The organism is Winogradskyella eckloniae, assembly GCF_013249045.1.
Classification (GTDB): Bacteria; Bacteroidota; Bacteroidia; order Flavobacteriales; family Flavobacteriaceae; genus Winogradskyella; species Winogradskyella eckloniae.
In genome coordinates this window covers 173,014-230,684 of record NZ_JABRWP010000003.1, presented here as the reverse complement: position 1 = coordinate 230,684, position 57,671 = coordinate 173,014, and the positions used below count along the sequence as shown (strand labels likewise).

Genomic DNA, 57,671 nt, shown 5'->3' with positions numbered 1-57,671 from the left:
GAAATTAGAGGACGAGGATTAATGTTAGCTGCATTAACGGAAAATCCCGAGCTTACCAACCAAGTTATTCTCATGGCACAAGCGCAAGGACTCATTCTATTTTGGTTACTTTTTGAGCCCAAAGCCATCCGAATAACGCCACCTTTAACAATTTCAAACGAAGAAATAATTGAAGGCTGTCGTATAATAACTACAATTTTAGACAAATTATAAACGAATCACATAAACCAAAACACACTAAATACCAGCTACTTACAATTCATTAAGTAAATAATAATTTTAATGTTAACTACTTTGTTAAAAACATTAGTTTAAAAAATGACGTCGCACAAAGGATAGCTGTAATTTTATTTCAGAGAATTATTAAACCTTCTATGCAATACAGTCGCGACGACAAAAATTTTCCGCTATCTCGATTTGAATCGATGCTAAAAACAAATGATATTCTATTTTTTGACTCCAATGAGTTCGAAAATATAATTCATCATTATTTAGAGAATGGTAAAATTGCACTTTCAAAGCGTGCTATTAAATTAGGTTTAGAACAACATCCTACGTCAATTAACTTAAGATTATTTCAAGTAGAAATAATGGTCATAGAAAATAAATTTTCTGAAGCCAATGATTTACTAGATGAACTTCATAATTTGGAACCAACTAATGAAGAAATCTTTATTCAAAAAGCCAATGTTTTATCTAAACAAGATGAACACCAAAAAGCTATAGACACTTTACTTATTGCGATAGAAATGTCTAGTACACCAGAAGACGACGCAGATTTGTATGCCTTAGTTGGCATGGAATACTTATTCTTAGATCAGTTTGAGAAAGCAATCGTATTTTTCAAAAAATGTTTAGAAAGCGACACAACAGATTATTCGGCCTTACATAATATTATTTATTGCTATGATTTTTTAGATCTTAATGAAGAAGCCATTGACTATCTCAATACATTCTTAGACACAAATCCGTATTGTGAAGTGGCTTGGCATCAATTAGGAAGACAATATTTTGCAATTAAAGATTATGCGAAAGCAAATGCGGCGTTTGATTTTGCAATTATCTCTGACGATACATTTGTAGGGGCTTATATAGAAAAAGGTAAAGTCTTAGAAAAACTAAAAAAGCACGAAGAAGCCATAGAAAATTATAAAATTACTTTGGCTTTAGATGATCCTACTTCTTTTGCGTTATTGCGCATTGGCCATTGTTATTCTAAACTAAGACAAGATGAGTTAGCCGTTCAGTTTTATAAAAAAGCCATAGAAGAAGACCCATTATTAGATAAGGGATGGATAGCAATAACGAGATATTACATGAAACATCTCGATTACCAAAATGCCTTAGACTATATAAAAAGAGCACTTATTATTGATGGCGACAACGTACTGTATTGGAAACTATTTGCAACAATAAACAAACGACTAAATTTTCTTGAAGAAGCAGAACAAGGCTACAAACGCACTATAGAATTAGGAAATTACGAATTAGACACTTGGCTTAATAGAACCGATATTCTTATAGAACTAGGTGAATATCAAGGCGCCATATTTAACCTATTGCAAGCCGCAGAATTTTATCCGGAAAATGCAGAAATTGAATTCCGTTTAGCCGGACTTTATTTTAAAGTACACCAAACCGAAGAAGGACGATTTCATTTAAAAAATGCAACACAAATCAATGTTGATTATAGTTTTATCATTTCAGAATTATTTCCACAGATTCAAGAAAAACCTTTAATAAAAGCTATAATTTCGGAAGCTAAAAAGTCTACTGACTAAAAAATATCATACCTTAGTAGTCTTATTTAAATATAGAATGCAAAGACGATTTTTAGATTATTTAATCATAACTTTTAAAGGTATTGCCATGGGAGCAGCAGACGTTGTCCCAGGAGTCTCTGGTGGAACAATTGCCTTTATATCTGGAATTTACGAAGAATTACTAGAGAGTATCGACAAGGTCAACCTCGGCTTTTTTAAAGTTTGGAAAAAAACGGGATTTAAAACGGCATGGCAGGCCATTAATGGAAATTTCCTTTTAGCCTTATTTTCAGGGATTGCCATCAGTATATTATCCTTAGCAAAACTTATTAAATGGTTATTACATCATGAACCTATTTTACTTTGGTCATTCTTTTTTGGTCTAGTTTTAGCCAGTATTTTATATATCGCCAAGCAAATAAAAGGATGGAACATCAAAGTCATTGTAGCCATTGTTATAACTTCTATTTTATCTTACTTTATAACCTTAGCAGAACCATTTGCCTCGCCAGATAGCCCTTTATACTTACTGTTTTGTGGTTTTATTGCAATTATAGCAATGATTCTCCCAGGCGTGTCAGGTGCATTTATCTTGCTAATTCTTGGTGCATACCAAACGGCCATTGATACCATTAACAACTTAAGAGATGGTCTTTTAAATGGTGATATGGAATTATTTAAAGATGCATTTATTAATTTCTTATTGCTTGCCGTTGGCGCCATAGTAGGATTAAAAGTGTTTTCAAAAGCGCTCAACTGGATGTTTAAACATCAAAAAAATCTAACCTTAGCTATTTTAACAGGTTTTATGATTGGGTCGCTTAATAAAATTTGGCCATGGAAAGAAGTCTTAAAAACAAGAGTAAATTCTGAAGGCGAAGTTGTTACACTATTAGACAAAAGTATATTACCAACCTCATACACTGGTGACAATGAAATTGTTATGGCTATTGTATTTATTGTTGTAGGATTTGCAGCAATCCTCATCTTAGAAACCTTAGGTAAACAAAAAAATAAGGCCTAATGCAAAGCACCAGAAACTTTAAAGACCGTGTGTTTTTGGTCATTAAAGGTTTGGCCATGGGAGCAGCTAATAAGGTGCCTGGCGTATCTGGTGGTGTAGTTGCTTTTGTTGCGGGTTTCTACGAAGAGTTTATTTACACCTTGCAACGTGTTAACAAAACAGCCTTTAAACTCTTATTAAATGGTCGTTTTAAAAGTTTTTTTCAGTACGTAAATGGTAAATTTCTGAGCCTGTTATTCTCAGGAATGATTATTAGTTATTTCAGTGTTTCAAAACTATTAGATTTTCTAATACTTCATTACGAGTTGTATGTTTGGAGTACATTCTTCGGAATGATTCTGGGTTCAATTTATTATATCAGTAAAGAATTTAAAGAATGGAATAGAACGACTATTTTAGCACTAATACTTGGTGCTGCTGCAGGTGTAAGTATTAGTTTCTTGGATCCAGCCACCGAAAATGACAATTTATTCTTTGTATTCTTTTGTGGCATTATTAGTGTTTCGGGAATGACCTTACCAGGATTTTCGGGATCATTTATTCTAATAATTTTAGGAAACTACGTTCTATTATTAGTAGATTCTGTGAATGCCCTTTTTGATACTATGGTAGATATTTTTAGTGGTAATTTTGACTTCATTCACAACCAGGTACGAATAAGACTCCTTAAAGTATTAACACTATTTACCTTAGGCTCAATAACAGGTCTCGTAACATTTTCTCACATATTAAATTATATATTAAAGCATTACAAAACTATAACTATGGCCACAATAATGGGCTTTATTATTGGTTCGCTTGGCGTGGTTTGGCCTTGGAAAACAACAATCTACAAAACAAATAGTGATGGTACTTACGTTTTACATTCTGCCGGAAAAAAAATCATTACCGATTATCAACGTTTTTTACCAGAACTCAATAGTGAAACTTATATCGCAATTGCTTATATTGCCTTTGGTATTCTTATAGTATTAGGATTAGAATGGTATGGAAATAAATCAAGAAAAAACAAACTATAAATTTGGTCTTTTAGGTAGAGATATATCATATTCATTCTCTAGAGGGTATTTTGCAGAAAAATTTAAAAAAGAGAATTTGCCTCACTCCTATGTGAATTTTGACCTTCAAACCATAGACGAACTCAAGGAAATTATAGCTAACACATCTAATCTCAAGGGCATAAATGTCACTATTCCCTACAAAGAAGACGTCATTCCTTTACTAGATAAGCTAAACAAAACAGCAGAAAAAATAGGTGCTGTTAATACTATAAAATTCACAAAAAAAGGAAAACTTGTAGGATATAACACAGATTATTATGGTTTTAAAAACTCATTACAACCACATTTAAAATCGTATCACAAAAAAGCATTAATACTTGGTACAGGTGGCGCTTCTAAAGCCATAGCTTTTGCGCTTAAAAAGTTAAACATTACATTCGATTTTGTATCACGATCTCATAAAAAAGGAGTAACCTTTACATATTCAGAATTAACAGAAAAAATCATTTCAGACTATACCATTATAATTAATTGTACACCAATTGGTACTTTTCCCAACATAGAAGACTGCCCTAATATTCCTTATAAAGGCCTAACCGAACATCATATATTATATGATCTCATTTATAATCCTGAACAAACCAAATTTTTAAATCACGGTTTTAATAAAGGGGCAACAACAATAAATGGTCTCGAGATGTTACGATTACAAGCAGAAAAATCTTGGGAGATCTGGCATAATCTAAAATCCTAATACCAATCCATAAAGCGCAATTCTGTTCAACTTCACTCAAAAAGTAGTGTTAAAAACATGGATATAAGTCATAAAATGTAAGCTCTAGAAGCATTTCCTTTGTATATCTAACAACTGTTAGTATATTTATCTCCTATAAAATAATTGACTTATGTCTGAGAATGATAACCTGCAAGATGCAGAAGGAAAAAAAGAAGTAGAATCTACAGAACCTACTCCAACACAAGAAACAACTAATACAGTTGAAACAGAATCTGATATAGACTCAACAACCGATAACACTACAGAAGCAACAGAAGATGTAGCCGCTACAACAACGGTTAGTGATGAACATGTAGATGAAATTGAAGCGTCTAATGCAGAAGATGCAGAAGATGAAGCCAATGCAGAACGACATGAGGTAGAGGAAAAAGATTACCACGCTATGTCAATGACAGAGCTGGTCGCAGAATTCAACAGACTTTTAAAGCATCATAAAGTTCAGACAATTTCAAAGAACATCAATGAAATTAAATCTGAATTCAATGCCAAATACAGTGAATTATTAGACGAAAAAAAGGAAGAATTTATTGCAGATGGTGGTGTAGAAATGGATTTTTACTACTCTAACGATACCAAAAAACAATTCAATTCGCTTTATAAAGAATATAAACAGTCCATCAATGCATACTATAATGAGCGTGAACAAGCATTAAAGCAAAACCTAAATAATAGATTACAAATCATTGAGGACATAAAAGGTTTGCTTAGTGTTGAAGAAAATATGGGTACAACCTATAAAAACTTCAAAGAGTTACAGGACAAATGGCGTAATGCTGGCCCGATTCCTAGAGACAAATACAACAATGCATGGAATACCTATCATCATCATGTAGAGCGTTTTTATGATTTTTTACATCTCAACAATGATTTGAGAGATATGGATTTTAAGCACAACTATGATCAAAAAATTAAAATCATAGAACGTGCGGAAGAACTAGCAAAAGACGAAAACACCAATCGTTCATTTAGAGAGCTTCAAGTTTTACATAAATTATGGAAAGAAGAACTAGGTCCTGTTGGAAAAGAGCATAGAGAAGCTATTTGGGAACGTTTTAGCAATGCTACAAAAGCCATACACGATAAGCGCCAAGCTTATTATGCAGACATGGACAAAGCCCATGAAAAAAATCTAGAGCGAAAAGAAGAAATTATTGCTCAAATCACTGCTATTGCTGAAGACAAAAACGATTCTCACAGCGCATGGCAGAAAAAAATAAAAGAAATTGAAGCTTTAAGAGACGCGTTTTTTAAAGCAGGTAAAGTACCAATAAAAGTAAACGAAGCCACTTGGGCAAAATTCAAAGAAGCCGTAAGAACGTTTAACAGAGGAAAAAATAGTTTTTACAAAGGTTTAAAGAAAGATCAGTACGAAAATCTTAAGAAAAAGAAAGATTTAATTCAAATAGCAGAAGACAATAAGGATAGTGAAGACTTTAAAACTGTAACGCCATTAATGAAGAAGATTCAGAATGAATGGAAAAAAATTGGACATGTACCAAGACGCGACAGTGATAAAATCTGGAAACAATTTAAGACAGCATGTAACCATTATTTTGACAGAATGCATGCAGCTCGTAAAGCTGAAGATCAACATTTATTTGATGCCTTTGATAGTAAAGTAAAATTACTAGACAATCTAAAAGCTATGGAGCTGTCTGATGATCCTAAAGCTGATATAGAAATTTTAAAATCGAAAATTGCAGAATGGAAAGACATAGGTCATGTTCCTCAAAACAAACGCTACATCGATGGTAAATTTTACAAAGCTATAGATGACGCTTTTGACAAACTAAAAATGGACAAAGCAAAATTAGAAATGATTAAGTTTGATAGTAAACTAGAAAACTTAGCGAATCCTGACGACACAAGATTGCTAGACAATGAATTTAATTTTATTAAAAAACGCATGAGTGAAATTAGGTCTGAGATTAACCAACTCGAAAACAACTTGCAATTTTTCTCTAATGTAAAAGCAGACAATCCATTGGTAAAAGATGTCCATAAAAACATTGCCAATCACAAAAAGGAATTAGAATCATGGCAAGCCAAATTAAATAAGGTGCGTGGCATGTATAAATAAAAATAACCCTTAAATAATCAAAACCCATCTGTCTAAACAGATGGGTTTTGCCCTAACTAAACTAAATTAACCTTAATTACAACCGCTTAAAATAATAATTAAGATTTCCTACTAAGAAATAAAAGCATTTTGCTTTTATATATAGTATCTACGCATAAAAGTTGCTTTTAGATGTTTTAATTTGGATTTTTTTTGAAAACTTCTGAAAATTAAATAGTTAATTTAAAGATTTCTTATTTTCAATTATTAAAAATGTGATCTTGATAAATTAGTGTAACACATTTTATATTGAAGATTGAAATACACTAATTATTTTTGTTTAATATTCTAAAGAGCTTTAGAGCTAAAATAAGCGCGAAGGTTTATAAGGATTTAGCTTCTTCCCAAAAGACATCCATTTCTGAAAGCGTCATATCTTTTAATGACTTACCCAACGCTTTAGCTTTTTGTTCTAAATACTGAAAACGTTTAATAAATTTTTTATTCGTTCGTTCTAAAGCATTTTCTGGATTTACGTTAAGAAAACGTGCATAATTTATCATGGAAAACATAACATCACCAAACTCGCTCTCAATAGCATCTTGATTGCCATTTTTTATTTCAGCCTTTAATTCTGCAATCTCCTCTTCTACTTTTTCAAAAACTTGCTCTGGCTTTTCCCAATCAAAACCTACACCTGCTACTTTCTCTTGTATTCGACTTGCTTTTACTACAGCAGGTAAACTTTTAGGCACACCCTCAAGCACACTGTTTTTGCCTTCTTTAAGTTTTAATTGTTCCCAATTACGTTTAACATCTGCTTCGTCCTTTACTACAACATCTCCATAAATATGCGGATGACGATCAATTAACTTATCGCAAATACTATTACAAACATCTGCTATATCAAAGTTATTGGTTTCACTCCCTATTTTAGAATAGAACACAATATGAAGTAAAACATCACCCAATTCCTTCTTTACCTCATCTAAGTCGTTATCGAGAATAGCATCGCCAAGCTCATAAACTTCTTCTATAGTGAAATGTCGCAATGACGTCATCGTTTGTTTTTTATCCCATGGACATTGCTCACGCAATTCATCCATAATAATTAACAAACGCTCAAAGGCTTTTAATTGAACTGTTTTATCAGACATTAATTTTATTGACTAAATTTTCTAAACTTCATTAAGTTTAAAACCCAGGATATACCTGTAATAATTATTCTTCTTCTGACGTATCTTTAGCGTCCTTAGAGGCTTCAAGTGAACCTAGCAAATCGTTTTTTTGAAGTAAGTTATACCATTGTACCACTTTTTTTATGTCTGAAGGATAAACTCTATCTTCATCATAATCTGGTAATACTTCAAAGAAAAACTCTTCTAAAATATCTTTACCATCCTTATGACTAATAGATGTTGGTTGTCCTCCTTCTTTTTCCTTTACTTTAATAAGTACATCTCTTAATGGTACTTCTTCAGCTAAAGTATAAATTGCTATTTCACTTAAAATACTAATGTTACTGTGCGCACCAACCGTAATTCTTTTTTTGTCAATTAACGATTCTACAACGGCACCTGTTCTGGTCTGTGTAACGATTTGATACAATCCTGGTTTTCCAGAAATTGATAAAATTTTGTCTAAGCTCATATATAGTGTATTAGCGTTTTTTACTCATTAGAGGGAAACGCATTCTGTAATCAATTTTAATCTTTCCTTTTGCAATATTGGTTAAGCGTCCTTTTAATAAACGCTTTTTAAATGACGATAATTTGTCTGTAAACAATACACCTTCGATATGATCATACTCATGCTGTATTACTCTGGCTATTAAACCATCATAGTCTTCTACATGTGTGTTAAAATTTTCGTCTTGATATTGTATTTTTATCTTTGGCTTTCTATATACATCTTCCCTTACATCTGGAATACTTAAACAGCCTTCATTAAATGCCCATTCTTCACCTTCTTCTTCTAAAATCTGAGCATTGACAAACGTTTTTTTGAAATTCTTAAGTGCTTCTTGCTCTTCTTTACTCAGGCTTTCATCATCTGCAAAAGGACTTGTATCTACCATAAACATTCTAATGGCTAACCCAATTTGAGGTGCAGCCAAACCAACGCCATATGCACCATACATGGTCTCGTACATATTTTCAATAAGGCCACTCAAGTCTGGGTAATCCTTATCTATAGCAATTGCTTTTTTCTTTAAAACAGCGTCGCCATAAGCAACGATAGGTAAAATCATAATTTGTTTATTTTCGTTTGCAAAAGTATTAATTTTCAAGAACAAAATAGCAATTATCAAATATTGAAAATAAAATTCATAGTTATTACAGTTTTACAAGGCTTCTATATAACTATTGAACCCGTATTTCCTCTTTTATTGAACCAGAATATCAACGCTTAATCCCCAAAGACTTAAAGTGTATTACTAGACAGGTAACTCTGTAAAATTAGCGTTGCACTAATCTCGTCTATAAGGGCTTTATTTTTTCTTTGTTTTTTTTTAAGACCACTATCTATCATGGTTTGAAACGCCATTTTTGAAGTAAAGCGTTCATCTACACGAGCTACAGGAATTTCTGGAATAACTTTAGAAAGCTGTACCAAAAATTTCTGAATATACACTTCACTTTCTGACGCTGTATTGTCCATTTGCTTTGGCAAACCAACCACAATTTTATCTACACGTTCTTTTGAGGTATAATCCTTTAAAAATTGGAGTAAATCTTTGGTTAGTACTGTTGTTAAACCTGAGGCAATAATTTGCATTTCATCCGTAACAGCTAATCCTGTACGCTTTGTACCAAAGTCAATGGCTAAAATTCTTCCCATATGGCAAAGGTAATATAATTATTAGCCAAAAAAACACAATAAAAAAACGCTTCTAAAAATAGAAGCGCTTATAGATAACCAATCTAAAAAACCATGACTATAAAAATCATTCATTCATATATAAGACACTAAACTTTCACTTAGGTCACATATTTGGCTTAAAAAAGAAAACCCCTTAAATAAGGGGAAAGGGGTTTTCTAAATTAGCTATTAATTAAATTCTCAGATAAAGTTATTAGAAATAAATTATCGTCCGTTTAACTATCTATAAGACACAACGTTATTAAATAAGTCACATTTATATAAAATAATTTTTTAAAATATTTTTTGATGGTCATATATGGACTTATATTTGGGCTTAAATTTCAATAAACTCAACAAACAAGTAGCATGTAGTTCGTTTTAATTATTTAAAACAAAAATTGCATGAGATCAAGATTAAATTAAAAAAGACAAATGACACAACTTCAATCTGTAATAGAAAACGCATGGAATGATCGTTCATTATTAAAAAATGAAGACACAATAGATGCCATTAGAAAGGTTATAGACCTTTTAGATGCTGGTACGTTACGTGTTGCCCAACCAGTCGCTGACGGATGGCAAGTTAATGAATGGGTAAAAAAAGCTGTGGTTCTATATTTTCCTATTCAAAAAATGGAAACCTTAGAAGCTGGTATTTTTGAATACCACGATAAAATTCCATTAAAGAAAAATTTTGCGGAACGTGGTATTAGAGTTGTTCCAAATGCAGTTGCCAGACATGGTGCTTATATTTCGGCCGGAACTATATTAATGCCTAGTTATGTAAACATTGGTGCTTATGTAGATGAAGGGACTATGGTAGATACTTGGGCAACTGTTGGTAGTTGTGCGCAGATTGGTAAAAATGTTCACCTTTCTGGAGGTGTTGGTATTGGTGGTGTTTTAGAACCATTACAAGCTGCACCAGTTATTATAGAAGATGGTGCATTTATAGGCTCACGTTGTATAGTTGTAGAAGGTGTACGTGTAGAAAAAGAAGCTGTTTTAGGTGCAAACGTGGTACTTACTATGAGTACAAAAATTATAGATGTAACTGGTGATGAACCTGTAGAAACTAAAGGTGTTGTACCTGCACGTTCTGTAGTTATTCCTGGGAGTTACACTAAAAAGTTTGCTGCAGGAGAATTTCAAGTACCATGTGCCTTAATTATAGGTAAACGTAAAGAAAGCACTAATAAAAAGACATCTTTAAATGATGCTTTACGTGAGTATGATGTTGCTGTGTAAACGTTATATTTTTTTATTTTAAACAAAGAATAATTAAAAAATCCGACTGTGACATTATAATTTACAGTTGGATTTTTTTAACTTGAAAAATGAAAATTTTAGTTATTCAACAAAAAATGATAGGCGATGTTTTGGCAACAAGTATTTTATTTGAAGCCATAAAACACAAATATCCTAATGCTCAATTACATTATGTAATTAATTCGCACACCTTGCCAGTTGTTGAAAACAATCCCTTTATTGATACATTTCATTTTTTTACTCCAGATCACGAAAAAAGTAAAAGCCTCCTTTTTAAATTCGCAAAGCAATTACGAAAAGAAAAGTTTGACGTTGTGATTGATGTTTACTCACAACTTTCTAGTAATATCATTAGTTTTTTATCTAAAGCCAAAACTAAAGTATCACTAGATAAAGGTCTAAATTCTATTATTTACAATTACACTTTTAAAAATAAAACTATTGCCAATACCAATGCAGGCTTAGCAATTGAAAACCGACTGCAACTCTTAAAACCATTAAACATAAATGATTTAGAAGTCGTGAGGCCAAAAATTTATCTAACCGAAGACGAAAAAAACAATGCTCAGCAGTTTTTAGAATCTCATTCTATAGATTTAAAGAAGCCCATTTATATGATTGGTGTATTAGGCAGTGGAAACAATAAAACGTATCCTTTTAAATACATGGCTAATGTCATTGACACTATTGCTTTAGAACAACCTGAAAGTCAAATTTTATTCAATTACATTCCAAAACAAGAACCTGACGCAAAAGCTATTTTAGAATTATGTAAACCAAATACGCAACAACAGATTTACTTTAATGTCTTTGGGAAAAGCTTGCGAGATTTCTTAGCTATTACTTCTCATTGTACTGCTGTTATTGGAAATGAAGGTGGCGCAATAAATATGGCTAAAGCTCTTTATATTCCTACATTTACTATGTTTTCGCCTTGGATAAAAAAAGAAGCCTGGAACATGTTTGATGACCACAAAAAACATGTTTCTGTACACCTAAAAGATTATGCAGCCCATATTTATGACGCTGTAGAACATCCTAAGGTATTAAAAGCAAAAACTTCAGCTTTATATTTAGACTTTAAACCCTCTTATTTTGAAACGGATTTAAAAGCATTTCTAAAACGATTAGTTTAAGCTTTCTTAATCCCAAAGTCAGTCCACTTTAAGTTTTCCTTTTTGGTCGTTGCTCTTATGGCTAGGTTTTTATCTATAGAAGCCTTTGTTTTATATCCTCTTGGATGATCTAAATGCAAACAAATTGCGCTATATCGTATTTGTTTAGACTTAATTCCATAGTTAAATAGGCGTTCTCCCAGTTCTCTGTCTTGTCCACCATACTGCATACGTTCATCAAATCCATTGATGGCTAAAATATCTGATTTCCAACCAGATGCATTATGACCATTCCAACTCGCATTAGTAGGCGTTACGGTATTTAATAGCTGACTTTTAAAACCTTTTGCCGTTAACTTATTATTTTTAAAAGAACTTTTTAATCCTTTAGACTTTAACCAATCTAACTGAAAACATTGCTGAGATATAATATCTTCTTTTGTAATGACTTCTGATATAGGCATAGGCAACATAAAATATCCTCCAGAAAGAAAATAACCAGTTTCACGTTCATTAATATGTACTTGTAAAAAATCCTCTCTGGCCATACAATCACCATCGCTCATTAAAATATAAGCCGAATTACATGCCAAAATTGCTTTATTTAATATTTGCGATTTCTGAAAACCATTGTCCTCATGCCAAACGTGTATAATAGGATAACTTACCAATGACTTCATTTTCTCTATTAAGTCTAATGTTGGTTGCTTAGAGCCATCATCTGCAATTACCATTTCAAAATTCTTGAACGTTTGCGCTTCATAACTCCACATCACTTTTTCTAACCACGCTTCAGAGTTATAAGTACTTATAATAATTGAAATATCAGGATGTTGCATTCTTTTATTTTTTTATTCCGTAATTAGACCATTTTAATTTTAGCCTTTTAGTCGCTTTCCTTATGTGTTCATTTTTAGCTAAAGCCTCCTCGTTTTTATATGGTCTATCGTGATGCAAATGTACACAAATACAACTATAACGTACTTGTTTAAATTTTATACCATTATTCATCATACGCTCACCTACTTCTCTATCTTCTCCACCATACTGCATGCGCTCGTCAAAGCCATTCACGGCTAAAATATCTGCTTTGTAACATGATACATTCATACCATCAAATGTGGCTTTTGTTGGTGTTATGGCATTTAATACAAGGGCTTTGTATCGCGAATTTGTGAGTTTATTCAACTTAAAACTTTTAGGTTGTCTTTGCTCTAACAGCCACTGTTTATCAAAACAATTTTGCTTAGTTATGCTGGCTTTAGAAATTGTATTAGACACAAACTCTGTTAATTTAAAATAACCTCCTGAAAGCGCATGTTTTTTTTGACGTAAACTGAGATGTGTCGCTACAAAATCTTGTCTTGCAATACAATCACCATCCGTAAAAATGAGATATTCTGAATTTGCTGCTTGTATAGCTTTATTCAAAATTTTAGTTTTTTGAAAACCATGATCTTCATGCCATACATGGATCACATTAAATTGGCTTGCAGTCACAAAACGATCTACAACAACTTTTGTGCTGTCATCAGAACCATCATCTGCAATAATAATTTCAAAATTAGATGCTGTTTGAATGCTATAACTATGCAATACCAACGCTAACCATTTTGGCTGATTATAGGTACTAATTATGACAGATGCTTGCGGATTAGAATGCATAGCGCAAAAATACTATTTTTACAGCTCAGAAATTAGAATGATGTTAAAACTATCTGGAGTTATAATTACCTTTAATGAAGAACGCAATATTGAAAACTGTTTACAGTCTTTGGTAAATGTTGTTGACGAAATTGTTGTCGTAGATTCATTCTCTACGGATAAGACTAAGGCTATTTGTGAGCGTTTTAACGTTAAATTTATTGAACAAAAATTCTTAGGTTACATAGAACAAAAGAATTTTGCATTATCACAAGCGCGTTACAATTACATTGTGTCTTTAGATGGTGATGAAGCTTTGTCTGAAACCCTTCAACACTCAATAACCAAACTAAAATCAAATTGGAAATTTGATGGCTACTACGCTAATAGATTCAATAACTTTTGTGGTCAATGGATTAAACACTCCGATTGGTATCCCAATAAAAAACTTCGTGTTTTTGACAGACGCAAAGCTGAATGGCAAGGTATAAATCCTCATGATAATGTGCAGCTTTTTAACTCTAAAGATAAAACAGGCCATTTAAAAGGAGACATCTTACACAAAACCTATCAGAGTTATTCAGAATTTAATCAAAAAACAGAGTATTTCTCCACTATTGCAGCAAAAGCGTATTTTGATAAAGGAAAAAAAGCACCAATATGGAAAATTATCTTTAATCCTACTTGGGCATTTTTTAAATCTTACGTTTTAAGATTAGGCTTTTTAGATGGGTTTAACGGCTTTGTTATTTGCATACAAACGGCAAACATTACCTTTTTGAAATATTCTAAGTTAAGAGCTTTGTACCAAAATAGAAATTAGCGTTTCTTCCAAAATTTTAGTTTCTTTTTCAATCTCTTTTTTCGTCTATATTTCTCTTGAAAAGCCTCTGTATGTTTCCACATTAGATGAAATACCGTTTCAAAAGGTTGGTCACAACATTTTGCATACTCATCACTCATAATTTCAATCATTGATTTATGAATGGTTAATTTTGCGAAATTTTTAATTCTAGTCTCAAAATCCATAGGAACAAACTCCATTCGATTGAGGTCAACTAAGAAAAAATCATAACCATTTGCACTCTGCTTTATTAATGTATTACCAGGCGAATGATCTAAAAAATTTATATTGTTTTGGTGTAATTGATATGTGAAACGTGTGAAGGCTCTTAGAATACGCTCGTGATTAGGATAATTTAAATCTGTTGTTAATTCTCTATATGTAAGATCACATTCTAGTTGCTCTGATATATAATAACTCTTTTTAAACAACAACAAATTCTTATATTCATAGAATGCAATTGGCTGTGGAGTGCCTATAGATAATGCTTGTAGTTTCTTTGCATATACAAAAGACCGTTCCGCTTTACTTTTTCGGATAAATCGATACGCAATTTGATTAATAAAATTAGGGACTCTAAATGATTTTACATTAAGTGTTTTGGCATCTAATTTAAATAGTTTTAAGGCATTTCTATCTTGGTTACCAAAGTCTTCACCTTTTGTATCAAAATTAGTGATGATATCGTCCAAGAACGGTTCATGTTGAATAAAACTATCATGTATTTTCTTTACTCTATTCATTGGCATTGTCAAATACACCATCAAAATTTTGCCACCAATATAATAAGGGCAATGCTATAATTTTTCATTTTGCATTTACGCAAAACTACAACTTTTAAATATTGAACTCAAACTATACGTCATTCTTAATTGTTTTTTGGTAATTTGCTATTTTATACAAAATAACTCGATTTTTTATTTAAATGAGACTCATTCAATTTACAGCTTCTAAAGTTTGGCGTGGACACGAACAAAAAATTATCTACCTATATGAAGCCTATGAAAACAATAAAAACATCGAGGACCAATGGATTGTCTGTCCTTTAGTATCTGAAATATACGAGGTTGCCGTAGCTAAAGGCATGCAAGTTATTCCGTTTAATTTTAAATCGGAATACAGTTTAACTTATGCTAAAAACTTTAAAAAATTAGTGCTAGAAAAAAATGCTGATGTGGTTTTAATTCACAACAGTAAAGCGCATACCATAGCAGTGCTTTCTGCCTTTATTTTTGGCTTAAAATCTAAACTCGTTTTATGTAGAACGTTAATAAAACGTGTAGACACTAATTTTTTTAGAAAATGGAAATACAATTATAAGGGCATAGTATCCATCCTTTGTGTTTCTCAAGCTGTTGTAGAATCATTAAAACCTGCCGTAAAAGATCATAATAAATTTAAGATTATAGGCAGCGTAACTGATATTGATAAGTTTCCAAAACAAGCTTCAAACGGTTTTTTGCACAACGAACTTAATATAGATAAAACGTATAAACTTATTGGAAATATTGCGGAATTCACAGCCTTTAAAGACCATTATACTTGGATTGACACCGTTGAAATTTTAGTAAAGGAAAACAAGATAAAAGCGAAATACATTTTGGTTGGCAAAGGGAAGTTAATGGAGGAGATTCAAAATTATGTCAAATCAAAGAATCTATCAGAACATATTTTCTTTCTAGGTTTTAGACGAGATATTCCAGAAATTCTACCCGAATTTGATCTCTTTATGTTTACCTCTAAAAACGAACCTACAGGAGGCGTTTTATTAGAATCTTATGCTTGTAAAGTACCAATTGTGGCAGCAAATGCAGGTGGCATTCCAGAAGTTATAGTTGACCAACATACAGGATTACTAGCAGAAGCAGGTAATCCTAGAGATTTTGCTGATAAGGTTGTATTGTTATTAAACGATAAAACACTTCAAAACACTTTGGTCGAAAACGGAAATCAGCACCTCAAAGCCAATTTTACCAAAGACGTGATTTCTAATAAATTTTATGAAGCGCTTAATGAAGCTTTAACTAACTAATATCGTTTATGAAAATTCTTTTTTTTACCAATGAATATTCGCATCCAAAATTACCACCTAATGGAGGCGTTGGTACGTTTTTCAAAACGATATCTTATGAACTTATTAAAAAAGGTCATGAAGTTCACATTTACGGATTTTCAAAAAAAAGCTACAGCCTTAATGATAACGGTATAAAAATCACATTCTTTAAACAATATTTTAAGGCGCATCCTTTGGCAGAATTAATGCGTTCGTTAAGTGCACGTTTAGGACTTTCCAAGATTACAGCCTACTGGTTAGCAAAAGAGCGTCAATTCTTAGCAAAACAATTAAAAACCTATAGTACCCAAAACCAAATAGATATTATTCAATCCTTTACATTTAATGGTTTTACGGCATATTGGGACAATAGCATTCCACTCGTTACACGATTTCATGGCTCTCGAGGCTTTTGGCATCACTATTTAGGACATAAAAACGATGCGTTAAAAATTGCTATGGAAAAAAAGGCATTACTAGCTACACCATTTACCGTAGCAAATAGTTATTTTTCTAAAGATTTTATTAAGAGCTACTATAATGTAGATGTTGACACTGTAATTCCTAATGGTATTAATACCAACGTGTTTTCTCCAGATCATTCGGTTAAAGAAATCCCAAAATCTATCTTTTATATAGGTACATTATCAAAAGCAAAAGGCGTACAAGATTTGGTTGAGATATTTAATGCAATTATTAAAGAAGAACCCAATGCTAGCCTTCATTTAATAGGAAGAGGCGCAAAATATTGGGATTATTTAAAAGCTGAAGTTTTTACCAAAGAAGCCCTTAATAAAACCACTTATTACAGCCATATTCCATTTGATCAAATTCCTAAAAAATTATCTGAGGCCTCTATAATTGCAGTTCCATCTAAAGGTGAAACATTTGGTTTTACGATCGTAGAAGCTATGGCTTTAGAAAAAGTAACAATTGTGTCTAATATTCCGGTAGCTCAAGAAATTATAAACCATGGCATTGATGGATTTATAGCAAAAGATAATAATGATTTTAAAAATATTATATTGAATATTTTTAAAAACACAGAAGAGACTAAACCAATAAAAAAACAAGCTAGGCAAAAAGTGCTGTCTCAATTTACCCAAGAAAAAATGACCGATAACACCTTAGCATATTATGAGAAAATCGTAGCAAAATTGAATAATGACCAATGAAGAAAAAAATAATTATAGATTTTCATTATTTAAGAAACACCAATAAAGGCTTTGGCCAATATTGCCTTAATCTGGCTAAGCATTTACCCAATCAAGATCAAACCAATTTAGACCTATTCTATTATTTACCTAGAAATTGGAAAAAAAAATTCGGAAAAAAAATTAAGTACAAATCGTATTTTAGTTTTCATAAAAAAATTAATTTTCTCAGTAATTATGATGTATTTCATGGTGTAACGCATTTAAGTAAAATTGAGCCACAAAACGCTAAGCAAACAAAATTTATTTACACCATTCACGATGCCATTTTTTCAATTTTTGATAGAGATAACGAAGCCACAAAGAAGCTATATGCTGCCTTACAACAAAAGATAAATAAAAGCTCTAGTTTAGTTTATATTTCAGAATTCACTAAGACGAGTATCCATAAAAAATTTCAGATTCCTAGTCACGTCAAAGAATATGTAATTTATAATGGTAATCCTTTAGAAAATGAAAAGCCAATAAAAAGCAATACGTATAATTTTCCTTATTTACTTTCAGTTGGAGAATTTAGAGGTTACAAAAATCAAGATAAATTGATACCTATGCTTTCTTTTTTAAATCCAGAAATTAAGCTTATTTTTATTGGTAAATGCTCAAAAAACAAAAAGCAAGAAATTATTGACCTTGCCAAAAAACATCATGTAGAGCATCGCGTTATTATTAAAGGTATTGTAAGTGAAGACAGCAAGAAAGACTTATACAGCAATGCTCAAGCTTTAGTTCATCCGTCACTGGCTGAAGGTTTTGGACTTCCAGTTGTGGAGGCGATGTCATTTGGCATACCAGTTATAATTTCTAACAAAACGTCGCTTCCAGAAGTAGGCGGAACCGTTGCCCATTACTGGAATGAATATGAACCAGAATATATGGCTAACATTGTAAAAACAGCGCTATCTGAATTTAAAGAACATCCAGAGCAAAAGATAAAAGAACTAAACAATCAAGCCAAAAAGTTTTCTTGGAGCAATGCGGCTAAACAATATCTTAAAGTGTATAACGAGGTTTAGACATTCATTTAATTAGAGTAACGATATAATACCTAATGTGTAGTAACATCAATCAAAATATTTTAAACCTAATTGGAAGACCTTCAAAATTATTTGAACAAGACTTAGCAGGTTATAAAAATGATTTAAACTCCATCATTTCTTCATCAAAATTTCTAATTCTTGGAGGTGCAGGAACTATAGGTCAAGCTGTTACAAAAGAACTATTTAAACATCATCCGCTTAAACTACACGTTGTAGATCTTAATGAAAATAATCTTGTAGAATTGGTAAGAGATATAAGAAGTTCTCTCGGTTATATTAATGGCGATTTTAAAACATTTGCTTTAGACATTGGTTCCGTTTCTTATGATGCCTTTATAGCTTCAGATGGACACTACGACTATGTTCTTAATCTATCTGCATTAAAACATGTGAGAAGTGAAGAAGATCCCTTTACGTTAATGCGAATGCTAGACGTCAATATTTTAAATACCGAAAAAACCATACAACAGTCAATCGCGAAGGGTGTAAAAAAATACTTTTGTGTTTCTACAGACAAAGCTACAGACCCAATTAATATGATGGGAGCATCTAAACGTATAATGGAATTATTTTTGTTTCAAAATAGTGCAGACATAAACATTTCTACAGCACGCTTTGCCAACGTTGCTTTTTCCGATGGTTCGTTACTTCACGGTTTTGAACAACGCATAAAAAAACAGCAACCTATTGTTGCTCCCAATGACATTCAACGTTATTTTATAACACCAGAAGAATCAGGTCAACTTTGCCTAATGTCGTGCATTTTTGGGCAAAACAATGAAATATTCTTCCCAAAATTAAACTCAAATCTTAACCTCATTAGCTTTGTAGACATAGCCACTAAATATATACGCTCTTTAGGCTATGAACCACATATCTGTGATAATGAAAACGAAGCCCGAGAATTAGCAAAAACGCTTCCAGAAACTGAAAAATGGCCATGTTTTTTTTCAAAAACTAATACAACTGGAGAAAAAACAACTGAAGAATTTTTTACAAAAAACGAAAGTGTAGACACCAAACGCTTTGATTCTATAGGAATCATAAAAAACAATGCTGACCAAAATAGCATTGAAGAACTTAATCAATTTTCTAAGGCAGTAGCGCAACTCAAAGCTAAAAAATCTTGGACAAAAGACGATTTAAAAGGTATAGTTCGCAATATATTACCGAACTTTAACCATCTTGAAACAGGAAAATATTTAGATCATAAAATGTAATACATGCATACTAAGATTGATGTTGTAATTATGGCTGGCGGCAAAGGAAGTAGACTAATGCCTTTAACAGAACATATTCCAAAACCACTGTTAAAAATCGGAAACAAACCCATAATTGAATACAACATTGATCTCTTAAAATCTTACGGAATACCATCAATAAATGTATCTGTACATCACTTTAGTGAACAAATTATATCCTACCTCAAAGCAAGTGATAAAATTAAAATCAATTTTATTACTGAAGACAAGCCATTAGGCACAATTGGCGCTTTAAAAATAAAGGACACTTATAAAACGGACAACATTTTAGTTTTAAATGCAGATGTCCTTACCAATATAGATTTAAAGCAATTTGTTGACGAATTTTTAGCAAATAAAGTAGAAGCATTAGTCGCCACAGCGCCATATGTCATTGCACTTCCTCACGACATCATTGAAACAAAAAATGGACAAATCACAACCTTAAAGCCTAAACACCAAGTAACCTACAACCTCAATGCAGGCATTTATTTATTTAAAAAATCGTGTTTAGAATATATCCCAGAAAACACCTTTTTTAATGCCACAGACTTAATAAACACACTACTTTCTTACGGTAAGACAATTAAAACGTTTCCTATTACTCAATATTGGATAGATATAGGACAGCATCACGATTTTAAAAAAGCGAATGAAGATATTAATGACTTAAAATTTCCTAGTCAATAAAATTATACGATTACATAACACGACCTATGTAAAAAGCTTCGTTTTCCTTTTAAAAGATTGTTAGGGTGTCGTATCTTTGCAACGCTAAAAAAACGACAGTTTTTCAATTTCAACATGATCCACAAACAAGCCTTAAAACACAATATTTTTAAATACATCACACAATCTGCTGAAGAATTACAAGTAGACTGTTATGTTATTGGTGGTTTTGTACGCGACTATTTATTAGAACGTGGCAACGCTAAAGATATCGATGTGGTTGCTGTAGGCAGTGGTATAGAATTAGCCAAGCAAGTCGCTAAAAATTTACCTAACCAACCTAAAGTTCAGATTTTTAAAACGTACGGAACAGCTATGTTGCGTTACGATGATATAGAAATAGAATTTGTTGGTGCGCGCAAGGAGAGTTATAATGAAGACAGTAGAAACCCAATTGTTGAAAACGGCACTTTAGCAGACGACCAAAACCGAAGAGACTTTACTATTAATGCCTTAGCACTCAGTTTAAATGAAAACAACTTTGGCGAGTTACTAGATCCCTTTAACGGTCTCAACGATTTAGACAAAGGAATCATTCGCACACCATTAGATCCTAACGTTACATATAGTGATGACCCATTGCGAATGATGCGTGCCGTTAGATTTGCGACCCAATTAAATTTTAAAATTGAAGATGCTTCTCTTAAAGCCATTGCAGATAATAAAGAACGTATTAAGATTATCACAAAAGAACGTATTGTTGTAGAACTCAATAAGATTCTTGAAAGTAATATACCTTCCATTGGATTTATTCATCTTGAAAAAACAGGACTTTTAGAATATATTCTACCCGAATTAACAGCACTAAAAGGTATTGACGAAATTGAAGGGCAACGACATAAAGACAATTTTTATCACACCTTAGAAGTGGTGGACAACATTGCCAAAACTACAGATAACCTTTGGTTACGTTGGGCTGCTCTGTTGCATGATATAGGAAAAGCACCAACTAAAAAATTCCACAAAAAAATAGGTTGGACGTTTCATGCGCACGAATTCGTTGGCTCAAAAATGGTGTATAAATTATTCAAACGGCTTAAAATGCCTTTGAACGATAAGATGAAATTCGTTCAAAAAATGGTTTTTATGAGCTCAAGACCTATTGTACTTGCTTCAGATGTAACGGACTCTGCTGTTAGACGTTTAGTGTTTGATGCAGGTGATTATGTCGAAGATTTAATGACGCTTTGCGAAGCCGATATCACGACTAAAAACCCAAAAAAGTTCAAAAAATATCACAACAACTTTAAAAAAGTTAGAGATAAAATTGTTGAAGTAGAAGAACGCGATCAGGTTCGTAATTTTCAACCTCCAGTGACTGGTGAGGAAATTATGAAAACCTTTAATCTTAAACCGTCTAGAGAAATAGGACTAATAAAAGACACCATAAAAGAAGCCATTTTGGAAGGCGAAATTCCTAATGACCACGAAGCTGCTTTTAATTTAATGTTGAGAAAAGGCAAAGAATTGGGACTAAAAGCAGTAAACAGTAAGCCGTAAGACGTTTACTATTTTTTCTACGTGAAAACTTTGAAACTATGAAACAGAAACAAGAAAATAAAGCCGTCATTTATTGGCTATTAACTGGTTGTGTGTTAATTTTTATTATGGTTGTCGTAGGTGGTATTACGAGATTAACCCATTCTGGTTTATCTATTTCAAACTATAAATTAATTTCTGGGACAATCCCTCCAATGAATGAGGTAGAATGGAACGAAGCCTTTGAACTGTATAAACAATATCCTGAATACCAAAAACTCAATAGCCATTTCACTCTCGAAGAATTTAAAGATATTTATTTTTGGGAATGGATTCATAGAGTTATTGGCCGTTTTATAGGTTTAGTTTTCTTTATACCTTTTGTGTATTTTATTATTAAAAAACGCCTTTCAAAAGCTACTATAAAAAAAGCAACGCTCCTTTTAATTATGGGAGGATTTCAAGGTTTTTTAGGATGGTATATGGTAAAAAGCGGATTGGTAGACCGACCAGATGTAAGTCATTATAGATTGGCAGCCCATTTAACGACAGCATTTTTAACCTTCGCTTATACGTTTTGGGTGGCATTAGATTTAATGTTTCCATATAAAAAAATCATTGACAAAAAATTACGGAATTTTATTAGACTTGGCTTAGTTATACTAATTATACAAATTATTTACGGTGCTTTTGTTGCAGGTTTAGATGCAGGATGGATTCATAATCACTGGCCATTAATGAGTGAAGGTAAATGGATACACGAAACCGTGTTTATTGAACAAACACCAACATACCTCAACTTTATTGAAGGCAAAAGTGGTGTGCAATTTGTACATAGAACTATAGCTTATGTTGTCGCAATATTAATTTTAGCAATTTGGTACAAAGCAAATAAAATAGGAACCACACCATACCAAAAAAAAGGCATCAATGCCTTATTAATTTTAGTAGGTATTCAATTTGCATTAGGCGTATTAACATTAGTTTTAGCAGTGCCAGTTTGGTTGGGAGTTTTACATCAGGTTGGTGCCTTTTTCCTTTTATCTGCCATGACATTTACATTACATCGCTTTAGTAAATAATAACCTTACATTTATAGTGACAATTCTTAAAATAAGTGTCCTATAACCTTTAACAAAGTTGCCATAGATTTTAGAATTTAGTTCTTGGAATATAGAAATAGGAAACCCTATCTTTGCAATATAATATATCAACAATGATTTACAGATTTAGAATTATCTTAGATAATGACACCGATGAGGATGTGTTTCGCGATATCGAAATTCGTGAAAGCAATACTATGGAAGATTTACATAACGTCATTACCCAGTCTTTTGGGTTTGATGGTATGGAAATGGCGTCGTTTTATGTAAGTGATGAGCAATGGAATCAAGGTGAGGAAATTGCTATGATGGACATGAGTGAAGCTGGTAATGAAGTAAAAATGATGGGCACTACCATTATTAATGACATCGTTCATGAAGCTTCTACCCGATTGATCTATGTTTATGATTTTATGAATATGTGGACCTTCTATGTAGAATTAGGTGAAATTGTTGAAGAAGCAGAAGGTACAGACTACCCAAATCTAATGTATGTACATGGTCAAATACCAGACGAAGCACCAGAAAAAACTTTTGAAGCTGAAGCGGATGACGATATTTACGGTGAATTTGATGATGATTTAGACCTAGATGATTATGACAATCTAAATTTTGATGAGAATTGGAATTAAAACCGATTTAAACCAACATCTTCATAATTTCGTTTTACAAAATCTAACGCATACTTTAATATTTCGCCCATATTTTTGCTCTTTTTAAAATTAACATCGTGGGTGTAATTAAAGATTTCTTCTTTAATCATATTAATATGCTTCTGTATTGAAATCTCATCATTTTCCATACATTCTAATAAGCGTCTCAAACGGTTTTTATAACTAATCATACGTTTTGCTACGATAGAACGTTCTTCAATTTTATATTGGTCTATAGATTCTTTCTGTATTTTCGCTCTCACGAGCTCTACCATCTTAAAATTCTCTTTAAAAAATTGCGGGCGATAAATTTTTAAATTGCCTTCATACGATTGTTGATCAAAATCAATGGCTCTAATTCTAAAAACAACATGATCAAAATCATGAATAGGCACAAAGACATAATTATAAGAACGCATATCACCTAATAATCTAATCATACAACGCTCGTTAAACTTCACAAACTCTTTCGCTATTTGCGATTTTTCTGAAGGACTACAATCAGGTAGCATATTTTTTATAAACTCATCACCTGGAATACCTGCAATATGCTCCTCAATCAAAGTTTCCTTACACACTAAAAAATTTAAGTTGTGTGGCGACAACATGTGTTCTAACTCTAATCCATACACACGGGAAGCATCTGCTTTTTTAACATAAAAATAAGTGTAGTTATCATTTAATATATTTCTAACCTTAATTCTAAACGGCTTAGAGTTTCCGAATGTGCAAAAGTCTATAGCATCTACATTTAAATATTTTAAAATTCCTTCTCCACCATCTGACACCAAACTAGAATACACACGTTTAAGACTTAAGTCAATTTCATCACGTTCAAAATCATTATAGTAAACACGTACCCAAAGCGTATCTTCATCATTTTTATCGTATACAACAATAGAACCTTGAAATCGCAACAAATCATCATAATAAATAGGTAGATTAATATTTCTTCTATAATGCGTTAAATAAGCATCTAACTTTGATGATATAGGGTAAGATGGCTTCTTCTTTGATATTTTTAAATCCTCATTCATTTTTTAAATTTAAGGGTTTTCTTCAAATTATTGTAACAAAAAAAAGCTTCATTCGTCTTATGTGCATAACCAATCAATATCTCGTATGGCATTGAAGTATGTCTTTAAGACGTTTTAACTCATATGGATATTTTAAAATCAATCAATTTGGAACCAATCCTTACTATAAATAATCTCACAAAGAAATTTGGCTATTTAACAGCAGTAAAAAACTTAAGCTTCACCATAAACAAGGGTAATGTATATGGTATATTAGGGCCAAATGGAAGTGGAAAATCTACCACTTTAGGTATCGTTTTAAATGTTGTAAATAAAACCCAAGGCGATTTTCACTGGTTTGATGGTAATATTACAACCCACAATGCATTAAAGCGTGTGGGCGCAATTATTGAACGACCAAATTTTTACCCTTACATGTCAGCTGAGCAAAATCTAAAATTAGTGTGTCGTATTAAAGGGGTGGACTATAATAAAATAGACGAAAAATTAGATGTTGTAGGTTTGTTAGACAGAAAAACACATAAGTTTAAAACCTATTCTTTAGGTATGAAACAACGATTAGCTATTGCTTCTGCCCTATTGAATGATCCAGAAATATTAATATTAGATGAACCTACAAATGGATTAGACCCTCAAGGCATACATCAAATTCGTCAAATCATCAAAGACATTGCTGCAAACGGAACCACTATTTTATTAGCATCGCACTTACTAGATGAAGTCGAAAAAGTTTGCTCTCATGTGGTGGTCTTGAGAAAAGGAGAAAAACTATATTCTGGTCGTGTTGACGAAATGATTAATAGTCACGGCTTTTTTGAATTAAAGACAGAACAACATCAAGAATTAATTTCAATTTTAGAGTCACACCCAAATATTGAAAAAGTTAAAGAAGAAGGCGAATTAATTACTGCGTTTTTAAACCAATCAATGTCAGCCTCTGCATTTAATAAATTGATGTTTGAAAAAGGCATACTCCTCTCGCATCTTGTAAAACGAAAAGAAAGTTTAGAAGAGCAGTTTTTACAATTAACAGACCATCAAGAAAATTAAACCATAATCATTTTAATACCTCATCGTTAAATCTTATGCTCATCACAGACGTAAGAAATGATGAGAAAAATAAAAGCGATACTAAAAAACCAATCCAACTATATGTTACGTCTTATACAACTCGAATTACAGAAGCTTTGGCTTAATAGAGCTAGTAAAGTTTTAATTATTATTTCATTTATCTTACCGTTTACGGTGCTTATACTATCCTCGATAAAAATTAATTTCTTTGGCTTCTTTACGTTAGAATTAGGAGAACTTGGAATATTTAACTTTCCAATAATATGGCATATAACCACATTTTTTGCGGCGCAATTTAAATTTTTCTTTGCTATTGTTGTGGTAAGTATGATAGGTAATGAATACAGCAACAAAACACTAAAACAAAACTTAATTGATGGCTTAAGCAAAAAGGAATTTATACTATCCAAATTCTACACTATTGTATTTTTCTCCTTATGTGCTACCATTTTAATAGGCTTAGCAACATATTTTATTGGCTTGTATTATTCGAGTTATACAGAGGCTTCCATTGTTTTTAGAGAAGTTGAATTTTTACTAGCTTATTTTGTAAAATTAGTAGGCTTTTTTAGCTTATGTTTATTCTTAGGCATGTTAGTAAAACGTTCTGCTTTTGCATTAGGCTTTCTTTTTCTGTTATTTATAACGGAAAGTATTATATATGGCCTAATGAAATGGAAATTATCAGACGCTATCGCAGATGGCATTAACAATTTTATGCCTTTACAATCCATGTGGAATCTCATTAACCAACCAATACAACGTATTGCCATGACTAAGTTTCCTGAAAAAACAGACATGATGTATGACTACGCTGTGCATTGGTATGAAATCGCAATCGTTCTTGGTTGGACAGCTATTTTTGTCTTTTTATCGTATCGATTATTAAAAAAGAGAGAATTGTAATAGCTTTATCATTGCGGTATTACGATGTTTCAATGTTAAAACTTAGGGGTTTTTAAGTTCTAGTTGTTATATTGTATGCCTATTACTAATTTCAAAGTAAATTAGTATGAATTGCAAGGTTAAGCTCTTATGAAAAAGAATTATTTAGTTTTTATACTTATAATAACTAGTGTGCATTTATTTGCTCAAAATGAAGCTTCATTTTGGTATTTTGGGCAAAATGCTGGCTTGCAATTTAATGCAGAAAATGGAACGGTTACGGCGATTTCAGGAGGACAAATAAATACGTTAGAAGGCTGTACATCCATTTCTGATGCAGATGGTAATTTACAATTCTATTCTGACGGAAGGACGGTTTGGAATAGCAACCACCAAATTATGTCCAACGGAAATTATTTTGCTGGTACTGGGCTTTTAGGTGACCCATCTAGTACATCATCTGGTTTAATAGTACCCAAGCCAGAAGATCCTACAAAATATTATTTGTTTACTGTAGATGAACCACATCACGATAATGCAAGTGCTTATCCAAATCAATTTACAGGCATTTATGACCAAGGTGGTAGCGTACCTAATGAAGATGATGGTTTTAATAATGGTTTTAATTATTCGTTAATAGATATGACGCTCAACGGCGGATTAGGAGATGTCGATGCTGTAGAAAAAAACATGCATTTAATAACTTATGACCCTTCTTCAACGTTAGATTTACAATATAAATGTTCTGAAAAAATCACAGCGGTAAGAGCAGAGGATTGCTCCTCTTTTTGGGTCATTACTCATTTTGGCGACAAGTTTTATGCCTTTAGAGTTGATGTTAATGGTGTAAATACGACTCCTGTTATATCTACTGTTGGACCTAACATACCAATTTCAGGCTACAGACGAAATTCTTTAGGGTATTTAAAGGCATCTCCTGATGCTTCAAAACTAATTGCAGCCAATTTTGGCAAAGCTACAACACCAGGTGATAATGCTGCAGGCAGTGTGGATTTATATGATTTTAATAACGAAACAGGTGTAATATCTAATCATATAGAACTTTATGGTCCAGAAAATAATAACAGTCCATATGGTGTAGAATTTTCTGCTGAAAATAGAAAAGTCTATGCCACTATTAGCGAAGGCGCTGGAGGTGCAGGTACTAGCCATGTTATGCAATGGGATTTAGAAAGTTCAGATATCATAAATTCTATACAAATTATTCATTCCTCATCACAGATGACTGCAGGAGCCTTGCAGTTAGGTATAGACCGACGTATTTACAGAGCTCAACTGAGTTATTCTGGTAATGATAATATCTCAGATTACTTAGGCGTAATTGCTAATCCAGAAGCAGATGGCACGGCTGCTAACTACAATGAGCAAGGTATATTGATTGATTTTAATGGCACAAATTTAAATAAAAGCAGAATAGGGTTGCCACCATTTATTCAATCACTTTTTAATTCGGAAATAGACATAATACAAAACGGTATTAGTACAACAGAACTTAAACTTTGCACTAATGATTCTTATACGTTAGAAGCTCAAAATATTCCTGGCGCAGATTATTATTGGACATTTAATAATGCGGCATTACCAGAAACATCGTTTCAATTATTTGTGGACACTCCTGGATATTACGAAGTTTATATAGAACCTAATAATGGGGAATGTCCCATTGAAGGCAGTGCTGTAGTTGGTGTTTTTGACATTCCGGTTGCAAATGCTTTATCAGATGTTGAAGTCTGTGATAATTTCACTAATGATGGTGTTCAAAATTTTAATTTTTCATCTAAAGATTCAGAAGCATTACTAGACCAAGACCCTTCGATGTATAATGTTCTTTATTTTGAAACTTTGGAAGATGCCAATTCTGGTGAAAACAGTATAATCTTTCCTTATAGTAATATCGAAAACCCTCAAACAATTTTTGCAAGAGTAGAAAATTCAGAAAACCCAAACTGTTATGATATAAATTCCTTTTCTATTGAAGTTTTTAATGTGCCATTGTTTTCTGCATTAAATAATATTGCTATTTGTGATAACCTTGATAATCCTATAGACGGTATAGGTGCTGTAAATCTAGAAACCTTTATACCTTCTATTTTTGGAGAACAAGATGTCAGCCAAACTAGCGTTACATTTCATTCCTCACAAGATGATGCAGATGCCAATGCTTCTGCTTTTCCGATTAATTATTCAAACACCACTGCTTTTAATGAACAAATTTTTGTTAGAATAGAAAATAGTCAGAATGAAAACTGCTATACAACTTTAAGTTTTAATTTGCGTGTAGATCCTGTTCCTATTGCTAATAATATTACAATTCTACAATGTGATGAAGATGGTATTCCCGAAGGCTATACATTATTTAATTTAAATAACCATATAGCGGACATTACCGATAACGTCGAAGGCTCTATTGTTGAGTTTTATATATCTCTAATGGATGCAGAGAACCAAGAAAATCCTATAAATGCGAATGCTTTTGAAAATTATTACAACCCTCACACCATTTATTCTAGAGTGTCTAATACCAATTCTAATTGCATAAACTTTAGTGAGGTTACATTAGAGGTTAGTTCAACCTCATCGCTAAACACAAGTTTAGAACTTTGCGATACCGATGGAATTGAAGATGGTTTTATGACCTTTAATTTGACAGATGCTAACAATGCTGTTTTAGCACAAATTACCAGTGATGTCAACCTAACTTATTATGAAACCTATGAAAATGCCTTATTAGAAATACATCCTCTTGGGAATTCTTTTATGAATACAACGGCATATAATCAAACGATATTTGGACGTGTTGAAAATAACAACAACTGCTTTGGTATCAGTGAAGTTGAGTTAACTGTTTTTAGTTTACCAAATATTGAAACAGCAGATGATACTATATATTGCTTAAACACTTATCCAGAACCTATTCTTTTAAATGGTGGTGTGCAAGACGACTTGCCTAATAATTATTACTATGCGTGGTCTACAGGAGAGAACACCTCTGAAATTGAAATTAATGCACCTGGCAACTATACGGTTAGAGTTTCTAATACAAATGGTTGTTATAAAGACAGAACTATCACTGTTTTACCGTCAATTAATGCTTCTATCACGAGTATTGACGTGACCGATGCTTCTCAAAATAATACAATATCAGTTATTGTGAGTGGTTCTGGAAACTATGAATATGCGTTAGATGATGCTTTAGGGCCATACCAGGACAGTAATACATTTCTCAACGTCATTCCTGGAATCCACACTGTATATGTTAGAGACAAAAATGACTGTGGCATCACAGAAGAATCTGTATCTGTAATCGGTTTTCCTAAATTTTTCACGCCCAATAATGATTCCATAAATGATTTCTGGCAAGTTTATGGCATTACAGAACAGTTTCAAGCCAATTCAACAATATATATATTTGATAGATACGGAAAACTTTTAAAAGAACTAGACCCATTGAGTCCTGGTTGGGACGGAAATTATAATGGATTTAAAATGCCAACAAGTGATTATTGGTTTAAAGTTACATTAGAAGACGGCCGTGTTTTTAAAAATCATTTTACCTTAAAACGATGACCAATAAATTTGTAACTACATCTAAATATACACTTTCAATTACCCTTATATTTATTTTTAATTTATCGGTTTTTGCACAAGAACCAAATGATTGTCAATTTGCGGTTACTGTTTGTGGCAATTCAGACTTTAGCTTAGATGTAAACGGAAATGGAACGCAAGAACTAAATAATTCTAACTCATGTTCTGGACAAGAAAACAACAGTCTTTGGTTAGAAGTTAATATTGCTACCAGTGGCACTTTGGCATTTACGCTAACACCAGGAAGTAACAGTATAAATGAAGATTATGACTTCTTTATTTTTGGTCCAAATGTTAGTTGTGGTGCTATTGGGCAAGCCATACGTTGCTCAACTACAAATCCTGCTGCTGCCAACCAAGGTAATAACTTAACAGGTTTAAACAACACTGATCCTGCGACTAATGAAGGACCAGGAGCAGATGGAGACAGTTTTGTAAGTGATATTGATGTCCTTGCTGGTGAAAGTTACTTTATAGTAATTGATAGACCTATTGGCAATAGTCCGTTTTCAATAAATTGGACGGGAACTGCTACGTTTCCTGAAGGCCCTACGAATCCGTTATTATCCAATTCTAATTCATTATTATTACCAAATATTACGATTTGTGATGATGCCGCACCTTACAACGATACTATAAGAGAAATTGATTTTAGCCAACTCTCACAAGACATCATCAATGGTGAGTCTGACGTACTCGTTAGTTACCATTTATCAGAAAGTGATGCCAATATAAACATTGGTGCGTTAGGTGATGTATTTACAAACACTACAGGTAGCCAACAAATTTTTGTTAGAATAGAAAATTCAACCACAGGATGTTTTATAATTAATCGTTTTACATTAAATGTTACTATCCTAACCAACTTCAATCAGCCCACGGATTTTGAGATTTGTGACGATGATACAGATGGAGACGATCAAAATGGACTATCAACGTTTAATTTCAACACCAAAAGCCAAGAAATTATTAACGGAATTACAGGCATTAACTACGACATAAGTTATTACCTAACTCAGGCCAATGCAGAATCTGAAACGGCACCACTACCGTTAAATTTTAATAATACCATTTCAGGTTCTACAGAAATATTTGTAAGAATAGAAGATTTAGATCAAGGTTGTGTAACATTCACTTCGTTTTTAGCTACAGTACTATCTAAACCAACCGCCAATAATGTATCGCTCATTCAATGTGATGAAGATGGCATCCCAGAAGGGTTTACAACATTCAATTTAACAGAAGCTATAGATGATATAACTAATCAAGAATCAAATTCTTCGGTAGAATTTTACTTATCACAAATTGACGCCCAAAATCAAAACAACGCTATTGACGGAACATCGTTTGATAATTTTTTTAATCCTCAAATTGTATACGCACGAGTAACCAACACCAATACAGGTTGTGTAAATTTTGGAGAAATATCATTAGAAGTGAGTACAACAAATTCTAATAATGCAAGTATAGCGCTATGTGATACAGATGGTACAGAAGATGGTTTTATGACATTTGATTTGAGTACGATTAATAATGACATCATAGCAAATACAACCACAACAAATTTAGATATCACTTTTTATGAAACCTATAATGATGCTTTAATAGAAGACAATCCGTTAAACCCCATTTATACAAATACTATGGCGTACGATCAAATAATATATGCCAGAGTAGAAAATTCAAATGCGTGTTATGGCATAAGTGACATTCAACTTTCGGTTTTTGAATTACCAAATATTGAAATCACAGATAACACTATTTACTGTGAAAACCTCGCACCTGCCACCACAACCTTAACTGGTGGTGTGATTAATGACATTCCTAATAATTACAGTTATTTATGGTCTACAGGAGAGACTACCACAACCATTGAGGTCAATACACCTGGAAATTATACCGTTCGCGTTACCAATTCTAATGGATGTTATAAGGATAGAACAATTACGGTATTACCTTCTACCATTGCTACTATAACGCAAATAGATGTTTTAGACGCTGTACAAAATAATTCCATTACAATATCTGTTACTGGTAATGGTGGTAATTATGAGTATGCCCTTAATAATAGTGACGGTCCGTACCAAGACGCTAATACGTTTGTAAACGTACCATCTGGACTACATACAGTATATGTAAGAGACAAAAATAATTGTGGCATCGCAGAACAGGCCGTATCTGTTATTGGTTTTCCTAAGTTTTTTACACCAAATAATGATTCAGAAAATGACTTTTGGCAAGTCAGTGGAATTTCATCGCAATTTCAGCCAAACACATACATTTATATATTTGATAGATACGGAAAACTTTTAAAAAGATTAGACCCATTAAGTGCAGGTTGGGATGGCACTTTTAATGGAACTAAAATGCCAAGTAGCGATTATTGGTTTAAAGTAAAATTAGAAGATGGAAGAAATTTAACAGGTCATTTCTCATTAAAACGATAACACTAATGATGTAATTACAACTATGACTCCTATAGCTTTGACAAAAAAACTTTTAATAGTTTTTAGCCTTTTTATTTGTGCTACATCCCAAGCAGTGGCTCAAGATATTTCCTTGTTTCAACAATTTAACGGAAGATATGATTACACAGCAATAGGCAATACATTAAATTCTGAAGAAAATGGTCTTGAAGCAACTTGTGCCATTTTAACGAGCTCAACGGCTAGTCTTAATCTTAATTCAAATCAAAATATAGTTGCAGCATACCTCTATTGGGCAGGCTCTGGCCTAGGAGATTTAAATATTAAATTAAATGGAATCACAATCAATGCTGAGCGCTCTTTTGCGGATGCTTTAGACGCAGACCGTGTGTTTTTTGCTGCCTATGCAGATGTGACTTCCATTATTTTATCAGAAGGAAATGGCGATTATACCGTTTCAGATTTTGATTTATCTGGTGTCATTCCTTCATATTGTCCAACAGGAACAAATTTTGGTGGTTGGGCGATCACTATTATTTATGAAGACACTGACCTACCGTTAAATCAGCTCAATGTGTATGATGGATTACAAAGTGTACCCACATTTTTAAGTATAACCTTGGATAATCTGAATGTTTTAGATAATGATAATGCAAAAATTGGTTTTGTAGCATGGGAAGGAGATAGTGGTATCTCTGTGAATGAACAACTAACCATAAACGGCAGTGTGATTAGTAACTTTCCGCTAAACCCAGCCAACAACGCATTTAATGGAACGAACTCGTTTACAGGAGCATCAAATTTATATAATATGGATATTGATGTTTATAATATTCAGAACAATATTAATATTGGCGATACTTCTGCAACCATTCAACTGACCTCAGGACAAGATTTTGTAATGATCAACAATATTATCACTGTCCTCAATAGTCAATTACCAGATGCCACCATTAATACTGACGATTATAGTGTTAATTGCGGTAACAATTCAATTGAACTATATTATACCGTTTACAACACCAATAGTACAGCAATTTTACCGGCAGACACACCAATAGCATTTTACCATAATAACGTACTCATTGGCCAAAGCGTAACACAGAATAATATTGAAATAAACGCAAGCGAAAGCAATTCAATTGTACTCACCTTACCAGACAATTCAGATAGCAATGTTACTGTCTTAGCCGTTGTTGACGATGATGGCACTATGAGTGGTATTGTAACCGAGACCAACGAAAATAACAATACCATGGCTATTGAAATAGAACTACTTGTCATTCCTGAAATAATGCTATTACCAGGAGTTATTGGTTGTAACGAAGGTTTTGAAACTACCACATTTAATTTATTTGATGCTTTAGAAGGCATGGATCTTATTATGGACAATATTAGTTTTTTCACCAACCTAGAAGCCTTAGAAAACAACGCCCAATCCATTGTGTTAACAGAATATTACACTTCTATGCCAGAAACGATTTATGTACGCGTAGAAAGCCCTCCGTGTTATGAAATTTTTCAATTTGATCTAATTGTTGAAAATTGCCCACCTTATATTCCACAAGGATTTTCTCCAAATAATGACAGCTATAATGATTGGTTTAATATTCAAGGTTTATATGATATTTTTACCGAACACGAATTGCAGATTTATAATCGGTATGGTAACTTAATTTTTGAAGGTGACAACAATAAACCTTGGTTTGGCGAAATCAACAGAGGACTTAATAATATTGGAAATAAAGTACCTGTTGGCACCTATTATTACATTTTAAATTTGAATGATTCAAATTTTCAGCCAAGCATGGGATGGGTTTATGTAAATTATTAAAAGTGTTAAAATTTTAAGTCGTTCAGCTTATTTTTTTGGAATTACGTTTTTGTTAGCATACTTTTATTCGGTATTCAATAAATACAATTTCCCTCAAGACATTTAAAGTCCCTCCATTTTTTAATTGAAACATTCAACTTATTGGTAGATTTTCCTACAAAATATTTTTGAAATAATGCAATCAAATTTATTTTTAAATCCAATTTTTGAAATAATTTTCTTTCAATTATGACTGATTTACGTGAAATATGTTAACATTTAGTGCATTTCAACGTATTTTTTTGTATTTCATCTTTTTTAATTCTATTTTTCGGCCATCATAAAGCATGTGTATTAGTAGACCCCAAATCAACTCTACACCAAACTTTTAAACTTAACCGAAACTAAATGACTTATTTAAATCGCTCCCTCTGCTTATTTATGGGCTTAATTTGTAGCATATCGTTTGCTCAACAAGTTACCGTAGATAATTCAGTTTCACCACAAGACTTAATACAAAACACCTTAATACAAGGTTGTGTAGAAGTCTCTAATATTTCCTCACCCTCAAACGGATCATCAATTGGTATAGGTAGCTTCGGCTATTTTGAAAAAGGTGCCTCCAATTTTCCTTTTGAAAACGGAATTGTATTAACAACAGGTAATGCCAATTCTGCTGGTAACGGACAAAACAATGATATTCTTAACGATGGTGACGAAACTTGGCTTACTGATAGTGATCTTGAAACAGCACTTGGTATTTCTGGAACTGTAAATGCCACATCCATTGAGTTTGATTTCATTTCCATATCCAACCAAATTCAATTTAATTATATACTCGCCTCTGAAGAATATTTCGGGAATTTCCCATGTGAATATTCAGATGGATTTGCATTTCTAATAAGGCAAAGCGGCACAAGTGATCCTTATACAAATATTGCATTAGTTCCAGGGACCTCAATACCAGTCAATACAAATACTGTACACGATGATATTGTTGGTTTTTGTAGTGCTTCAAATGAAGAGTATTTTGAAGGTTACAACTTAGGAGACACCAATTATAATGGTAGAACTACTGTACTCTCTGCAACAGCAGCGATTCAACCCAATGTACAATACCAAATAAAGCTAGTAATAGCAGATCAAACAGATAAAAATTACGATTCTGCAGTATTTATAGAAGGAAACAGTTTTGATGCTTCTGTAGATTTAGGAGAGGACCTCACAACATGTGCAAATAGTGCCTTTTTAAATGGTAATATTCAAAACACTAGCGCTACTTACTCTTGGTTTTTAAATGATGTAGAAATGCCTTCAGAAAATCAGCCAACGCTTACTGCTGTAGTATCTGGTACGTATAGAGTTGAGATTTCATTACCGCTTGCCGGAAACTCTTGTATTATTGAAGATGAAGTTAATATTACATTAAATTCTGCGCAAACCGCAGAACCACTAACTGATTTTACACTCTGTGATGACATTAGTAATGATGGTGTAGAAACTTTTGATTTATCTACAAAAGATGCAGAAGTCATAGCTTCAGTTCCTAATTCTAGTTATGCCGTATCTTATCATTATTCCGATTCTGATGCCTTAACCAATACAAATGCCATAAATGCTCCTATTCAAAATATAGGTAATCCACACACCATTTATGTTAGAATTGAAGACACTGTAAATGGTTGTTTAGCCTATTCTAACTTTGATTTGGTTGTAAATTCAAAGCCAATAATAACCAACCCAACCGCTTTAGAAATATGTGATAATCAATCTGGAGATGGCACAACGGCAATGGATTTAAATGCACTTAAAGATGCAGAAATAACTTTATCTCAAGAAGGTCTTGTAGTGACATATCATGGTACAGCGAGTGATGCCGCAAATGGAATAAATGCCTATCCAATGCCATACACTAATACAAATCCTACTGAGCAATTATTTGTAAGTGTACAAGATATTGAAACTGGTTGTATAAGTACAACAACTTTAGATATTTCAGTACTAGAAAGTCCTGTAATAAATATGGAACCTCATTATATTGATGCCTGTGACGCAGATCATGATGGTTATGCAGATTTTGACCTTACATCTATCATTCCTGAAGTTTTAGAAGGCTTAACAGATGTAACGGTTACGTTCCATGAAACGGCTGAAGACGCAACAACTGGAGCGAATCCTATAGCCAATGACACCAACTATCCAAATACCGTAAGTGAAGAGCAAGTTGTATATATTAGAGTAGAAAGTAATAACTCAAACTGTGCATCTATTGTTCCTATTGAATTACATACCAATCTTTTACTTACAGGTACTACTATCAATGACATTACCCTATGTGATTTTGATGATGATGGTACAGAAGAATTTCATTTCAATGATATCACAATCAATTTTGTAAATAACATAGAAGGTATAACGATTGCGTATTTTGAAACGGAAATAGATAGAGAAAACAATGCTAATGAAATTAATCCAGACATTCCATATACCAACCAAGATAATCCTCAAACAATATATATTACTTTAAAAAATAGTTCGTGTGAAGAATTTGCAGAGTTCGATTTAATATTAAACCAAATTGAAACTTTTGATTCTATAATAAGCACAACCATTTGTGATGAAGATCAAGACGGTTTTACAACTACAGACCTATCAACATTAGATGCTGAAGTTACCAATGGGCAAGATGGATTTACAGTTACTTACTATCCTACAGCACAAGATGCTGAGGACAATACTAACGCACTTCCTAATTTTTATACAAATACAACCAACCCATTTACATTACATCCAAGAATTACATCTTCGGAAACAGGTTGTTATGACGCTAACTCATTTGAAGTGACAGTGCTACCAGCACCAGAAAGCGAAACGCCAGATCAAATTATTATTTGTGATGCAGATAGAGATGGTTTTTCAACGATTAATTTAAATAACAGCATTCCTGTTTCAATTTTAGCCACTCCAAATCGTAGTGTAACTTTCCATAATTCACTATCTGATGCCCAATTAGATGAAAATGCCATAACAAACTTATCTAATTACGAAGCGCAAACAGAAATTGTATTAATGCGTGTAGAGAATACAAATACAGGCTGTTATGCCATTGAAGAGTTAGATATTATTGTGAACACATTACCGTTTGTAGGTGATTTAAGTAATTATGTCAATGAACTTACGTTTTGTGAAGATAATTCTGATGGTTTTGGAGAGTTCATTTTTCAAAATAAAGACGAGGAAGCCTTAAGTGGTCAGACCGGAAAGGATGTGAGTTATTATACCAATCAAACCGATGCAGATAATAAAACAAATGCCATCGATAAAACTAGTATTTACGAAAACGTCACTAATCCTCAAGAGATCTATGTTAGGATTGATAACCTAACCGATACATCTTGTTATACAACATCTTCATTTTTAATTGAAGTAGGTACAAACCCAATATATAACGAACCTACTAATTTACTTGTTTGTGATGATAGTGTTGTTGATGGTTCTACCATGTTTGATTTCACTGATAAAATCACTGAGATTTCTGCAGGTATTCCAGATATAGAAACGGTAAAATTCTTTACTTCAGAAGATGATGCTATTAATGACACTAATGAAATTCCATTACAGTTTGAGAATACGGTTAATCCACAACAAATCTATGTTCAAATAGACAATGGAACCATCTGTCAATCTATTACTTCATTTGTAATTAATGTCATTAGAACACCAGATGTAGCACCTGCTGATCCATTAATTGAATGTGATGATGATACCGACGGAACACTTCAGTTTGACCTTACGTTTGCACAATCAAATGTTTTAGATGTTAGACAAGAAGATCTTGAATTTACATTTTACGAAAACTTCGAAGATTCAGAATCTCAGTCAAATCAAATTGCAAACCCTGAAAATTACACCAATACATCAAACCCTCAAACGGTTTATATGACTGTAACAAACACGATCTCTAATTGTTATGTTACAACACCTATAGAGTTAATTGTAAACCAACCACCAATAATTAATGATTTTGAAGTCTTTGATGTCTGTGCCAATGCAACGCAATCTGTAGATTTAACCGATATTAATTCCGTTGCTAGAGACACCAACTTCAATGTTCTATTTAGTTATTTTGACAATGAGGCAGATGCCATAGCAAATACAAATGCTCTAGATACAAATTACACGTATCAAACCAATTTTGACACTTTGTATGTGAGAACCGAATACAGTACAACACATTGTTCTACGTATAATAAATTTAATATCAATGTCAATCCATTGCCAACCGCAAATCAACCTAATGATTTAGCCGCTTGTGATGATGATTTTGACGGTATTTTAGAATTTGATTTATCGCAACAATCCTCGACTATTCTTGGCGGACAAAACTCAAATTTATTTACGGTATCCTATCACAATTCTGAGTTACAGGCCAGTGAAAAGACATCTGTTCTAGAATTGGATTATTTAGCATACAATAATGAAACGATATACGCTCGTGTAGAAAACAATAATACTGGGTGTTACGACATTACAAGCTTTACTACTATTGTATATCCTCTTCCGGTTTTAGATATTGGTGACCAGGTCATCTGTTTAGAAAGTGATCCTCTAATTGTATCAGCTAATACAAATATAGCAACAGATACATACCTGTGGTCAACTGGAGATATAACACCAGAAATTGAGATTACAGCTGTTGGCAGTTATTGGGTAAAAGTAACGACACAATACGGTTGTGAAAACACCGAATATTTTGGAGTATCTGAGTCAGAAACTGCAACCATAGAAACTACTGAAGTGGTAGATTTTTCAGATCCGAATAACATAACAGTGACCATTAGTGGTATTGGTGATTACCTCTATCAATTGGATGATTTTGAACCGCAAGAATCTAATCATTTCGAAAATGTAGCCATGGGATACCATACTGTGACCATCATAGATTTAAATGGTTGTGCTAACGTAACCAAAGAAGTACTCGTAGTTGATATTCCTAAATTTTTCACACCAAATAACGATGGTGCTTTTGACACATGGCATATTATAGGCATAGAAACGCTATCAGGCACAACAATTGATATTTTTGATCGCTTCGGAAAACTAATAAAACAATTAAACTCTAGTTCTCCAGGATGGGATGGTTATTATAACGGTCATAAAATGCCAACCAGTGACTATTGGTTTATAGCCCACGTACAACAAGGTACAATTGCTTTTGACGTCAAAGGACATTTTACATTAAAACGCTAATTATTTGCATATAGAATTCATAATAACATAGTGTTATGTCTTACCATTAAGAAAATTCAAACCCTCTAAATTAGAGGGTTTTATTTTATAATAAAATTTATAAAAATTCAATCTTTGTAATAATTCTTCAACACTATTATTTCTTTAATTTCTGCGGAATATCAAATAAATCATACAAGATGGAAAGGCCTTTGAAATAAAAGGTCATTTTGCACTACGTCGATAACACTGGAGGTTTAACATCTTTTTTAAGAGCAAAAGTTGTAAGATGCTTATCTTTGCACTCCCTTAATTAGAATATGAAGCGATTAGTCCTTTTCATTGCCATTATAATATCAGTATATTCAAATGCTCAGAATATTACTGTAGATAGCCAAACGTATACACCACAAGAGCTTATTGAAAACATCTTAATAGATAGTGATTGTATTGAAAATGTTACAGTGACTAATATCGTAGGAGGCGATTTTGGAGGTGCTGATCAAAGTTATGGCTATTTTGATGCTACTGGAACAAGTTTTCCTTTTGAAAGCGGAATTGTTCTAAGTACAGGCAGGCTACAAAATGTACCTGGTCCTAATACGAGTTTAAGTGATGATGATGCCGCAAATTGGGTTGGTGATAACGATTTAGAAAATGCACTTGCCGAAACAGGAACACTAAATGCAACAATACTAGAGTTTGAATTTACCTCAGTTGCTACGCAGATCAGCTTCAATTATATTTTTGCCTCAGAAGAATACCAAGAAAATAATGCTAACACATGCTTGTTTTCAGATTTATTTGGCTTTTTAATTCGACCAGCAACGAGTCAGGAACCATATGAAAATATAGCCTTAGTCCCAGATACCAATACACCTGTAAAAGTAACAACTGTAACACCAGGAGTTCCTGGCAACTGCCCTCCTACTAACGCAACTTATTTTGGTAGTTTTAATGGTGCAGATGCTCCTATTAATTTTAATGGGCAAACTGATATTTTAACAGCTACAGCTAATATTATCCCAAACGAAACCTACCACGTAAAATTAGTGATTGCAGATGAGCACAACTACAGATATGATTCTGCCGTATTTTTAGAAGCGAGTAGTTTTGAGTTATCTTCAGATTTAGGCCCTAATTTACTTATTGAAACTAATACTGCTCTTTGTGAAGGCGAAACGCTAGAATTAAATGCTTCACAAGAAGGACAAAATAGTTACGATTGGTATAAAGATGATATATTGGTTGAATCTCAATCAGCGAATTGTCTTAATTGTGGCAAATACACCGTTACTGAAGCTGGCAGATACAATGTCGAAGTAACCTTAGAAAATGGCTGTAAATCTTATGGCGAAGTTATAATAGAATATGCTCCACTGCCTGTTGGTTTTGACGCTGTCTTAATAGAATGTGATCTTAACCAAGACGGCATTACGATTTTTAACTTATTTGACGCTGCTGTTGAATTAACCAATGGAAATCAAGACAATACTATTTCTGGTTTTTTCTTGTCAGCCTCTGATGCCGCATCAAACACAAATGCCATTTCTAATCCCGAAGCTTTTCAAAATACCATACCTTTTCAAACGGTTTATGCGAGGTTAGTCAATAATGCTAATTGTTACGCCGTTGCAGAATTAGAGTTACAAACGTCTAATAACGTCATGGCTATTCCAGATTTAGAAAAATGTGATGGAGACACTATAGATGGCATGGCTTCTTTCAATCTTAATGAGATAACAACCGCTATACAAGATGACATACCTACTGATGCATTTGTTACATTTTATGAATCTGAATACGATGCTATCCTAGAAAATAATCCGCTACCAACAACATTTACCAATAGCGAATTAGATACACAAACCATTTATGTAAAAGTCAATAGTAATAGCCAGTGCTACAGTATATCTACAGCAAATTTAAATGTACTATACACGCCTACACTGCAAGCAGATGAATCGGTTTTTTACTGTAGCAATGCGCAGCAAGAACCACTTACCATTTTTGGTGGTGTTCTCAACGATTTGCCTAATAATTATTATTACCAATGGTTATTTAATGGTGCTGCGACTGATATAGACACCTTATTTTATGACGTCACTGAACCTGGTGTATATACTGTAATTGTTACAGATCCTAATGGTTGCTCCTCGAGTAGAACCATTACTGTTTTATCATCGCAACAAGGTCTTATTGACCATGTAAACATAGAAGGAATTGCACCGAACAACACCATTACAATTACTATTTCTGGAGCTGGAGATTATGAAATTGCATTAGATGATCCTGAAGGATTTTACTACGATGCCAATTATACTTTCTCTAATGTTTCTACAGGTTTTCATACCATTTATGTTAAGGATAAAAATGGTTGTGGAATTACTGAAGAAACCATTTCTGTTTTAGGATTTCCTAAATTCTTCACACCAAACGGCGACGAAGATAATCCTGTTTGGAAAGTATTCGGATCAGAACAACAGTTTCAACATATCACTTCAATTGAAATATTTAATAGATACGGTCAATTAATCACACAACAACTCACTTTTTTAGATGGTTGGGATGGTAGATTTAATGGCAACTTGGTTCCGAGTGATGATTATTGGTATGTTGCAAATTTCATCGATGGTTCAACATATACAGGTCATTTTGCCTTAAGACGATAACTTTAATACATCAAGGCTTTTTTTCCCAAATAAATAAGGTAGTTCTCATAACTTTATAAAGTATGTAACATATTTTGTTACATATTAACCAGACTTAAGTGTCTGAAATTCTTAATATTGCTGAATTAAATCTATAAAAAAACGCCATTTATCTAAAAAAATATTGTAACATACATACAAGGATTTTTTTGGCAAAAATGACGTTTAAATTGATTACATCAACCCATCTAATTCAACACTATGAGATATTATGTTCTATTCTGTTTGTTCTATATACATTTTGCTTCATTCGCACAATCAGAACATAATACGAAGGTGTTATCAGAAAACGATTCAATTACATATTTAACATTAAAACAGCACTATGCAAAGCACATCAACCCAAATCCAGACAGTTCTTTAATCTATACCGCAAGAATAAAAGCATTTGGAATAGAAAAAAAGTATGTTATAGCCTTAGTTGAAGCTCCTTATTTTAAAGCACATTATTTTAGAAGAATTCAACAATTAGATTCTGCAATATTCTATTTCAACTTATCCACACAATTAGCAAAGGAACATAAATATTTACGAGGTATTGCACTAGCTCAAAATGGACTTTGCAGAATACATTACTTTTTAGGAGAAACAGAAAATGCCATAGATACCTGTAATAAATGCTTAGAAGTTGCTATAAATATGGACGATTTACCCATTATAACAGACACCTATACTGCGCTAGGAAATGCATACCGAAGACAGAATAATTTGAATATGGCCATCTCCTATTTTTTAAAAGCAGACTCCATACACAGCACTACACCACAACGGCCTGATATCATCGCAGCTACATATCAAAGTTTAGGAACCATATATGACGACCTTAAGGATTACGATACCTCAATAAGCTATTTTAAGAAAGCCAATAATGAATTTAAAAGAATTCCGGCAGATGTGTCATTCTATCTAAAAACAACAGACCTTCATTTAGGTGCAGCCTACTATCGTAAAGGCGAACTCGCATTAGCAGACAGCATATTACAAGAAACCTATTCTTATTTTAAAAGCATAAAGGAAGATGTATCTGTAGCACAAATAAGTACTTATTTAGGTTTAATACGAATAAAAAAAGGCGATTTAGATGCAGCAGAAGGTTATTTAGAGGAAGGATTTCAAATGCATAAAGATAAAAAATACAGTTTTGAATCTGCCGAAGCCATTCTTGAACTTGGAAAATTATATATCAACAAAAAAGAGCCCAAAAAAGCCATCTATTATTTAAATGACCTACTGCTAAATTATAATGATGAAGACAATACCTTAATGCAGCAAAAAACATTAAAAAGTCTATCTGAAGCTTACGCTTTAGACCGCAATTACACAAAAGCGTATACCACCTTAGAACAAACCTACAAACTCAAAGATTCACTTAACAACATTCACAATATTGCATCCATAAGAGAAATAGATTCTAAATATCAAACTGAAAAAAAAGAACAACAAATTACGCTATTAAAATCCCAAAATGAAACGGTAGAACAACAGAAACTCAACCAACGCAACTTGCTTTTAGGTGGTATTGGAATTATGTCTGTAGCTGGTCTATTTTTTTATATACTTTATCGTAACAGACAAAAAACGAACACCAAATTAAAAGACATAGATGCTTTAAAATCTAATTTCTTTACTAATATTTCTCATGAATTTAGAACACCATTAACACTGATATCAAGTCCGATTGAAGATACCTTATTAGATGAAACAATATCTCATCAAAAAAGAGCGCAATTCACTATTGCCAAGCAAAATTCTGAACGCCTTTTAGAACTTGTTAACCAACTCTTAGATTTATCTAAAATCGATGATGGTCAACTAAAATTACAAATTCAACAAGGCAATATCACTCAGCTCATCTCTGCATTAAGCGCGTCTTTTTCTTATTACGCAACGCAAAAAAACATTTCATATAATATCGATATTACGCCCACAAATTCTATTGGTTGGTTTGATAAAGATGCTGTGGAAAAAATCACTATCAATTTATTATCAAATGCGTTTAAATACACACCAGAGAATGGCACAGTAACGTGTAAAGCCTATACTAATAATGACACGTTGATTTTTAAAATTTCAAACACCGGAAAAGGGTTAACATCCAATGATATCGAAAATATTTTTGAACGTTTTTACCAAACCAATGCGCAAAATCAAGGATCAGGCATTGGATTAGCCTTAGTAAAAGAACTAGTAGAATTACATAAAGGCTCTATCGATGTAAAAAGCGAACCAAATAAAGAAACAACATTTGATGTACGTCTTAATTTAAACAAAACCAACTTTGGTAAAAATGCCCTTATTGTTAATCCTAATAATGAAATTAAAAAAGATGTAACATTACATTATAATGCCAACACCGAAGACAATGACAAAATTATTGACAGCGAATTGCCAATATTATTAATAGTTGAAGATAACGATGATTTAAGACATTTACTGAAACAAACCTTTGATAGCAACTACAATGTGATCACTGCAGCAAATGGAAATTTGGGTGTAGAATTGGCCTTAGAACACATACCAGATTTAGTAATTTCTGATATAATGATGCCAGAAAAAGATGGTATTGAACTTACAAAAGAACTTAAAACCAATGAACTTACAGCACACATCCCAATTATACTACTCACAGCAAAAGCAACTATAGAAAGTCAATTTACTGGAGTTGACGTTGGTGCAGATGACTATATTACCAAACCTTTTGATAAAAAATTATTAATCCTAAAGGTTGAAAAACTGATCGCATCTAGACGCCAATTACAACTACGTTATAGTCAAGAATTAGTATTACTTCCTAAAGACATCGCCTTTACTAATTTAGACGAAAAATTTCTGAAAAAAGTTCAAGTTGCTATAGATGATAACCTTGTAGAACCTTCCTTTAATGTTTCAGAATTTTCAGAAGCAGTTGGTATGAGCCGTATGCAATTACACCGAAAATTAAAAGCTCTAACAGGCCTCACGGCTTCAGAATTTATTCGTTCTCAACGCCTTAAACTTGCGACACAACTTCTAAAAAACTCAGATATCAATATGTCTCAAATCGGTTACTCTGTTGGTTTTAATGACCATTCTTATTTTACTAAATGCTTTAAAGAAACCTATAATTGTACACCTTCTGAATACGCTAAGCGTAACTAAATCACAAATTACCATAGCATAAATACGCTGATAACTGTGGCTATTACTGACATGTTACAATAGTCATAGTACTTGTTACATTTCTTATATCTTAAAGAGAACCTTCCTCCTAGCTTTGTAGTGTATGAAAAAAAAACGTACATCCTTACAAGGCCAGATTGATCAGATTCCTACTAAAACAATCTACCTCAATATTAATTATTTACAACCTGGAACGTATGTATTAAAAATAATGCATAAGAACAAAGTGATACAAAAAACAACCTTCAAAAAATAAAGCTGTCAATTATGTTTAACACAAACTATAAATATAAAACTATGAAAACCTTCAAATTATTAATAGTCTTCATCCTGCTCGTAACATCTTGTAGTGATGACAAAAAAATGTCAACAGAAACAGAAAAAATAACAGAAAAAGAAACGACGGAAATAGCGAGTACTGAAAAAGCTACTAAAAAGAAAACAGATACAAATGGTACTTTTCTTTGCGAAATCAATGGTAAAGACTGGCACTACACCAAAGCATCTGGTATTGTAGACACGCATCCAAAAACAAAAAAACGAACGGCAATTATTACGTTTAAAAAGAAGCTAAATAAAGGCTCAGAAAGTGTGCAACTTTTTTACGATGGAGATAACTATGAATTAGAAAAAGCTACAGCCATTCTTAAAACGTCTAAAAAAGGAGGTGGCACAATGAGCGCCATGTATCAGTTACTTAATGAAGGAGGCAAACGTTTACCTGATAGTAAAATCTCAGGAACCTTAGATTTATCTAATGCTCAAGTGGCATCAGGTACTGCAGAGGTCATACAAATGAAAATTAGGTTTGAAGAAGGGGAACTAGAGGACCAATCTATGGCTATTATTTCTTTTTCTGAATTAAAATTTAGTGGTGTAGGATACTCAGATCTTCATAAAGTATTTGGTAATAAATAATTAATAAAAAACAATACCACTATGAAAACTTTAATCACACTACTCTTTCTAATATTGAGCCATATTGTTTTTGCTCAACTCACTGACCCATTTGGCAAGATTATTACGCATGAGATTAAGCTAAATAAACTAGATAATGGCATGTATTCTGGAGCCATTGAGTGGACAACAGGCAGTTTAGATTCTTTACAAAAATTCATCATTAATGACTTAGATATTAAAGCTCCTGTTATGGTCTCAATTATCTCAAAAGCACCAGATCATAATGTTGATTTAAGTTTTCATAAAGAAAACTGGGAAAAAGTAGAATCAAAAATTTCAACTGACGGCGAAAAATATGCAACTAAAACCTTTAGAACCATGGGTTCAGCAGGATTAGGAATCAGTTCTAAAGTCGCAGGTATTCCATACCTCATAACCGTAAAAGTTGGTCTACAATTTCCTTCAACCCAATCTTTAATTCGTATTACAAATGATAAAGAAGAGTACACCCAACACATGCGAAAATTAGGTTATATGGGTCAACTATTTAATGAAGATGGCTCTACGTCTTCCAACACTGAAAGTGCATCTACTAAGAACTCCAACTCTAATAGTGACAATACATTAATGTACGTTATCATTGGTCTGCTGGCTATCATCGCAATACTTTTTGCCATATTTATTTTGAAAAACAAATCTTCGAAAGTGACTATGCTTTTAATAATCTCATTAGGTTTTACACAGATAGTAATTTCTCAAGGATCTATACCTCATAATGTACCACCATCAAATATGGAGTCCGTCTTTGTAGATTATCAGTCTACTAATGTAGAAAATCAGGTCCCAGTAGATTATAACAACCCTGGAGTAAGGCCTGCTATGGATCGTACAGCACATGTCAGTAACGACGATGGTCAAACATATCAACCGGTTGAACTAAATCCTAATCAAGGTTCAATTGAATTATCAGGAGATGAAATATCTGAAATTCGAAGAAGAATGCAGGAAGATCGTGATGAATTTAACGAAAACTATGGAGTAAAAAGTCTAGGTGAAAGAACTCAAGGAGATCAAAGGACATTGCCTACAGATAGAACGAATGAGGAACTTAATAGATTACGAAGACAAATACAACAGTTACAACAGCAAGTTGATTTACTATCTCAACAAGATGAAGAATATGAGGATGACTTTGATGATTTTGATGATGGAGGTGAAATGATCCTTTACTGTGAAGATTTAGATGCTTGTCGAAGTTGTATTCAACGTGGCCAGAACAAATTCAATACACATCGTGCTTATTTTAATTTTCTTCAAAAATATTATTTAAAGAAAGCTACAGATTTAAATGACTGGATTGAATACGGGAATGCATTGTCATCACTTCCTGGTGGAGGCGGAATGGCTTGGACTCCTATCTTATTACATAAAGTGAGACCTGCAATGGACGATTTAAAAGAGGCATATAATAAAAAATTTGATCAATATATAGCATCAATGGAGGAAGATCTACTAGAAATCAGTGCATGTTATGGAACTGCACACGGTAGAATTAGGAGTAGAGAAAGTTATGAAATTCAAATGTTTGCAGTCCTAAACGCATTAAAAGCATCTAAAATCCATAAATAAAATTTAGCCATGAAAAAATTACTCCTTCTTATTTTAATTGTAAGTACCATTTATGCTTGCGGTAAAAGTTCAAACAATTCTTCTAAGGTTACTGATTCTAATTCACAATCTAAATCAAATTCAGGTTCACATACTGAAGAGGAAGATGTAAAAAAGACCACTAATAAAGACACCAATTCTGAAATCAGCAACCTTCTAAACATGAGTAAAGGCTTACTAGAAGGATCAGACACAAACAATAATACTGATTTAGAATTTGATACTAACGCCTTGTTAGATATGTTAGAACAAAGTGGTGTGTCTCGTGAGTCAATGGAGCAACTTATTAATAATCCTGATAGTCTAAAAATTCTTGCACAGCAAGCCATGAAAGAACGACAAGCGGCTAACGATGACAAAATAATTCTAAAAGGAAAAATTTCAAAAGAACAACTAAGTTCAAGACAAACTCTAACTGGCCTATCATTAGAAGAAGCTATTCTCATTGTACAAGCAGAATCTGGTCCTGAAGCAACAATGGCGAAATTAAAAAAGATTGATTCCTTAGCTGGCACCAATGTTATGTCTCAACTCGACATCACAGAAGCTGGCTATGTTATGAGTGATGTTGAACGTAAAAATGAAGTTAAAGCAAGTGCAAACGAATTAGAGAAAATAAAAAAACTTAGTGATAAGGCTGGGCAAATGCATAGCGAAAAAGAATCTAAAGAACTTCTTGCGGAATTAGAAGCTACAGAAAAAGCTATCGCTTCAGGAACGTTGAAGGCAAGTCCTCAATACCAACGTGTTATTACGCATAAAAAGAAAATTGTTAATGTTTTTCATAAAGATATTCAACGCAAATCACAAGCTGCCAAACGAAAATTTAAACAATTAAATCCTGATTTGTTTTATGGCGATGATGTTGGCGTAAGCTACGTTGGTAATCTAAAAAAAACGGTGTATTTACCTCTAGGTCCTTTGTCTTTTGCAGATGAAGTGGTAAAGGTTAATCACCCAAAACTACTAACTCAAGACGTAAAAAATGTACTTGGAGAACCAGATGTTATTGAAACTTTTGATGATGCCACAGGCATTTATAGTCTTGGTCTTGCTGGTACACTCACAATTCGTTTTACAGACAACGCTTTGGTAGATGTCAATGGACCTGATTTGTATTTATTCGAAATTGGACAATTAGAACCTACTGAACTAGAAATCTCTAAAGATGGAAAAACTTGGATTAAAATCGGCAAGATAGATGGTGGCGTTGCTGAAGTTGACATAAGACCATTTGTTAAGCCAAATGAACTCTTTTATTATGTTAGATTCAAGGATCTAAAAGAAAAAAGTGGTGTTCCTGGAGCAGATGTAGATGCTATCGCTGCAATTGGATCTGCGATGCGATTAAACTTAGACAGTCAGGTTTTATTTGATTCTGGTAAAAGCGAATTAAAAGCTGAAGGTATTAGTGCTTTAAAAGAATTAGTAAATAGTATTACTGTTCTTAAAAAAGGAAAAGTTATTGTTGAAGGTCATACAGATGATGTCGGTAGCGAAGCATCCAATAAATCACTTTCACTTGCACGTGCCAAAAGTGTATCTAAAGCACTAAGGGTGTTAATACCAAGTACTGAATTTAAGTGGCAAGAAAAAGGTTATGGAGAATCTAAACCATTGCTAAAAAATGACTCGGATAAAAATAGAAGTAAAAACAGACGTGTAGAGATATTAGTCGTACCGAATTAGATATAATTTAAAAATCATGATCATGAAAAACAAGTTTCTATTCATGTGCATTATAACTGCATCTATGTTTCAAATATCTCATAGTCAAAAACTACAGCAAAATGAGGTTGAAAAATTAAAAGCGCTTTTAAACAGTAATGTCGCTACACAATTTAGGGTGGAATTAAAAAATGATTCGGCCTTCTGTAAAATAGATGATCTAAACAAAACACTAGATTTAAGAGATAGTTATGAAATAGCGGAAGACAGCACTTCTAAAAAAACCAAAAAGAAGTTATCATCAGGACCACATGAAGGTCCTGTGTTTTGGAAATATAATTTTCAGTCAGCCACAAACTCCTCAGTTGAGTTTAGAACTAATAAATACCAGCAATTATTTTGTACCATTCACTTTAAGAACCAAGATACTATTAGTTTAAAAAGTAGCTTAAATGCTTATACTAGTAACCATAAAACATCAGATTCTGCTCTGCACAAAGTAGATTGGACAGGAGACAAATACATTAGCCTTTTACTAACACCTATAAAAATAGAGGATCAGATTAAATTTGAACTAAAAGGTATCACTATTAGTGGAAAATTTGCACGTTCAGATTCTAATGAACTATCAAAACAATACGTTAAATCGTTGAGAAATATTCTAAAACGAGAATTTAAACTATTTTTTGAATCTCATGAGACAGTGGAGTTCATAGAACAAAAAACGAATAACTAGTCATTAAAACTAGGATATATTACCATCCTGAAATTTATAATATTCTACGGTTTTCTAAATCAAGTTGCAGTTTGTAAACCAACGATTAGTCTATAAACATGTATCAAATAGAAAACTATAAAGAGCTTAATTCTTTATCGTAACTTTGCATTATGCGATTTAAAATTGAGTCAGAATTTAAACCCACAGGAGATCAGCCACAAGCCATCAAAAAGTTGGCAAAAGGTATTGATGCTAACGAAAAATATCAAACACTGTTAGGCGTAACAGGTTCTGGTAAAACCTTTACCGTTGCCAATGTTATAGAAGAAGTACAGCGACCAACCTTAGTTTTGGCACACAACAAAACGTTGGCTGCTCAATTGTATTCAGAATTCAAACAATTCTTTCCTGAAAATGCAGTAGAGTATTTTGTGTCGTATTATGATTATTACCAACCTGAAGCTTACATTCCTGTTTCTGGTGTTTATATAGAAAAAGATCTTTCAATTAACGAGGAAATTGAAAAAATGCGACTTAGCACCACTTCTTCCCTATTATCTGGTAGACGTGATGTTATTGTAATCGCATCTGTTTCATGTTTATATGGTATTGGTAATCCTGTAGAATTTCAGAAAAATGTTATTTCTATAGAGAAAGATCAAGTCATTTCTCGTACTAAATTATTGCATCAATTGGTACAAAGTCTGTATTCTAGAACAGAAGCAGATTTTAAAAACGGTAACTTTAGAATAAAAGGTGATACGGTAGATGTGTTTCCTGGCTATTCAGATCATGCGTTTAGAATCCATTTCTTTGGTGATGAAATTGAAGAGATTGAAGCTTTTGATGCCAGAAGCAACGATGTCATTGAACGATATGATCGTTTAAACATCTATCCTGCTAATATGTTTGTAACCTCGCCAGACGTTTTAAATGCTGCCATAAAGGATATTCAAGATGATTTAGTAAAACAACATGATTACTTTAAAGAAATAGGAAAACATCTCGAAGCCAAACGACTAAAAGAACGTACAGAATTCGATTTAGAAATGATACGAGAACTTGGTTATTGTTCGGGAATTGAAAACTATTCAAGATACTTAGATGGTAGAGCACCAGGAACACGACCATTCTGCTTATTAGACTATTTTCCTGATGATTTTTTAATGGTTGTAGACGAGAGTCATGTTACCATATCTCAAGTTCATGCCATGTATGGAGGCGACCGCAGCAGAAAAGTAAATTTAGTAGACTACGGTTTTCGTTTACCTGCAGCCATGGATAACAGACCTTTAAAGTTTGAAGAATTCGAAGCGCTTCAAAACCAAGTTATATATGTGAGTGCTACACCTGCAGATTACGAGCTACAAAAATCAGATGGCGTATATGTAGAACAAGTCATTAGACCAACTGGCTTATTAGATCCTATTATTGAAGTTAGACCAAGTTTAAATCAAATTGATGATTTAATTGAAGAAATTCAAACCAGAGTAGAAAAAGACCAACGTACTTTAGTCACAACGCTTACCAAAAGAATGGCTGAAGAGCTAACCAAATATTTAACTCGAATTTCAGTAAGAACACGATATATTCATAGTGATGTTGACACATTAGAACGTGTTGAAATTATGCAAGATTTGCGTAAAGGTGTTTTTGATGTTTTGGTTGGTGTGAATTTATTACGTGAAGGATTAGATTTACCAGAAGTATCATTAGTTGCCATCTTAGATGCCGACAAAGAAGGTTTTCTTCGTTCGGCGCGTTCCTTAACGCAAACTGTTGGTAGAGCTGCAAGAAATCTTGAAGGAAAAGCCATTATGTATGCCGACAAGATCACAAAGAGCATGCAAAAAACTATTGATGAAACTGAATACAGACGTGAAAAACAAATTGCCTATAACACTAAACACAACCTTGTACCCAAAGCCCTTAATAAGAGTTTAGATAGTGCCTTGTCGCAAAATTCAGTGAGCACGTATAGAACAGAACTCGATGCACAAATTGCAGCAGAGCCAGAAAGTGAATATTTAACCAAAGGCGAATTAGAAAAGAAAATAAGAGAAAAACGTAAATTAATGGAACAAGCAGCAAAAGCCTTAGACTTTTTAGAAGCCGCTCGTTATAGAGATGAGATTACAGCTTATCAGAGTAAATTAGATAAATTAAAGGCCTAAAAGCGCCATAAATATGTTGAAACGTTATTGTGCTAAAATATAATGTATCCGTTATTCCTCAATAAAACCATAACGTTAAAACCTACGTCAACAATCAACAAACAATTCTAGTTATATTGCACCTTAAAAATATCTATTAAAAAATCTGGTGGCACAATTTTATTAGGAAAACTATCCATTAAATCTAATACACGATTGATAGATTCATGACTTAAACCCATTCGTAACCCAAAATTATGAATTTTCACCAATTGTTTGGGAGACACTTTGTGGTCTAAATTCATTAACAATACAAGTCTATGAAATTGCACAATACGTTCACTATGCGATTTTAAATGCACATAAGTAACGGGATGCTCAAAGAGATATTCAAAATCTTCTTTAGAAATATCTAATTGTTTCGCAATACTGAATAAAAAATTATATTCAATAGACTTTATATTTTCATCTGTTTGAGCAAACGCAATCATCTCAGATAGTAAACTCAATTTTTCAGCACGGTTTATCATGATTTTGAGGGAATTATTTAATACTGTAAAGTTACAGAGGTTGTTTATTTTATTGTCGTCGAATAAATGTATCTTGTCGAAAAATTAATTGTATTTAGTCGGCAAATAATAACGTTTATCAATCAACGACGTATTTTTAGTATGAAAATTAAGCACTTATACTTAATAGTTTTAGCTTTTTTGCTAAACAAAATTCACTCGCAAACAACTGCTTCTAAGGAAGTTACGAAGTTTATCATTGCTACTCCACAACTAGATACACTTAAAACTATTTGGGTATACCTACCAACAAATTATAAAAATTCTGAAAAAGAGTATCCTGTGATTTATATGCATGATGCCCAAAATTTATTTGATGCCGAAACCGCTTATGCAGGTGAATGGAAAGTAGACGAACATATGAATACTTTGGTCGATAATCAAAGTATAATAATAGGTATTGCGCATGGAAATGAAAAACGCATAGACGAACTCACACCATATAAACACGATAAATATGGAGGCGGACAAGGAGATGCTTATCTTACTTTTATTAAAAACACATTAAAACCACATATTGACGCTACGTATAGAACCAAAACCGATGCTGCTCATACAACAATATTTGGATCGTCTTTAGGTGGTTTAATATCCTTTTATGCAGTATTAAAATATCCTGAAATATTTGGACAAGCTGGTGTATTTTCTCCTGCCTTTTGGATTAATCCAGAAATTTTTGATGTGGTAAAATCTGCCCAAATCCCAGAAACTTCAAAGTTTTATTTCTTAGCTGGCACAGATGAAGGAGAAACTATGATTCCTAAATTAGAAGACATGCTAGAATTATTAAGCTCTAAAGGCCTAAAAGAAAATCAAATTGAAAGCCATATTATAGAAGGTGGTCAGCACAATGAAAAATTTTGGGTGGAGCATTTTGGTAAAGCTTATGATTGGTTACAAAAAAAGCTATTTTAAAATTTTAAAAACGTAAAAATTAACGGATTCCCAATTTCATGGGAATGAAAATAAATTTTCAATGACAAACAACGACATATTTAAGAAACTAAGAGTAGCCCACAAATTAAGAGATGATGATATTGTAAAAATTTTAGAATTGGTGGATTTTAGGATTTCTAAAAGTGAATTAAATGCAATGTTTAGAAATGAAGACCACCCAAAATTTATGCCTTGTGGTGACCAAGTGCTCAGAAATTTCCTCAATGGACTAATTATACATTTACGAGGACCTTTGCCTAAAAAAGGAGACCCAAAAAAATCACAACAAAAAAAGAGTAACAATTAATGTTACTCTTTTTTAATTTTATAATGAGAAGGTTTTAATTTCTTTTCGCTTATGGAATGAAATTAACCTAATACTTCTTGCACTTTATCAGCTGCTTCTTGGAATTCTGTAGCACTCATTACATCTAAACCAGAATTGTCAATTAATTCTTTTGCAATATCTGCATTGGTTCCTTGTAGACGAACAATAATTGGTACAGTAATATTACCCATGTTTTTATAAGCATCGATTACACCTTGTGCTACTCTATCACAACGTACAATACCACCAAAAATGTTAATTAAGATTGCTTTAACCGCAGGATCTTTCAATATAATTTTAAAAGCCGCTTCTACTCTAGCTGCATCTGCAGTACCACCAACATCTAAAAAGTTAGCTGGCTCTCCACCTGCTTGCTTAATTAAATCCATTGTTGCCATAGCCAAACCAGCACCATTTACCATACAACCTACGTTTCCGTCTAAGTCTACATAGTTTAATCCTAAAGCACCTGCTTCAACTTCTATTTGGTTTTCTTCACGTAAATCGCGCATTTCAGCTAAATCCTTATGTCTGTATAAGGCATTAGCATCTAAAGTAACTTTAGCATCAACTGCCATTATTTTACTATCACTAGTTTTTAAAACAGGATTAATTTCAAATAAAGAGGCATCAGATTTGTCGTATGCTGTATATAAAGCTGTAACAAATTTTGTCATTTCTTTAAACGCTGTACCAGATAATCCTAAATTAAAGGCGATACGACGTGCTTGAAAAGGTAAAATCCCAGTCGCAGGATCAATTTCTTCATTATGTATTAAATCTGGAGTTTCCTCTGCAACAGTTTCAATGTCCATTCCACCTTCCGTAGAATACACAATCATGTTTTTACCTGTAGCACGATTTAATAATACAGAAATATAAAACTCGTCTGGCTCACTTTCACCAGGATAATAAACATCCTCAGCAACTAAAACTTGGTGCACACGCTTTCCTTCAGCAGAAGTTTGTGGTGTTACCAAATCCATACCGATGATTTGTCCTGCTATTTCTTCAACTTCTGAAAGGTTTTTGGCTAATTTCACACCTCCACCTTTTCCACGTCCACCTGCATGAACTTGCGCTTTTATAACATGCCAACCTGTTTCGGTTTCAGCTGTTAATTGCTTTGCTGCATCAACAGCTTCTTTAGCACTATGAGCTACAATTCCACGTTGGATTCGTACTCCAAAACTACTTAATAATTCTTTTCCTTGATATTCGTGTAAATTCATTTTTAATCAGAAATTTATTGGTCGAACAAAAATAAGCATACTAAAAGTTTCTACCAATTGTTTTTATTATTGATTTATTTCAAATGTCAATAATTTTTAAAATTGCTTTTTTAATCTATCAATCGCTTTATGGCTGAGAACGCTTTATCGACCAAATAATCTTCTACTACTATGGTAAACTCATTGGTTGTAGACACTACTTCATATAAAGTGATGTTTTCCCAAGCCAAACGTTTAAATATTTGATAATACAGTCCTACTATTTTAGAATTTCCTTTTGGCAAGTATATACTTATGGCAGATAGTTTTTCTTGTAAGCCTATTTGTGTTTCATTTTTAAAGGCGTTTAATACACTTTCCTTCTCTGAGGTAGAAATGATGATGTTACTCTCAAACATGCCACGCGTAAAGGCGTAAAATATTTGATGATTACTACTTATCTTATCCAATATCTGAGAGTGACTGTCTATTAATGTTTTGGAATTCTGAAATGTAAAGTCACTTAAATTAGAGCGTACTGTAATATCACCTAATTGTTCGAATGCTTTTTTTAAACTTTTAGAGTTTTCAAGATTTAGTGGTTGTTGATACCGACGAAGAGCCATCATTATTGCGCCTTCCTTTACGGGCTTACGTAACATTTTAGATATAGGCTCGTTTAAATCTTTAGCCAATGCCGAAAAATTAATAATCTGTCTTGATAATCCTTCTTCTAAAAAAGGACTAGCTGCTATAATTTCTTGTACACAAGATGCAATTGTTTTCATTTTGTTAATTATATAACATTTTGTGTAAAAATAACTATTTTTTTATATTTCTATGTTTATTAAAATGATTCATTCTATTTTCGGCCTTTCAAAAAATAATTATTAAGACTAAGAACTAATGAAAAATACGACCTTATTAAAGATAGCCAATGATTTTGGAAGTCCTGTATATGTTTACGATGCCGAAAAAATTGAGTTTCAGTATAAAAGATTAACAAAAGCGTTTAGTAAGGTAAAACAATTAAGGCTTAATTATGCTGTAAAAGCACTTTCAAATATATCCATATTAAAGTTATTTAATAAACTGGGTTCTAGTATAGACACGGTTTCTATACAAGAAGTACAATTGGGTTTAAAGGCTGGTTTTAAGCCAGAAAACATCATTTTTACACCAAATGGTGTGTCGCTTGATGAAATTGAAAAAGCCGCTAAACTCGGTGTACAAATTAATATTGACAACCTTTCTATTTTAGAGCAGTTTGGCACTAAACATCCTAAAGTACCTGTTTGTATACGTATTAATCCTCATGTTATGGCTGGTGGAAACACCAATATATCTGTAGGCCATATAGATAGTAAATTTGGAATTTCTATACATCAAATTCCATTACTACTCAGGATTATAAAAAACACTAAGATGAACATTAACGGTATTCACATGCATACTGGTAGTGATATTTTAGATATTGATGTCTTTTTATATGCGAGTGAAATTCTATTTGAAACCGCTAAACATTTTAAAAATTTAGACTTTATTGATTTTGGTTCTGGCTTTAAAGTGCCATACAAAGCTGGTGATATTGAAACTAATATTGAGGAACTAGGCGAAAAATTATCTAAGCGTTTCAATGAATTCTGTAAAGAATATGGTAAAGAATTAACTTTAGCTTTTGAGCCTGGAAA

The 57,671-nt window shown here is 32.8% G+C and carries 44 protein-coding genes (2 of these 44 only partly in view); 33 read left to right on the top strand and 11 right to left on the bottom strand.

Annotated elements, in window-relative coordinates; all coding sequences use genetic code 11:
• From HNV08_RS06340 to HNV08_RS06315, 6 genes are all read left to right on the top strand, one after another.
• Positions 1–213: the final stretch of an aspartate aminotransferase family protein gene (locus HNV08_RS06340; RefSeq protein WP_173280333.1), read on the top strand. 963 nt of this gene lie to the left of the window's left edge; 213 of the gene's 1,176 nt are visible here — the last part of the coding sequence; the start codon falls outside the window, past its left edge; the stop codon is at positions 211–213.
• 161 nt (positions 214–374) lie between these two features.
• On the top strand, positions 375–1,781 hold the full coding sequence (locus tag HNV08_RS06335) for a tetratricopeptide repeat protein (protein ID WP_173280332.1): 1,407 nt from the start codon (positions 375–377) through the stop codon (positions 1,779–1,781).
• Between the two features lie 37 nt (positions 1,782–1,818).
• The gene (locus HNV08_RS06330; protein WP_173280331.1) at positions 1,819–2,787 is read left to right on the top strand and encodes a DUF368 domain-containing protein; all 969 of its coding nucleotides are present in this window, start codon (positions 1,819–1,821) and stop codon (positions 2,785–2,787) included.
• Positions 2,787–3,806: a DUF368 domain-containing protein gene (locus HNV08_RS06325; protein ID WP_173280330.1), complete on the top strand. Its 1,020-nt coding sequence runs from the start codon at positions 2,787–2,789 to the stop codon at positions 3,804–3,806. The genes HNV08_RS06330 and HNV08_RS06325 overlap by 1 nt, the downstream gene beginning before the upstream one ends.
• Entirely contained in the window at positions 3,775–4,542 is a 768-nt protein-coding gene (locus HNV08_RS06320; protein ID WP_173280329.1) for a shikimate dehydrogenase family protein, read from the top strand. The genes HNV08_RS06325 and HNV08_RS06320 overlap by 32 nt, the downstream gene beginning before the upstream one ends.
• A 151-nt stretch (positions 4,543–4,693) precedes the next feature.
• Positions 4,694–6,664 carry a DUF349 domain-containing protein gene (locus HNV08_RS06315; protein ID WP_173280328.1) on the top strand — a complete coding sequence of 657 codons (1,971 nt, stop codon included), beginning with the start codon at positions 4,694–4,696 and terminating at the stop codon, positions 6,662–6,664.
• A 362-nt stretch (positions 6,665–7,026) separates the two neighbouring features.
• Here the strand turns inward: HNV08_RS06315 and mazG are convergent, their stop codons facing one another.
• The 4 genes from mazG to ruvX all read right to left on the bottom strand — a co-directional run bounded on the left by mazG (position 7,027) and on the right by ruvX (position 9,484).
• The gene (mazG, locus tag HNV08_RS06310) at positions 7,027–7,800 is read right to left on the bottom strand and encodes a nucleoside triphosphate pyrophosphohydrolase (protein ID WP_173280327.1); all 774 of its coding nucleotides are present in this window, start codon (positions 7,798–7,800) and stop codon (positions 7,027–7,029) included.
• 64 nt (positions 7,801–7,864) lie between these two features.
• Positions 7,865–8,293 carry a DUF5606 family protein gene (locus HNV08_RS06305; protein WP_173280326.1) on the bottom strand — a complete coding sequence of 143 codons (429 nt, stop codon included), beginning with the start codon at positions 8,291–8,293 and terminating at the stop codon, positions 7,865–7,867.
• Between the two features lie 10 nt (positions 8,294–8,303).
• Positions 8,304–8,894 carry a peptide deformylase gene (gene def, locus HNV08_RS06300; RefSeq protein WP_173280325.1) on the bottom strand — a complete coding sequence of 197 codons (591 nt, stop codon included), beginning with the start codon at positions 8,892–8,894 and terminating at the stop codon, positions 8,304–8,306.
• 173 nt (positions 8,895–9,067) lie between these two features.
• Positions 9,068–9,484 (bottom strand): Holliday junction resolvase RuvX, encoded by a 417-nt coding sequence (gene ruvX / locus HNV08_RS06295; RefSeq protein ID WP_173280324.1) that lies wholly within the window; start codon positions 9,482–9,484, stop codon positions 9,068–9,070.
• A gap of 456 nt (positions 9,485–9,940) precedes the next feature.
• On the opposite strand from ruvX, the gene HNV08_RS06290 reads away from it, so the two are divergent.
• Together HNV08_RS06290 and HNV08_RS06285 are read left to right on the top strand one after the other, a co-directional pair.
• The gene (locus HNV08_RS06290; protein WP_173280323.1) at positions 9,941–10,756 is read left to right on the top strand and encodes a 2,3,4,5-tetrahydropyridine-2,6-dicarboxylate N-succinyltransferase; all 816 of its coding nucleotides are present in this window, start codon (positions 9,941–9,943) and stop codon (positions 10,754–10,756) included.
• Positions 10,757–10,845: 89 nt separating this feature from the next.
• A complete protein-coding gene (locus HNV08_RS06285) occupies positions 10,846–11,913 on the top strand; it encodes a glycosyltransferase family 9 protein (protein ID WP_173280322.1) in 1,068 nt (355 codons plus the stop codon).
• Here the strand turns inward: HNV08_RS06285 and HNV08_RS06280 are convergent.
• On the bottom strand, positions 11,910–12,731 hold the full coding sequence (locus HNV08_RS06280) for a glycosyltransferase family 2 protein (RefSeq protein WP_173280321.1): 822 nt from the start codon (positions 12,729–12,731) through the stop codon (positions 11,910–11,912). The two genes, HNV08_RS06285 and HNV08_RS06280, sit on opposite strands and share 4 nt — an antisense overlap.
• Positions 12,732–12,735: 4 nt before the next feature.
• Positions 12,736–13,557 carry a glycosyltransferase family 2 protein gene (locus HNV08_RS06275; protein ID WP_173280320.1) on the bottom strand — a complete coding sequence of 274 codons (822 nt, stop codon included), beginning with the start codon at positions 13,555–13,557 and terminating at the stop codon, positions 12,736–12,738.
• Between the two features lie 37 nt (positions 13,558–13,594).
• Here HNV08_RS06275 and HNV08_RS06270 point away from each other — a divergent pair, with 37 nt between their 5' ends.
• Positions 13,595–14,359, top strand: coding sequence for a glycosyltransferase family 2 protein (locus HNV08_RS06270; RefSeq protein WP_241697188.1), 765 nt, complete (start codon positions 13,595–13,597; stop codon positions 14,357–14,359).
• Here HNV08_RS06270 and HNV08_RS06265 read toward each other — a convergent pair.
• Positions 14,356–15,123 (bottom strand): lipopolysaccharide kinase InaA family protein, encoded by a 768-nt coding sequence (locus HNV08_RS06265; protein ID WP_173280319.1) that lies wholly within the window; start codon positions 15,121–15,123, stop codon positions 14,356–14,358. The two genes, HNV08_RS06270 and HNV08_RS06265, sit on opposite strands and share 4 nt — an antisense overlap.
• Positions 15,124–15,305: 182 nt before the next feature.
• On the opposite strand from HNV08_RS06265, the gene HNV08_RS06260 reads away from it, so the two are divergent.
• From HNV08_RS06260 to HNV08_RS06225, 8 genes are all read left to right on the top strand, one after another.
• Complete coding sequence (locus HNV08_RS06260; RefSeq protein ID WP_173280318.1) at positions 15,306–16,412, top strand: glycosyltransferase family 4 protein; 1,107 nt, start codon at positions 15,306–15,308, stop codon at positions 16,410–16,412.
• 8 nt (positions 16,413–16,420) lie between these two features.
• Complete coding sequence (locus HNV08_RS06255) at positions 16,421–17,608, top strand: glycosyltransferase family 4 protein (protein ID WP_173280317.1); 1,188 nt, start codon at positions 16,421–16,423, stop codon at positions 17,606–17,608.
• Positions 17,605–18,660 (top strand): glycosyltransferase family 4 protein, encoded by a 1,056-nt coding sequence (locus tag HNV08_RS06250; RefSeq protein ID WP_173280316.1) that lies wholly within the window; start codon positions 17,605–17,607, stop codon positions 18,658–18,660. Before HNV08_RS06255 ends, HNV08_RS06250 begins: the two co-directional genes overlap by 4 nt.
• 35 nt (positions 18,661–18,695) lie before the next feature.
• A complete protein-coding gene (locus tag HNV08_RS06245) occupies positions 18,696–19,904 on the top strand; it encodes a UDP-N-acetylglucosamine 4,6-dehydratase (protein ID WP_173280315.1) in 1,209 nt (402 codons plus the stop codon).
• A 3-nt stretch (positions 19,905–19,907) separates the two neighbouring features.
• A complete protein-coding gene (locus tag HNV08_RS06240; protein ID WP_173280314.1) occupies positions 19,908–20,615 on the top strand; it encodes a sugar phosphate nucleotidyltransferase in 708 nt (235 codons plus the stop codon).
• A 114-nt stretch (positions 20,616–20,729) separates the two neighbouring features.
• The gene (locus HNV08_RS06235; RefSeq protein ID WP_173280313.1) at positions 20,730–22,154 is read left to right on the top strand and encodes a CCA tRNA nucleotidyltransferase; all 1,425 of its coding nucleotides are present in this window, start codon (positions 20,730–20,732) and stop codon (positions 22,152–22,154) included.
• A 38-nt stretch (positions 22,155–22,192) separates the two neighbouring features.
• Positions 22,193–23,215, top strand: a complete 1,023-nt coding sequence (locus HNV08_RS06230; RefSeq protein WP_173280312.1) for a COX15/CtaA family protein — start codon at positions 22,193–22,195, stop codon at positions 23,213–23,215.
• A gap of 134 nt (positions 23,216–23,349) precedes the next feature.
• Positions 23,350–23,868, top strand: a complete 519-nt coding sequence (locus HNV08_RS06225) for an IS1096 element passenger TnpR family protein (protein WP_173280311.1) — start codon at positions 23,350–23,352, stop codon at positions 23,866–23,868.
• On the opposite strand, the gene HNV08_RS06220 is transcribed toward HNV08_RS06225, so the two are convergent.
• Positions 23,865–24,926 carry a hypothetical protein gene (locus tag HNV08_RS06220; RefSeq protein WP_173280310.1) on the bottom strand — a complete coding sequence of 354 codons (1,062 nt, stop codon included), beginning with the start codon at positions 24,924–24,926 and terminating at the stop codon, positions 23,865–23,867. The genes HNV08_RS06225 and HNV08_RS06220 overlap by 4 nt on opposite strands.
• A gap of 147 nt (positions 24,927–25,073) precedes the next feature.
• On the opposite strand from HNV08_RS06220, the gene HNV08_RS06215 reads away from it, so the two are divergent.
• The 13 genes from HNV08_RS06215 (at position 25,074) to uvrB (ending at position 52,957) form a co-directional block, all read left to right on the top strand.
• Positions 25,074–25,976 (top strand): ABC transporter ATP-binding protein, encoded by a 903-nt coding sequence (locus tag HNV08_RS06215; protein WP_173280309.1) that lies wholly within the window; start codon positions 25,074–25,076, stop codon positions 25,974–25,976.
• Positions 25,977–26,078: 102 nt separating this feature from the next.
• A complete protein-coding gene (locus HNV08_RS06210) occupies positions 26,079–26,903 on the top strand; it encodes an ABC transporter permease subunit (protein WP_173280586.1) in 825 nt (274 codons plus the stop codon).
• A 129-nt stretch (positions 26,904–27,032) separates the two neighbouring features.
• Positions 27,033–30,470: a T9SS type B sorting domain-containing protein gene (locus tag HNV08_RS06205; RefSeq protein WP_173280308.1), complete on the top strand. Its 3,438-nt coding sequence runs from the start codon at positions 27,033–27,035 to the stop codon at positions 30,468–30,470.
• The gene (locus tag HNV08_RS06200; protein WP_173280307.1) at positions 30,467–32,938 is read left to right on the top strand and encodes a T9SS type B sorting domain-containing protein; all 2,472 of its coding nucleotides are present in this window, start codon (positions 30,467–30,469) and stop codon (positions 32,936–32,938) included. The genes HNV08_RS06205 and HNV08_RS06200 overlap by 4 nt, the downstream gene beginning before the upstream one ends.
• A 37-nt stretch (positions 32,939–32,975) precedes the next feature.
• A complete protein-coding gene (locus tag HNV08_RS06195; RefSeq protein WP_241697187.1) occupies positions 32,976–34,751 on the top strand; it encodes a T9SS type B sorting domain-containing protein in 1,776 nt (591 codons plus the stop codon).
• A gap of 387 nt (positions 34,752–35,138) precedes the next feature.
• Positions 35,139–39,980 (top strand): T9SS type B sorting domain-containing protein, encoded by a 4,842-nt coding sequence (locus HNV08_RS06190; RefSeq protein WP_173280305.1) that lies wholly within the window; start codon positions 35,139–35,141, stop codon positions 39,978–39,980.
• 299 nt (positions 39,981–40,279) lie between these two features.
• Positions 40,280–42,631 carry a choice-of-anchor L domain-containing protein gene (locus tag HNV08_RS06185; RefSeq protein ID WP_173280304.1) on the top strand — a complete coding sequence of 784 codons (2,352 nt, stop codon included), beginning with the start codon at positions 40,280–40,282 and terminating at the stop codon, positions 42,629–42,631.
• Between the two features lie 240 nt (positions 42,632–42,871).
• On the top strand, positions 42,872–45,808 hold the full coding sequence (locus HNV08_RS06180) for a response regulator (protein ID WP_173280303.1): 2,937 nt from the start codon (positions 42,872–42,874) through the stop codon (positions 45,806–45,808).
• Positions 45,809–46,192: 384 nt separating this feature from the next.
• Complete coding sequence (locus tag HNV08_RS06175; RefSeq protein WP_173280302.1) at positions 46,193–46,747, top strand: hypothetical protein; 555 nt, start codon at positions 46,193–46,195, stop codon at positions 46,745–46,747.
• A gap of 21 nt (positions 46,748–46,768) precedes the next feature.
• Positions 46,769–48,358 carry a hypothetical protein gene (locus HNV08_RS06170; RefSeq protein WP_173280301.1) on the top strand — a complete coding sequence of 530 codons (1,590 nt, stop codon included), beginning with the start codon at positions 46,769–46,771 and terminating at the stop codon, positions 48,356–48,358.
• Positions 48,359–48,367: 9 nt separating this feature from the next.
• Positions 48,368–50,086: an OmpA family protein gene (locus tag HNV08_RS06165; RefSeq protein ID WP_173280300.1), complete on the top strand. Its 1,719-nt coding sequence runs from the start codon at positions 48,368–48,370 to the stop codon at positions 50,084–50,086.
• A gap of 22 nt (positions 50,087–50,108) precedes the next feature.
• Positions 50,109–50,801 carry a hypothetical protein gene (locus tag HNV08_RS06160; RefSeq protein ID WP_173280299.1) on the top strand — a complete coding sequence of 231 codons (693 nt, stop codon included), beginning with the start codon at positions 50,109–50,111 and terminating at the stop codon, positions 50,799–50,801.
• 152 nt (positions 50,802–50,953) lie between these two features.
• On the top strand, positions 50,954–52,957 hold the full coding sequence (gene uvrB / locus HNV08_RS06155) for an excinuclease ABC subunit UvrB (RefSeq protein WP_173280298.1): 2,004 nt from the start codon (positions 50,954–50,956) through the stop codon (positions 52,955–52,957).
• Positions 52,958–53,064: 107 nt separating this feature from the next.
• Here the strand turns inward: uvrB and HNV08_RS06150 are convergent, their stop codons facing one another.
• Positions 53,065–53,466 (bottom strand): TerB family tellurite resistance protein, encoded by a 402-nt coding sequence (locus tag HNV08_RS06150; protein ID WP_173280297.1) that lies wholly within the window; start codon positions 53,464–53,466, stop codon positions 53,065–53,067.
• Positions 53,467–53,607: 141 nt separating this feature from the next.
• On the opposite strand from HNV08_RS06150, the gene HNV08_RS06145 reads away from it, so the two are divergent.
• Together HNV08_RS06145 and HNV08_RS06140 are read left to right on the top strand one after the other, a co-directional pair.
• Positions 53,608–54,420, top strand: coding sequence for an alpha/beta hydrolase (locus HNV08_RS06145; RefSeq protein ID WP_173280296.1), 813 nt, complete (start codon positions 53,608–53,610; stop codon positions 54,418–54,420).
• A gap of 61 nt (positions 54,421–54,481) precedes the next feature.
• On the top strand, positions 54,482–54,748 hold the full coding sequence (locus HNV08_RS06140) for a DUF1456 family protein (protein WP_173280295.1): 267 nt from the start codon (positions 54,482–54,484) through the stop codon (positions 54,746–54,748).
• A 62-nt stretch (positions 54,749–54,810) separates the two neighbouring features.
• Here HNV08_RS06140 and sucC read toward each other — a convergent pair whose 3' ends face one another.
• Positions 54,811–56,001, bottom strand: a complete 1,191-nt coding sequence (sucC, locus tag HNV08_RS06135; protein ID WP_173280294.1) for an ADP-forming succinate--CoA ligase subunit beta — start codon at positions 55,999–56,001, stop codon at positions 54,811–54,813.
• Between the two features lie 110 nt (positions 56,002–56,111).
• On the bottom strand, positions 56,112–56,768 hold the full coding sequence (locus HNV08_RS06130) for a hypothetical protein (protein WP_173280293.1): 657 nt from the start codon (positions 56,766–56,768) through the stop codon (positions 56,112–56,114).
• A 118-nt stretch (positions 56,769–56,886) separates the two neighbouring features.
• On the opposite strand from HNV08_RS06130, the gene lysA reads away from it, so the two are divergent.
• A protein-coding gene (lysA, locus tag HNV08_RS06125; protein WP_173280292.1) for a diaminopimelate decarboxylase crosses the window boundary here: on the top strand, positions 56,887–57,671 show its 5' portion. Its footprint extends 421 nt past the window's final position; the window shows 785 of its 1,206 coding nt (coding positions 1–785); its start codon is at positions 56,887–56,889; its stop codon lies beyond the right edge, outside the window.

Bases quoted from the DNA above. Each gene is read 5' to 3' on its own strand.
- HNV08_RS06175 (WP_173280302.1), top strand. From the start codon at position 46,193: ATGTCAACAGAAACAGAAAAAATAACAGAAAAAGAAACGACGGAAATA.
- HNV08_RS06330 (WP_173280331.1), top strand. From the start codon at position 1,819: ATGCAAAGACGATTTTTAGATTATTTAATCATAACTTTTAAAGGTATT.
- HNV08_RS06235 (WP_173280313.1), top strand. From the start codon at position 20,730: ATGATCCACAAACAAGCCTTAAAACACAATATTTTTAAATACATCACA.
- HNV08_RS06255 (WP_173280317.1), top strand. From the start codon at position 16,421: ATGAAAATTCTTTTTTTTACCAATGAATATTCGCATCCAAAATTACCA.
- def (WP_173280325.1), bottom strand. From the start codon at position 8,894: ATGATTTTACCTATCGTTGCTTATGGCGACGCTGTTTTAAAGAAAAAA.
- HNV08_RS06325 (WP_173280330.1), top strand. From the start codon at position 2,787: ATGCAAAGCACCAGAAACTTTAAAGACCGTGTGTTTTTGGTCATTAAA.
- HNV08_RS06130 (WP_173280293.1), bottom strand. From the start codon at position 56,768: ATGAAAACAATTGCATCTTGTGTACAAGAAATTATAGCAGCTAGTCCT.
- HNV08_RS06220 (WP_173280310.1), bottom strand. From the start codon at position 24,926: ATGAATGAGGATTTAAAAATATCAAAGAAGAAGCCATCTTACCCTATA.
- ruvX (WP_173280324.1), bottom strand. From the start codon at position 9,484: ATGGGAAGAATTTTAGCCATTGACTTTGGTACAAAGCGTACAGGATTA.
- HNV08_RS06225 (WP_173280311.1), top strand. From the start codon at position 23,350: ATGATTTACAGATTTAGAATTATCTTAGATAATGACACCGATGAGGAT.
- mazG (WP_173280327.1), bottom strand. From the start codon at position 7,800: ATGTCTGATAAAACAGTTCAATTAAAAGCCTTTGAGCGTTTGTTAATT.
- HNV08_RS06205 (WP_173280308.1), top strand. From the start codon at position 27,033: ATGAAAAAGAATTATTTAGTTTTTATACTTATAATAACTAGTGTGCAT.
- HNV08_RS06305 (WP_173280326.1), bottom strand. From the start codon at position 8,293: ATGAGCTTAGACAAAATTTTATCAATTTCTGGAAAACCAGGATTGTAT.
- HNV08_RS06280 (WP_173280321.1), bottom strand. From the start codon at position 12,731: ATGCAACATCCTGATATTTCAATTATTATAAGTACTTATAACTCTGAA.
- HNV08_RS06335 (WP_173280332.1), top strand. From the start codon at position 375: ATGCAATACAGTCGCGACGACAAAAATTTTCCGCTATCTCGATTTGAA.
- HNV08_RS06285 (WP_173280322.1), top strand. From the start codon at position 10,846: ATGAAAATTTTAGTTATTCAACAAAAAATGATAGGCGATGTTTTGGCA.
- HNV08_RS06240 (WP_173280314.1), top strand. From the start codon at position 19,908: ATGCATACTAAGATTGATGTTGTAATTATGGCTGGCGGCAAAGGAAGT.
- HNV08_RS06200 (WP_173280307.1), top strand. From the start codon at position 30,467: ATGACCAATAAATTTGTAACTACATCTAAATATACACTTTCAATTACC.
- sucC (WP_173280294.1), bottom strand. From the start codon at position 56,001: ATGAATTTACACGAATATCAAGGAAAAGAATTATTAAGTAGTTTTGGA.
- HNV08_RS06230 (WP_173280312.1), top strand. From the start codon at position 22,193: ATGAAACAGAAACAAGAAAATAAAGCCGTCATTTATTGGCTATTAACT.
- HNV08_RS06320 (WP_173280329.1), top strand. From the start codon at position 3,775: ATGGAAATAAATCAAGAAAAAACAAACTATAAATTTGGTCTTTTAGGT.
- HNV08_RS06270 (WP_241697188.1), top strand. From the start codon at position 13,595: ATGATGTTAAAACTATCTGGAGTTATAATTACCTTTAATGAAGAACGC.
- HNV08_RS06150 (WP_173280297.1), bottom strand. From the start codon at position 53,466: ATGATAAACCGTGCTGAAAAATTGAGTTTACTATCTGAGATGATTGCG.
- HNV08_RS06145 (WP_173280296.1), top strand. From the start codon at position 53,608: ATGAAAATTAAGCACTTATACTTAATAGTTTTAGCTTTTTTGCTAAAC.
- HNV08_RS06265 (WP_173280319.1), bottom strand. From the start codon at position 15,123: ATGAATAGAGTAAAGAAAATACATGATAGTTTTATTCAACATGAACCG.
- HNV08_RS06140 (WP_173280295.1), top strand. From the start codon at position 54,482: ATGACAAACAACGACATATTTAAGAAACTAAGAGTAGCCCACAAATTA.
- HNV08_RS06250 (WP_173280316.1), top strand. From the start codon at position 17,605: ATGAAGAAAAAAATAATTATAGATTTTCATTATTTAAGAAACACCAAT.
- HNV08_RS06170 (WP_173280301.1), top strand. From the start codon at position 46,769: ATGAAAACTTTAATCACACTACTCTTTCTAATATTGAGCCATATTGTT.
- HNV08_RS06165 (WP_173280300.1), top strand. From the start codon at position 48,368: ATGAAAAAATTACTCCTTCTTATTTTAATTGTAAGTACCATTTATGCT.
- HNV08_RS06275 (WP_173280320.1), bottom strand. From the start codon at position 13,557: ATGCATTCTAATCCGCAAGCATCTGTCATAATTAGTACCTATAATCAG.
- HNV08_RS06210 (WP_173280586.1), top strand. From the start codon at position 26,079: ATGTTACGTCTTATACAACTCGAATTACAGAAGCTTTGGCTTAATAGA.
- HNV08_RS06315 (WP_173280328.1), top strand. From the start codon at position 4,694: ATGTCTGAGAATGATAACCTGCAAGATGCAGAAGGAAAAAAAGAAGTA.
- uvrB (WP_173280298.1), top strand. From the start codon at position 50,954: ATGCGATTTAAAATTGAGTCAGAATTTAAACCCACAGGAGATCAGCCA.
- HNV08_RS06190 (WP_173280305.1), top strand. From the start codon at position 35,139: ATGACTTATTTAAATCGCTCCCTCTGCTTATTTATGGGCTTAATTTGT.
- HNV08_RS06245 (WP_173280315.1), top strand. From the start codon at position 18,696: ATGTGTAGTAACATCAATCAAAATATTTTAAACCTAATTGGAAGACCT.
- HNV08_RS06180 (WP_173280303.1), top strand. From the start codon at position 42,872: ATGAGATATTATGTTCTATTCTGTTTGTTCTATATACATTTTGCTTCA.
- HNV08_RS06160 (WP_173280299.1), top strand. From the start codon at position 50,109: ATGAAAAACAAGTTTCTATTCATGTGCATTATAACTGCATCTATGTTT.
- HNV08_RS06290 (WP_173280323.1), top strand. From the start codon at position 9,941: ATGACACAACTTCAATCTGTAATAGAAAACGCATGGAATGATCGTTCA.
- HNV08_RS06260 (WP_173280318.1), top strand. From the start codon at position 15,306: ATGAGACTCATTCAATTTACAGCTTCTAAAGTTTGGCGTGGACACGAA.
- HNV08_RS06185 (WP_173280304.1), top strand. From the start codon at position 40,280: ATGAAGCGATTAGTCCTTTTCATTGCCATTATAATATCAGTATATTCA.